We start from the raw sequence: 56,160 nt of genomic DNA, 5'->3' as shown, positions 1-56,160 counted from the left end.
CGACCTGACCAAAACCACTCAGTACAACACCGACACCAACCGTACGACATCGACCCAGGACGGTTATGCCACTGGCCAGATCACCAACCTGACCATCGACGGCACCGGTACGCTGTTCGCCAACTTCAGCAACAGCAAATCCAAGCCGATCGGTCAGATCTCCCTGGCCAGCTTCACCAACGAGCAAGGTCTGCAACCGGCAGGTGGCACCAACTGGAAGCAAACCTACGACTCGGGCTTTGCGGCGTACGACACTCCGCAAACCGGCACCCTGGGTTCGATCAAGTCCAACTCCCTGGAAGACTCCAACGTCAACCTGACCAACGAGCTGGTCGACCTGATCAAGGGGCAGAGTAACTACCAGGCCAACGCCAAGACGATCTCTACTCAAAGCACCATCATGCAGACCATCATTCAGATGGCCTGATGCTGGTTGGCAGGTAGCGCTTCACAAAGAGCCCCTCGAAAGAGGGGTTTTTTGTGGCCAGTGATTTTGTGTCGGGTGCAGGATTCTGTGGTGTCTTCGTGAGCAAGCCCGCTCCCGTACTTGATCGGTGGTGTTCACACATGTTGTGTCTACCGAAGGTCCTCTGTGGGGGCGGGTTTGCTCTCGAAGGCGTCAGTTGCGGCTCCCATTTCCTTGAGATAAAAGAAAACCCCCGACAATCCAGAGGACCGATCGGGGGTTTTCGAGCAGGCGCCTTGCAGCGCCTGCCGGCTCAGCTTATTGGCAAGCTTCGCAATCCGGCTCGTCGATGGCGCAGGCCTTCGGCACTGGAGCAGGACCGGCGGGAGCCGCCAGGACCGAATCTTCACCGTGGTTGCCGCCGCTGGAAACAGCGTTCAGCTTGCCGGTGTTGATGGTCGACTTCTCGGTGCTGGTTGCGGCCAGGGCGCGGAGGTAGTAAGTGGTTTTCAGGCCACGGTACCAAGCCATGCGGTAGGTCACGTCGAGCTTCTTGCCCGATGCGCCGGCGATGTACAGGTTCAGCGACTGAGCCTGGTCGATCCACTTCTGACGGCGGCTGGCTGCGTCAACGATCCACTTGGTGTCCACTTCGAATGCGGTCGCGTAGAGCTCTTTGAGTTCTTGCGGAATGCGTTCGATCTGCTGCACGGAACCGTCGTAGTACTTCAGGTCGTTGATCATGACCGAGTCCCACAGACCGCGAGCCTTGAGGTCACGAACCAGGTACGGGTTGATCACGGTGAATTCGCCCGACAGGTTCGATTTCACGTAGAGGTTCTGGTAGGTCGGTTCGATCGACTGCGATACGCCAGTAATGTTGGCGATGGTCGCGGTCGGTGCGATGGCCATGATGTTGGAGTTACGAATACCTTTCTGTACGCGAGCACGCACCGGTGCCCAGTCCAGGGTTTCGTTCAGGTCAACGTCGATGTACTTCTGGCCACGTTGCTCGATCAGGATCTGTTGCGAATCCAGCGGCAGGATGCCTTTGGACCACAGCGAACCCTGGAACGTCTCGTAAGCGCCACGCTCGTCAGCCAGGTCGCAGGACGCCTGGATAGCGTAGTAGCTGACCGCTTCCATCGACTTGTCGGCGAACTCGACGGCAGCGTCGGAACCGTAAGGGATGTGCTGCAGGTACAAGGCGTCCTGGAAGCCCATGATGCCCAGTCCGACCGGACGGTGCTTGAAGTTGGAGTTCTTGGCTTGCGGCACCGAGTAGTAGTTGATGTCGATAACGTTATCGAGCATGCGGACTGCGGTGTTGACGGTGCGTGCAAGCTTCACGGTGTCCAGCTTGCCGTTGACGATGTGGTTCGGCAGGTTGATCGAGCCCAGGTTGCAAACGGCGATCTCGTCCTTGTTGGTGTTCAAGGTGATCTCGGTGCACAGGTTCGAGCTGTGAACCACGCCCACGTGCTGCTGTGGGCTGCGCAGGTTGCACGGGTCTTTGAAGGTCAGCCATGGGTGGCCGGTTTCAAACAGCATGGACAGCATTTTGCGCCACAGGTCTTTGGCCTGGATGGTCTTGAACAGCTTGACCTTGCCCGGGTACTCGGTCAGGGCTTCGTAGTACTCGTAACGCTCTTCGAAGGCCTTGCCGGTCAGGTCGTGCAGGTCCGGTACTTCGGACGGCGAGAACAGGGTCCACTTGCCGTCATCGAAGACACGCTTCATGAACAGGTCAGGGATCCAGTTGGCGGTGTTCATGTCGTGGGTACGACGACGGTCATCGCCAGTGTTCTTGCGCAGCTCGATGAACTCTTCGATGTCCATGTGCCAGGTTTCCAGGTAGGCACACACAGCGCCTTTGCGCTTGCCACCCTGGTTAACGGCGACGGCGGTGTCGTTCACCACTTTCAGGAACGGAACAACGCCCTGGGATTTGCCGTTGGTGCCCTTGATGTACGAACCCAGCGCGCGAACCGGTGTCCAGTCGTTGCCCAGGCCGCCGGCGAATTTGGACAGCATGGCGTTGTCGTGGATCGCGTGGTAGATGCCCGACAGGTCATCCGGCACGGTGGTCAGGTAGCAGCTCGACAGCTGTGGACGCAGGGTGCCGGCGTTGAACAGGGTCGGGGTCGAGGACATGTAGTCGAAGGACGACAACAGGTTGTAGAACTCGATCGCACGGTCTTCCTTGTTCTTCTCTTCGATTGCAAGACCCATGGACACGCGCATGAAGAAGATCTGCGGCAGTTCGAAACGCACGCCATCCTTGTGGATGAAGTAACGGTCGTACAGGGTTTGCAGGCCCAGGTAAGTGAACTGCTGGTCGCGCTCGTGGTTGATCGCCTTGCCGAGTTTCTCAAGGTCGAAATCAGCCAGTACCGGGTTCAGCAATTCGAACTGGATACCCTTGGCGATGTACGAAGGCAGGGCCTTGGCGTACAGGTCGGCCATTTCGTGGTGAGTCGCGCTTTCAGCGACTTCCAGGAAGCTCAGGCCTTCGGCGCGCAGGGTGTCCATCAGCAGGCGGGCGGTGACGAACGAGTAGTTCGGCTCACGCTCGACCAGTGTGCGGGCGGTCATGACCAGCGCGGTGTTGACGTCTTTGAGGGCGACGCCGTCGTAGAGGTTTTTCAGGGTTTCGCGCTGGATCAGGTCACCATCGACTTCTGCCAGGCCTTCACAGGCCTCGGTCACGATGGTGTTCAGGCGGCCCATGTCCAGCGGCGCCAGGCTGCCGTCGGCGCGAGCGATACGGATCGACGGGTGAGCGTTGACCGCTTCCTCGGCAGGGGCGCGGGTGGCGCGTTCCTTGGAGCGGCCGTCACGGTAGATCACGTAGTCGCGAGCCACTTTCTGCTCGCCGGCACGCATCAGGGCCAGTTCGACCTGGTCCTGGATTTCTTCGATGTGGATGGTGCCGCCCGATGGCATGCGACGCTTGAAGGTTGCGGTGACTTGTTCGGTCAGGCGGGCAACGGTGTCGTGGATTCGCGACGAAGCGGCAGCGGTGCCGCCTTCAACTGCGAGAAACGCTTTGGTGATGGCGACGGTGATCTTGTCATCGGTGTAAGGAACGACAGTGCCGTTACGCTTGATCACACGCAATTGGCCAGGCGCGGTAGCCGACAGATCCGAATTCGAATCAGCAGCCTGCTGCGCGGTGCCCTGCGGGTTCTCGCGAGTTGTGTCGGTTTGCATGGGTGTCTCCACGTTCTCTATGTTTGATTGGGCACCATCACGGTGCCCACCGTTCCGTCCTGAAGCACTACAACCAGCAAGCGCCGGGCATAACGACCTCGGGACAGTTTCAGGAAGGGGCGCTTGCGCCGCTTCCCTGCCGAAGTCTTTGGTTTCAGGCCGTGAGCCTGAAACCGAATTTCTGGTGGGTGACAGTTTTCGACTGCAACACCCGTACCGTTTTCACTTCCTGGTGAAGGAAAACAGCAGCCATCCGCGCACGCGGTTTGGTCTTCTAAAAAAGAGTTTGGTTCAACCGAACAGGAGCAAGAAAAGCGCTTGAATTTCTCGTCTGATTTGTGTTTGGTTCTTGGCTCAAAACCCTACATGTAGGGTTTTTTTGTCGCCGGGCTACAAGATAATGCGTTTTAGGGGGCGATTGCAACGTGCTACCTGTGGATAAAGCTGTGCGTAATTTGTGTATGAAACTCGCAAACATCGTGTAGGCCGCGACCCTGCTGGATCAGACCGCTGGTCACTGTTTTTTGCTCTCGAATTTAGCCGGAAGCGGATTTTTGCGGGCGCGAACCCTATCACAAAATTGGCCGGTTACCGAGCGCATTTACTGGCTTGTGTTCGCGAGGGGGGCCGTTGCTACAATCAGGTTCCTTTACGCTGTCTTATCCGCCCCGATCATGACAAAAAAACGGGTGGACCCTTCCTTAATAGAAATATTGGCAAGCAGAGGTCACCCGTGGAGCAAGAAGCCTGGCAGGTATTGATCGTCGAGGATGACCAGCGTCTGGCCGAATTGACCCGCGAGTACCTGGAGAGCAATGGCCTGCGCGTGACCATCGAGGGCAATGGTGCGTTGGCGGCGGCGCGGATTATTGCCGAGCAGCCGGACCTGGTGATTCTCGACCTGATGCTTCCCGGCGAAGACGGCCTGAGCATTTGCCGTAAGGTACGCGAGCGCTATGACGGGCCGATCCTGATGCTCACCGCCCGCACTGACGACAGCGACCAGATCCTCGGCCTGGACCTGGGCGCTGACGACTACGTGTGCAAACCGGTGCGCCCGCGCTTGCTGCTGGCGCGGATTCAGGCCCTGCTGCGCCGCAGCGAGAGCCCTGAGCCGGTGGCGCCGGAAAAGCTGCGGCGCCTGCAGTTTGGCCCCTTGGTGGTGGACAATGCCCTGCGCGAGGCCTGGCTGCAGGACAACGGCATCGAGCTGACCAGCGCCGAGTTCGACCTGCTGTGGCTGCTGGTGGCCAACGCCGGGCGAATCCTGTCGCGCGAAGAGATCTTCACCGCGCTGCGAGGCATCGGTTATGACGGCCAGGACCGTTCGATTGATGTGCGCATTTCGCGTATCCGACCGAAGATCGGCGATGACCCGATCCACCCGCGGCTGATCAAGACCATTCGCAGCAAAGGCTATTTGTTCGTCCCTGAGGCCTGTGTGGATCAGGCGCTGTGAACTCGATATTTCTGCGCATTTACGGCGGTATGTGCGCGGCGCTGATTCTGGTGGCGGTGCTTGGGGTGCTGGCCTTGCAGGTGCTCAACCAGGTGCGCAGCGAGCAGTACCGCGAGCGCCTGGCCCACGGCACGTTTTCGTTGATGGCCGACAACCTGCAACCGATGAGTGACATCGAGCGTCGCCGGGCATTGGCGGTGTGGGAGCGGTTGCTGGGTATTCCGCTGGCGTTGCAGACCTTCAGCCAGACTGGCCTGGACCTCGGCCAGCGTAACCGCGTACAGCGCGGGCAGGCGCTGGTCGAACAGACCGGCCCGCACGCGGCAAAGGTTTACCGCCTGGTCAGCGACAAGGAACAATTGGTGCTGACTGGCGAGGTGCAGCAAATCAGCGAGCAACTGGCGCGGGCAACCATCTACCTGCTGGCCGATGAACTGGTGCGCTACCCGGTGGCCGAGCAGCCGCAACGGTTGGCGATGCTCAAGGAGGCGAAGGGGTTTGGTTTTGACATGACGCTGGTCACCCTCGAGCAGGCCGACATGGATGAAGACCAGCGCCGACGCGTTTCCGAGGGCGATACGGTGATGGCGTTGGGCAAGGGCGGTGACTCGATTCGAGTGTTAGCCGGTATGGTCGGCACGCCGTGGGTGCTGGAAATCGGTCCGCTGTATCAGATGAATCCTTATCCGCCGGAATGGCTGGTGTCGATTGCCGCGTTGGGTTTGAGCCTGATCGGCTTGATCGTCTATCTGCTGGTGCGCCAACTGGAGCGCCGCTTGCGTGGGCTGGAGGCGGCGGCCACGCGCATCGCCAAGGGCAGCCTGGAAACCCGGGTGCCGGCACGCGGCGCCGATTCCATCGGACGGCTCGCCGCAGCGTTCAACGGCATGGCCGAGCACTTGCAGCAGTTGCTGGCGATTCAGCGAGAACTGGTGCGGGCGGTGTCCCACGAGTTGCGCACGCCGGTGGCGCGCTTGCGTTTTGGCCTGGAGATGATCGGCAGTGCGAGCACGCCTCAGGCGCGTGAGAAATACCTGGCCGGCATGGACCATGACATCCAGGACCTCGACGGGCTGGTGGATGAAATGCTCACGTACGCGCGACTGGAGCAGGGTTCACCGGCGCTGAATTTTCAACGGGTCGACCTGGATGCCTTGCTCGATCAGGTGATCGCTGAGCTGGCGCCGTTGCGCGCCGACGTCACGGTGCAACGTGGCTTGTGCCTGTCGGCGGCCGATTGCGATAACGCGTGGGTCGAGGCCGAGCCGCGTTATCTGCACAGGGCCCTGCAAAATCTGGTGGGCAACGCCATGCGCCACGCGCAGTCGCAGGTGTGTGTCAGTTACCAGGTGGGTCAGCAGCGCTGTCGGGTGGACGTCGAAGACGATGGCCCCGGTGTGCCGGAGCAGGCCTGGGAAAAGATCTTCACGCCGTTCCTGCGTCTTGATGACAGCCGCACCCGCGCCTCGGGCGGGCATGGGTTGGGGTTGTCGATTGTGCGGCGGATCATCCACTGGCACGGCGGCCGGGCGTTGATCGGCAAGAGCAAGACCCTGGGTGGGGCCTGTTTCAGCCTGAGTTGGCCGCGCAATCAAGAGAAGGATTGAGCGTGTTGTTGCCCGCGAAGCGCCTTCGCGGGCACTGAAAATCTTCAGGCCTTGATGCTGACCAGGCTCAACAACTGCCCGTCGTGCACCGCAAATTGCGCGTCCAGTTCACTGCCGTGGCGCCATTCACTGGACAAATCGGTCAGCAGGCGAAGGCGTACATGGCCGCTTTCGCTCCACTCCAGCACTTCGGCGTGCTCGAAGTAAAAACGCTGCTGGACGATGGGGTAGAGCGCCTTGAACAGGCTTTCTTTTACTGAAAAGGTCAGGGTTACCCACAGTGCGATTTGTTCTGGGGCGGCTGTGGCCATGCGCTGGAGTTCGGCGGCGGTGAGGATTTCCCCGGCCAGACGTTCGGCGCGCTCGGTGCTCAACAGGTTCTCCAGGTCCATGCCCAGGCCGCGCCAGTGGTCCTTGCGCGCCACAATGGCTGCGGCATGGCCGGTGCTGTGGGTGATCGAGCCGCAGATATGCGCCGGCCATACGGGCGCACGATCATCGCCAATGGCCGGGATGTAACTCGGTTGGTCCAACTGCTGCAAGGCTGCACGGGCACAGACGCGACCGGCGAGAAATTCTGCCTGACGCTTGGCCACCGAGCGCTGGATGCTCGCTGGCCGTTCGACTGCGCTGCGCTGGAAGTCGTCGATGGCCAGGTGCGACGGGTCGAAACGGGTGCTGAACAGCACTGTGCCGGGCAGTGTTTCAGGCAACGGCCAGTGGGCGTCGAGCGGGGTGCAGCAGGCGGGAAGTGTGGGCAGTGGATTCATGCGAGGCATTTTGCCGGGTTGTCTGGGGGCTGGGTAGTGCAAAGGTTCAGATCGGCGCTGAGGCCTTCGCGAGCAAGCCCGCTCCCACAGGGATTGATGGTGCTATACAAATCCAGTGTGGGAGCGAGCCTGCTCGCGAATAGCCGCGCGCGCGTCTAGTGGCTCACCCAAAAATCTTCTTGAAGAACGCCTGCATGTCCGCCCACGATTTTTCATCGGCGGCCTTGTTGTAGCCGATGTCCGGCCCGCCATGTTCACCGTGGCTCAAGCGGTCGGCGTCGGGGTTGCTGAAACCGTGTTTGGCGCCTTCCAGGCTGACGAATTGATAGTCGGCCCCGGCCTTGTCCATCTCGGCCTTGAATGCCGCGACCTGATCGGGGGTGACCATGCTGTCCTGGGCGCCGTGTTCCACCAGTACCTTGGCCTTGACGCTGCCCGCCGTCGCCGGCGTGTTGGCCACCAGCGCCCCGTGGAAGCTCACCACGCCTGCCAATGGCACACCCTGGCGCGCCGCATCGAGGACGACTTTACCGCCGAAGCAATAACCGATGGCGGCCAGTTTGTTCGGGTCGGTCTGGGGCTGTTTCTTCAGCAGGTCGAGCCCGGCGGTGAAACGTGCACTGGCGGCCGCGCTGTCCTTCAGGGCCGCCTGCATGAACGCCATGGCGTCAGCCGGGTGCTCGGTGTTCTTGCCGTCGCCATACATGTCGATGGCCAGTGCGCTGTAGCCCAGTGCGGCGAGGTCGCGGGCGCGGCGCTTGGCGTAGTCGTTCAGCCCCCACCATTCATGCACCACCACCACGCCGGGGCGGGCGCCCTTGAGGCTGTCGTCGTAGGCGTAGTAGCCGATCAGCTTTGTTCCGTCGGGGCTTTGGTAGGGAATTTCCTGGGTCTTGATCGCGGCCTGAGTCAGGCCGCTCAAGGCCAGTAATGCCAAGGCAAGGAATACACGCATGGTCAGTTCTCCATTAAAAGACGTCCGCTGATCCTAGACGATTTGATTCAGGTCAGGTTCAGAGAGTGTTCAGGGGGAGTTCAGGGGCTGGCCGGTAAGCTCTCCCCATACCCAAAAGCGCACAAAGCATGAGGAAGACCCCTATGACTGTATTCAAAAAACTGATGCTGGCCGTGACCGTTCTCGGTGCCAGCGCTGCGGCCCAGGCGGCCGACAGCAACTTCGCCAGCCTGACGTTCGGCCAGACCAGCGACAAGGTGAAAAAATCCAGTTCGCTCAACAGCAACCTCGATCATCCGAACGCCGACGGTGTGATTGGCAAGGACAATACCTGGGGCCTGCGCCTCGGGCGGCAGAACGATGAGGCGCGCTACTACGCCACGTACGACAATGTGTCCGGCAGCCACAACGGCATCAAGTTGCGCCAGGAAAACCTGCTGGGCAGTTATGACCTGTTCCTGCCCGTGACCAGCAGCACCAAGCTGTTTGGCGGCGGCACGGCCGGTCTGACCAAGCTGACCCAGGACTCGCCGGGCTACAGCCGCGACAGCGACATCGGGTATGCGCTCGGCGTACAGGCCGGCGTGTTGCAGCAAGTTTCGCAGAACACCTCGGTTGAACTGGGTTACCGTTACCTGCGCAGCAATGCCAGCACTGAAATGAGTCAGCGTGGCGTCGGCAAGCAGGGCTCGCTGGACCTGACCAGCAGTGCTCAAACTTACGTGTCGGCCAACTACGCTTTTTAAGCGCGCGTTCAGAGTCGGCCCGCGCCGGATCAGCCTGAGGTGATCCGGCGTCGTCGTGTTAGTCATCAGGGCACTGACAGTGCCCGTGGAGGCGTTGCCTTGCCTGGGAGAGCGTTATGAAACTGCTGGTCGTCGAAGATGAAGCGCTGCTGCGCCATCACCTGCAAACCCGTCTCACCGACAGCGGCCATGTGGTCGAGGCCGTGGCCAATGCCGAGGAGGCGCTGTATCAGGTCGGGCAGTTCAACCATGACCTGGCGGTGATCGATCTCGGTCTGCCGGGCATGGGCGGGCTGGAACTGATCCGCGAGTTGCGCACCCTGGGCAAGAGTTTTCCGATCCTGATCCTGACCGCGCGCGGCAACTGGCAGGACAAGGTCGAAGGCCTGGCTGCCGGTGCCGACGACTACGTGGTCAAACCGTTTCAGTTCGAGGAGCTCGATGCGCGCCTCAATGCGTTGCTGCGCCGCTCCAGCGGTTTTACCCAGTCGACCATCATTGCCGGGCCGTTGCTGCTGGACCTCAACCGCAAGCAGGCGTCTCTTGATGAGCAGCCGTTGGCGCTGACCGCGTACGAGTACCGAATCCTTGAATACTTGATGCGGCATCATCAGCAAGTGGTGGCCAAGGATCGCCTGATGGAACAGCTCTACCCTGATGACGACGAGCGCGATCCGAATGTGATCGAGGTGCTGGTTGGCCGCCTGCGGCGCAAACTCGAAGGGCCGGCCGGTTTCAAACCGATTGAAACCGTGCGTGGCCTGGGCTACCTGTTCAACGAGCGCTGCCGGTGATTCGTTCTCTGCGTGTGCGGTTGATGCTCGCTGCCACCACCCTGGCGGTGCTGTTCATGCTGGCCTTGTTGCCCGCCATGCAGGGCGCGTTCAGCCTGGCGCTGCAAGACTCCATCGAGCAGCGCCTGGCCTCGGACGTGACCACGCTGATCTCCGCGGCGCGGGTTGAAAACAACCGGTTGCAGATGCCGACGCAGTTGCCGGATGAGCGCTTCAACCTCACCGACAGTCGGCTGCTGGGTTACATCTATGACCGTGAAGGGCATCTGGTCTGGCGTTCACGGGCGACCCGGGACGAGGACATCAACTACACGCCACGCTACGACGGACGCGGCAATGAGTTCGCCCGGATCCGTGCGGCCAACGGGCAGGAATTCTTCGTCTATGACGTGGAGGTCAAGCTGCTGGGCGGCAAGAGTGCGGCGTTCAGTATCGTGGCGCTGCAACCGGTGCGTGAGTACCAGCAGACCCTCGAAGGCCTGCGAGAAAATCTGTATCTGGGGTTCGGCGCCGCGTTGCTGGTGTTGCTCTCGCTGCTGTGGATCGGCCTGACCTGGGGCTTGCAGGCACTGCGCCGCTTGAGCCAGGAACTGGACCAGATCGAAAGCGGCACCCGTGAAAGCCTCAGTGAGGAACACCCCCGCGAACTGCTGCGCCTGACCGGCTCGTTGAACCGTTTGCTGCGCAGCGAGCGGGAGCAGCGCAGCCGATACCGCGACTCGCTGGATGACTTGGCCCATAGCCTGAAAACCCCGTTGGCGGTGCTGCAAGGGGTCAGTGAAGACATGGCCCGACGCCCGCAGGATCGGGATCAGGCCTGGGTGCTGCAAAGTCAGATCGAACGCATGAGCCAGCAAATCAGCTACCAGTTGCAGCGTGCCAGTTTGCGTAAAAGCGGTCTGGTGCGCCATCAGGTGCGCTTGCGCCCGGTGCTGCAAAGCCTGTGCGACACGCTGGACAAGGTCTATCGCGATAAAGCGGTGCGTGTTTCGTTCGACTTGCCGGAGCATTGCTACGTGCCGATCGAGCAGGGGGCGCTGCTGGAAATGCTCGGCAACCTGCTGGAAAACAGCTATCGCCTGTGCCTGAGCCAGGTGCGGATCAGTGTGCACGAGGTGATGGGCGACATCGAGTTATGTGTCGAGGATGACGGCCCGGGTGTGCCGCCGGATCAGCGGGCGCGGATCCTCCAGCGCGGCGAGCGCCTGGACCGCCAGCATCCGGGGCAGGGCATTGGTCTGGCGGTGGTCAAGGACATCATCGAAAGCTATGGGGCGCAGTTGACCTTGAACGACTCGGTACTGGGCGGGGCGGCGTTCCGGATTCATTTTCCGGTGGCGTGAGCGAAAGCTCGGCACTGAAGACTCAATCTTCCTGGGCGCGGTAAGCGCCGGGGGTCAACCCGGTCCACTTCTTGAACGCCCGGTGAAACGCCGAGGGTTCGGAAAACCCCAACTGCTCGGCGATCTGTTGCAACGACAGGTCGGCGCGGCCCAGGTGATAAATCGCGATATCGCGGCGCAACTGGTCTTTCAACTCCTGAAAACTCGAACCTTCCTCACGCAAGTGCCGACGTAACGTCTGCGGGCTGATGTGCAGGTGCGCGGCCACTGTTTCCAGGTCTGGCCAGCGCGAACTGTCGCGGCTGAGCAAACGGCGCAACTGGCTGCTGAGGCTGTCGCCGTCGTCCGGGCGTGACAGCAGGTCGGCCGGCGAACGTTCGAGGAAATGCTTGAGGGTGCGTTCGTCCTGCAACAGTGGCATGGCCAGGTAGCGGCTGTGGAACAACAGGCTGCTGTGGGAGGTTGAGAACTGCTGCGTGCAGGGAAACAGCAGATCGTACTCGGCCACATGCGCCGGTTTCGGGTAACTGAAGGTGGCTTCTTCCAGGCGAATTCGCTGGCCGATCAGCCAACTGCCGAGCCGGTGCCAGATCACCAGCAGACATTCGGTGAGGAAGTGTTCAGGGTCCCGCAGGGGGGAGTCGTCCAGGCTCAGGCGAACCATTTCGCCTTCGCGGCTCAGGGTCAGGCGCGGGCCGTGGGGGAATAGGCTATAAAATAATAAGCCGCGATTGAGTGCTTTCGACAGCGTCGGGCAGTGAATCAAGGCATGGCACATCATGGCAAAGGTGCCGGGTTTGCTCGGGCCCTGACCGAACCCCAGGTATTCATCATCCAGCCCCTGCCACAGGCCTTGCAGCAGGCGGGTGAACTGCTCGGGTGCAAGGCGCGCGCGCGGCTCGTCAAGCAGCTCGGCGCTGATGCCCAGTGCCTGCAACAGCGGCGAATAGTCGTAACCCTGCCGACGCGCACCCTCGAGGGCGGCGCGGGCGAAATGGCTGGCGATGGTACGTTCACGCATGGCTCGGGTCCGTCCAGTGAATGGCGGATCTTAGCCACGACCCCACGCATGAACAAGGCGGATATCCGCCAAATTGTAGGACGAGATCCTGGTGGTGGGCGGGAATCCGCCACTTTGTGCGAGTGAGTGAGTCACGGCGACTGGGCTATCGCCCCCGCTGGCAAAGGGCTTTCGGGTGTTTTGGGTGAGCTGGCACGGGGTTTGCGATAAGGGCTGGAGATCTGCCAGCGCGCAGCTCGACAAAACAAATTCCTCCAGTGCAGGAGGGTTCGCAATTCAAGTGTCGTGGGCAACACCCGGATGTTGCCACGCGGGACTCTTGAGGAACTTTGCAATGACGACTCGTCAGCCACTGTACAAATCCCTGTATTTCCAGGTGATCGTAGCCATCGCCATCGGCATTCTGCTCGGTCACTTCTACCCGCAGACCGGCGTGGCGCTCAAGCCGCTGGGCGACGGGTTCATCAAACTGATCAAAATGGTCATCGCCCCGATCATTTTCTGCACCGTCGTCAGCGGTATCGCGGGCATGCAGAACATGAAGTCGGTGGGCAAGACCGGTGGCTACGCGCTGCTGTACTTCGAAATCGTGTCCACCATTGCCCTGCTGATCGGCCTGGTCGTGGTCAACGTCGTGCAACCGGGTGCCGGCATGCACATCGACGTCGCCACACTGGACGCCTCGAAAGTTGCCGCCTACGTGACCGCAGGCGCTGACCAGAGCATCGTCGGCTTTATCCTCAACGTCATCCCGTCGACCATCGTCGGTGCGTTCGCCACGGGCGACATCCTGCAAGTGCTGATGTTCTCGGTGATCTTCGGTTTCGCCCTGCATCGCCTGGGTGCCTACGGCAAACCGGTGCTGGACTTCATCGATCGCTTTGCCCACGTGATGTTCAACATCATCAACATGATCATGAAGCTCGCGCCGATCGGTGCGCTGGGTGCCATGGCCTTCACCATCGGCGCCTACGGTGTCGGTTCGCTGGTGCAACTGGGCCAGTTGATGATCTGCTTCTACATCACCTGCGTACTGTTCGTGGTGGTGGTGCTGGGCGCTATCTGCCGCGCTCACGGTTTCAGCGTGCTGAAACTGATTCGCTACATCCGTGAAGAGCTGCTGATCGTACTGGGTACTTCCTCGTCGGAATCCGCCCTGCCGCGCATGCTGATCAAAATGGAACGCCTGGGCGCGAAGAAATCGGTAGTGGGCCTGGTGATCCCGACCGGTTATTCGTTCAACCTCGACGGTACTTCGATCTACCTGACCATGGCCGCTGTGTTCATCGCCCAGGCGACTGACACCCACATGGACATCACCCACCAGATCACCTTGCTGCTGGTGCTGTTGCTGTCCTCCAAAGGTGCTGCGGGCGTGACCGGCAGCGGTTTCATCGTGTTGGCCGCCACCCTGTCCGCCGTTGGCCACCTGCCGGTTGCCGGCCTGGCGCTGATCCTGGGTATCGACCGCTTCATGTCCGAAGCCCGTGCCTTGACCAACCTGGTCGGTAACGCCGTGGCGACACTGGTCGTGGCCAAGTGGGTCAAGGAGCTGGACGAAGACAAGCTTAAGGTCGAACTGGCTTCCGGTGGTCGTGGTATCTCCGACACCCGTGAAGAAGACGATCTGGGCGTGGCTGAAGGCCCAACCCCGACGTCGGTGAAGTAATTCACCGAGTCATGAAAAACCCGCTTCGGCGGGTTTTTTGTTTCTACAGGTCTGGCTCCGCTTGCCTTTCTGAGCGCAACGGTCAGTCCCGCTGACGGTTACGGTGATTGCTCAGCGCTGTCGGGCTGCCTAGGCTTGAGATGTCGCTTACGGAGAACGCTCATGCCCGGTCCACTGGCATCACTCAAGGTTCTGGATTTCTCGACGCTGCTCCCGGGGCCATTCGCTTCGTTGTTGCTGGCGGACATGGGCGCCGAGGTGTTGCGCATCGAATCGCCGACGCGCCTGGACCTGCTGCGGGTGTTGCCGCCCCATGATCAGGGCGTGTCCGCCAGCCATGCCTACCTCAATCGCAACAAGCGCAGCCTGGCGCTGGACCTCAAGCAGCCGGCGGCGCTGGAGGTGGTCAAGCAGTTGCTGCGCGACCACGACATCCTGCTGGAGCAATTCCGGCCGGGAGTGATGGAGCGTCTGGGGCTGGGCTACGAGGCGTTGAAGGCGATCAACCCACGGTTGATTTACGTGTCCATCACCGGTTACGGCCAGACCGGCCCGTACAAGGACCGCGCCGGGCATGACATCAACTACCTCGCGCTGGCGGGCGTGGCCAGTTACACCGGGCGTCAGGACAGTGGGCCGTTGCCCTTGGGGATTCAGGCCGCGGACATCGCCGGCGGCTCGCTACACGGGGTGATCGGTTTGCTGGCAGCGGTGATCGCCCGCCAGCACAGCGGTGTGGGGCAGCACCTGGACGTGAGCATGACCGACTGCGCGTTCAGCCTGAATGCCATGGCCGGTGCGGGCTATCTGGCCTGCGGTGTTGAGCCTGGCCGCGAAGACCAGATGCTCAATGGTGGCAGCTTCTACGACTACTACCGCACGCGCGATGGTCGCTGGTTGTCGGTGGGCAGCCTGGAGCCGGATTTCATGCAGCAACTGTGCGCCGTACTGGGTAAGCCCGAGTTGGCCGCGCACGGGTTGTCGCCCAGGCCCGAGCAGCAAAAGGCCTTGAAACTGGCGTTGCAGATCGAATTCGAGAAGCACGATTTTGCCGAGCTGTGTGAACGGTTTGCCGGGGTTGATGCCTGTGTCGAGCCGGTGCTAAGCCTGGCGGAGGCTGTTGAACACCCGCAGCTCAGGGCTCGGGAAGTGACGACTGAGGTGCCCCGTGGTGATGGCTCGACCCAGGTGCAGATGGCCTGTGCGCTGAAGTTTTCGGAGGGGCTGCCCGAGCCAAGACATATCGGCGCGGCGCTGGGGGCGCATACCGATCAGGTGCTGGGCGAGTTGGGGTACAGCGAGCAGCGGATCGAGGCGTTACGCAGTGCCAAGGTCATTCTCTAGGCTCTGTACGAGAACTGCCTGATCGCCACTCGGCGACTTCTCGTACAGACCCTGGTGTCTGATCGGCCGCTATCGCGAGCAAGCCAGCTCCCGACGCAGATCCAATGTGGGAGCGGGCTTGCTCGCGAAGAGGCCGGCCCAGACACCGGAAATCTCACTACTCGACTCTCATTTCCCCACTGAACACCAGGGTGTTGCGGCAACGCCGGCACAAGTACCGTCGCCCCTGGCGTACGAGGTTATGGCGCTGGGCGGAAAACGGGAAATCGCTGTCGACGCACGGGCATTTGTAAATGTAGCGGGTGGCGCTGCGACGCTTGATTGCGTAGGTGTGACAGCGGTGGGGCGGCAGTTCATAGACGCCGCGCATGATTAACTGCCATTCCTCGCCGTGGGGCTGAATCCGGTCACCAAACAGCTGATGGGCGATCAGGTGTGCCACTTCGTGGGCGACGGTCTGCTTGAGGAAGTCTTCGCTGTTTTCCCGGTACAACTGCGGATTGAAGCGCAGCAGGTTTTCGTGCAAATGCGCCACGCCGGCTTTCTGGCCACGCAACTTGAGGCTGACCACCGGGCGTTTGAAAGAACGTTTGAAAAAGGATTCGGCTTGTTGGAAGCACTGTTCGACGCGGGTATTGAGTGGCTCGGGCATGCTTGACGGGTCTCCAGAGTCACCGAGTATGCCGCAAACACCGCGCATTCCGAATCGTTCAGGCGCCGAATGGTCGCGGGGCAATTAAAAGGCCGCCTCGCGGCGGCCTGTATTGGCAGATCCTGGTGTGGTGTGTTGGCGGCATCCTTTGCTCGCTCGACTGCCCGCGTTAGCAGCGTTTGGCTAGTTGGTGTAGACCGGGCCGACGCCCAGGCCCCAGACAATCACGGTGAACGCCATGATGGCGACCAACACCACCAGCCCCACGGCCAGCACCGAGCTTGAGAACAGAAAACCCTCGTCCGATGGAATGTTCATGAAGGTCGGCAACCCTACATAGAGCAGGTACACCGTGTAGCAGACAGCGGCCGTGCCGACGATCATTCCCAGCCACAAGTGTGGATAGAGTGCCGCCAGCCCGCCGATGAACAGCGGTGTCGCGGTGTAGGTGGCAAACGCGACGCAACGCGCCAGGCTCGGGCTCGCGTCATAGGTGCGCGCCATCCAGTGAATGAACGCGCCCATCACCGCGACGCCACCGAGCATCGCCAGGTAAGACATGATGGTCATCCACAGGGCGCTTTCCTGGGTCAGCATGACCGGCGCCCGGCTGCCGATGACCCAGCCGACCTGCGTGGTGCCGATGAACGCCGACACGGCGGGGATCGCCGCGAGAATCAGCGTGTGCGTGAGGTACATGTGGCTGATGCTTTCCTCTTGGTCGCCACGGATTTCTTTCCATTCTTGATCAGGGTGGGTGAAAAGCCCCACGACGTGATGGATCATAGTCAGTCACTCCTTCGTGATTGCTATCGCCCCCCAGCGGAGCGCTTACGGGCCTGCGGCCCTGTAAGAAAGGTCTGAAATGTATGCGACCTTATGTCGCAGTATAGGGAGGAGTTGTTGGTGCGGGAGCAGGGGCTTTAGAGCAAATTGCGCTGTAAAGCCGGGGGTTAATCGCTGCTGCTTCTGGTGTGCGGCAAATCCGGGGGGATCTTCGCCCGCGCCGTTTTTTTGCGTAAAATGCCGTCCTTTCGTCACTCCTCGCGGATTTGAGCACCATGGGCACGCTTTCGGTCAACCAGAACAAACTGCAGAAACGTCTTCGCCGGCAGGCCGGTGAGGCCGTCGCCGATTTCAACATGATCGAGGAGGGCGACAAGGTCATGGTCTGCCTGTCTGGTGGCAAGGACAGCTACACCCTGCTCGATGTGCTGATGCACTTGCAGAAAGTGGCGCCGATCAAGTTCGAGATCGTGGCCGTGAACATGGACCAGAAGCAGCCGGGCTTCCCCGAGGATGTGTTGCCGGCCTATCTGAAAACACTGGGCGTGGAATACCACATCGTCGAAAAAGACACCTATTCGGTGGTCAAGGAGTTGATTCCGGAGGGCAAAACTACCTGCTCGCTGTGTTCGCGCCTGCGCCGTGGCACGCTCTACACCTTCGCCGATGAAATCGGTGCGACGAAAATGGCCCTCGGTCACCACCGCGACGACATTGTCGAGACGTTCTTCCTCAACATGTTCTACAACGGCTCGCTGAAGGCCATGCCACCCAAGCTGCGTGCCGATGACGGGCGCAACGTGGTGATCCGGCCACTGGCTTACTGCAACGAGAAAGACATCCAGGCCTACTCGGACTTCAAGCAGTTCCCGATCATCCCGTGCAACCTCTGTGGCTCCCAGGAAAACCTGCAACGCCAGGTGGTCAAGGAAATGCTTCAGGAGTGGGAGCGCAAGACGCCGGGCCGCACCGAAAGCATCTTCCGTGGCTTGCAGAACGTGATTCCGTCCCAACTGGCGGACCGCAACCTGTTCGACTTCACCAACCTGCGCATCGACGAAACCGCCGCCTCGCGCTTCGTCAACGTGGTCAATCTCTGATTCATTCCGCCCCCCCTGGTGCCGTGGCGCCAAGGGGGGCTGCTGATTCAGTTCATGGCTGGCGCTGGGGGAAAACCAGAATCACGATCTCGCCTTTCTGGTAACGCTTGCCATCGACCGGCAGCAGCTCGACTTCCTGTTCCTCGACCACGTTCTTGACCCGCATCACCACACCCACCGGGCCGTGTTTACGGGCTTCGGTCATCCACTGCTGCACGTTGTCCATGCCCACCTGGCGCTGGCTGGCGTCAGCGTAGTCCAGGCCATATTTCAACTCGCCCGACGTGTTGTACAGCACGACGTCGGTTCGTCGCAGACGCCAGGTCAGGGCGGAGGCAGCGCTCAGGTCGTTGCTCAACAGTGCCGTGGTGGGCTGCAACTCTGCCAGGTGTTCGTTGACGAACTGGTCGGGCATCTGGCTGTAGACAATGCTGTTGGGCATGCCGGGCGGCAGCAGCGCGACCAGCAGCCAGATGCCCAGGGCCGGGGCGGCCCAGAATGTCAGTGGCCGGAAGGCTTGCAGCACGTTGGCGATGATCCAGCCCATCAGCACAATGAAGGTCAGCGACAGGCTGAGCATTTCTTCATGGCCGTAGACCGGCCGGGCTATTTGCAGGTAGATCAGCGCGATCAGGGCGCCGACTCCCACGACCAGATTGAGCACGCCGTTGATGCGCAGCACCCGGCCCTTGGCCTGGGTAATGTGCTCGATCAGGACATGGCCCATCAGCAGCGCCAGTGGCAGCAGGCACGGCATGATGTAGGTCGGCAGTTTGCCCCGGCTCAGGCTGAAAAACGCCAGCGGCAAGAGCATCCAGAGCAACAGGAAACCGATGGCGGGATTGAGTTTTTCCTTCCAGCCCTGGATCAGTGCCGACGGCAGCAGCGCAGCCCATGGCAGGCTCGACGCTACCAGCAGCGGCAGGTAGAACCACCACGGCCGGGTGTGCTGGGCATCTTCTGCGGCGAACCGGCGAATGTGTTCGTGCCAGAAGAAAAACCGCCAGAAGTCCGGCTCCTGTGCGTGGACCTTCAGCACCCAGGGCAAGCAGACGAGGGCCGCCACCAGAACGGCCAGCGGGCCGTAGCGCAGCAATTCACCCAGGCGTCGCTGCCAGAGCATGTAGGGGAGGGCGATCAATACGGGTAGCAACCAGGCCAGAAAGCCCTTGGTCATGAAGCCGATACCACAGGCAAAGCCCAGCATCGCCCAGGCTCCGACTCGGGCACGGGTGGTGGTGCTGGAAAGCGCAAACCACAGGGCAACCAGGCTCAGGTTGACCCAAAGAGTGAACTGCGGGTCGAGGTTGGCGTACCCGGCTTGTCCGGCGATCAGGCCAAAGCTCATGTAGAGCCACGCGGCGGCAAAACGCTTGCGCGGATCGGTCCACAGACGCCCGGCGATCAGGTAGGTCAGCAGCACACTCAGCCCGGTCGTCAGGGCTGAGGCGATACGCACACCGAACAGGTTTTCACCGAAAACCGCCTGGCCCACGGCAATCAGCCAATAGCCGGCAGAGGGTTTTTCGAAGTAACGGATGCCCATGAAATGCGGCGACACCCAATCACCGCTCAGGAGCATTTCCTGGCTGATTTGCGCATAACGGGTTTCGTCGGGGATCCACAGGCCGTGAGTGCCCAGCGGCAGGAGATAGAACAGGCCAAAGGCCAACAGCAGCAGCGGCAATGCCCAGCGTCTGATCATCGTTGCTGTCCCTGCGGCTGACCCTCGTGATCGTTCAGTGCAGGGCCTGGCAAGGGCGCCATGGGCGAGGGGAGCAGTGTCTGGTGCATGACATTCCTTGGAGTCAGGGGCTGATCATAGAAGTGGTTGTACGCTCGGGCACTCAAACAAAGGCTTGTTTCAGGCACGGGCAAAACAGGTTGGACAACCAGAGAGATTCAAGCGCTTAAACTAAAAAAGTCCAGTTTGGGTGCTCAGATAAGTGTGAATCTCATTGTCTGTTTAAATGAGTGGGGTTAAGAGCTAGTCCAGATTCAATTAAAGTCAAACGGCAATGTCGCAGAGTGAGGTGCTCGATGCGAAAGAGGCCTTTAATTGCTGGGCTTTAAAATCGTAACAACTAATTTAAAGTCTTCTTCAGGGCCTGCGGCCAATCTTCGGCATTCAGTAAGCCGAGTATTTTCAACTGGCCGTTACTCCCTACCGTCACGAAGAGTGAACTGGTGTATTCGCTGAATTGCGCATGCTCGAACCCCAATGCACTTTCGACGTCGCTGATGCAGCCGCTGTGGGTAATCAGCACAAGGTTGCGTTGTTGGGCCTTGTGCTTCAGGGCGGCGTCACCCAGCGTTTTGTCACATTTGGCCGCCCAGTCCTGCACGCTGCCTGCATGGGCAAACATCGCGGTGGAGGTTTGTTGCGTGCGGGTGGTCGGGCTGCTGACGACATCGGCGTTTTCCATGCCGATGCTCTGGAACGCCTTGCCCAGTTGAGTGGCCACGTCATTGCCGTGGCGGGTGATGCCATCCGCCGGTCCCAGGCATGGATTGCTGGAGCGGTCGCAACGTTCGGCATGCCTGACCAGCACGATGAGGTCGCCGGCTTTCCAGTGCTGGTAAACGCCCGCGAGGTGGCCGCTTTCCCCCAGGTTCAACGGGCTTCTGGGCCACACGGCAAAGCCTGTGACCAGCGCCGCGATCAGTACAGCAGCGCTTCCCAGCAGGATTTTCTTGAGTCGGCGGGTTTTACCGCTTTTTGGCGATGCACCCGGCAGGACAGCGTTGGCCACATTGATTACCTGTGTGCGTTTTTCAAGCGAATCGCTCAATACAGGTTGCGGTGTTGCAACGTTGAGCAGGAACGCAAATCTAGGGCAATCGTGGTGGGGGATTGGTGAAACCAATGTGAAAAATTCGAGTGAGCATGAACGGTCCTTGTCAGCCAGATAACAGTGAGGGAGTAGTCGTCCCTGCGCTTGGCGCCCTTTGCGGTACAGCGCAAGAGTGACTTGTTCTTGGAGGCTGGAAACTAACGATAGTCGATAATCAGGAAGTATCGAGAGGGAGGCTGGGGCGTTGCGGAAATTGTGTATCGGGGTGTTTGCGTATGGCCGGCAGACTGACGCTGTAAACAGCCAGGAAGTGTGAAGCCTGCCGCGGCAAGTTCATCCCGCAGCAGGGTTTTGCTAGCGGTTTAATGGTTGACGGTAAACGCCAGCATGGCCGACAACTGGCACAAAGGCCGGCCACTTTCCTGGTGCCACTGATTGAAGACGGCTTGCACGATTGCCCGGTCCCGCTGGCTGCCGGGAACCTTGTCGATGATCTTCTGCGCACTCAGTGCCGCCACCACATCCTGGGTCGGAATGAACGTGTCTTTGCCGACCATTCGCAAAAAGCGCGGGGCTGAGAGGCCGCCAAGCTGGCTGCCGTGTTTGGCCAGGTATTGCCAGAGGCCAACGATATCGGTCACCGGCCAGTTCGCGATGAAGTTGCCGAAACTGCCGTGCTCATGGGCAATGTCGAGGACCAATTGCGCGTTGCGCGGCACGCTTTTGAGTTTGCCCAGATGGCGGATAATGCGTGTGTCCTGCATCAGCCGTTCCAGGTGTTCGGCGCCCATCAGTACGACCTTCTGCGGGTCGAAGCCAAAAAAGACCTGCTCGAATGCCGGCCATTTTGCGTCCACCAGGCTGTGTTTCAGCCCGGCGCGAAACACCCGCAAGGCCAGCATCGACAGATAGCGGTCGGCGCCGAGTGCGCGCAGCTGCTGCTCGGACGCGGGGACAGGCAAGTGTGCCTCCAGGGCTGCGGCTGAACCGAAGCGGTTAAGACAGTATTCGTTCAGCCATTTGTAATCGTGCATGCCCGCTCCGGGTTCGGTGACGACAGTCATTTGAGTTTTGCCACATTGAGGGGGCGGCCCTCAGCGGCAGGGCGTTCGCTCAGGCGACGCTCGCCTCGCCTTCTCCGGCGAGTTTGCGATTGAGCTGAAAGCGCCAGCGAACATACAGCAGGGCCGAGCAGAACACGGCCAGGCTCGCGAGCATTTCCAGCAGCCCGAACAGTTGGCGGTTCGGGTCGAACGCGGCGATGGCGCCCTTGATGAAATACAGGTTCACCACGAAACACATCCACGAATGCCCGCGCGCACTGCCGCTGAGCATGCCGGGTGCCAACAGCAGCAAGGGCACCAGCTCGATCAGCAGGATTACCCAGGGGCGGGCGCCGTGCAGGTCGGCGATTACCAGGTAGTAGGCGCACAGCAGGCCGATCAGGCCGAAAAAACACAGCAGGCTGAGCCCCCGGCTGATGCGCACACGGGGTTCCAGCCACTCGAGGGAAGGCAAAATCTTCGGCTTCTTAGCCACGGTTGCTCTCCAGTTGCAGGGCAGTTTTCGCCAGGCGCAGGCCCAAGGCACGGCACAGCGCGATTTCGTGTTCATTCAGGCCGCTTTTGCCATCGGCACCGGCATGGTGGCTGGCGCCGTAAGGCGTGCCGCCGCCTCGGGTTTCCAGCAGGGCCGATTCGCTGTAAGGCAGACCGGTGATCAACATGCCGTGGTGCAACAACGGCAGCATCATCGACAGCAGGGTGGTTTCCTGGCCACCGTGCAGGCTCGCCGTGGAGGTGAACACGCCTGCCGGTTTGCCGACCAGGGCACCGGTCAGCCACAGGTTGCTGGTGCCATCGAGGAAGTACTTGAGCGGCGCAGCCATGTTGCCGAAGCGGGTCGGGCTGCCAAGGGCCAGGCCCGAGCAGTTTTTCAGGTCGTCGAGGCTTGCGTACAACGCGCCTTCCTCGGGAATGCTCGGCGCGACGGCTTCACAGTCGGCGGAAATCGCCGGCACGGTGCGCAGGCGTGCTTCCATCCCGCCCTGTTCGATACCGCGAGCAATTTGCCGGGCCATTTCATTGGTCGAGCCGCTGCGGCTGTAATACAGCACCAGGATGTACGGCGTGGTCACGGCAGAATCTCCAGCACGTTCTCCGGCGGACGGCCGATCACGGCTTTGTCGCCCACTTCAAGAATCGGCCGCTCCATGAGTTTGGGGTGCGCGGCGATGGCGGCGATCAATTGCGCCTCGCCGAGGGTGCTGTCGGCCAGGTTCAGCGTCTTGTATTCATCCTCGCCTGTGCGCAGCAGTTGGCGTGCGCCGATCCCCAGCTTGCCCAGCAGGCTTTGCAACTGCGCGGGATTCAGCGGGGTTTCCAGGTAGCGGACCACGGTGGGCGTCAGGCCACGGGCTTCCAGCAGTTCCAGCGCACCGCGCGATTTCGAGCAGCGCGGGTTGTGATAAAGCGTCAGATCGGTCATGTGCGGGTCGCATCTTGCGTAAGGTGGCGGCTATTCTACCTGCGCCGCGAGCAGTCCTGAACCTTGGGAGGCGATGGGTCGCAGCAAAATCACTTTTTTAACAGGGATCAGCTCATGACAAGGCGATTGGCAGCAGCATTGGTACTCCTCTTTCCCCTGCTGCTCAGCGGCTGCGGTGTCGATTTCGGCGTAGATCAGCGAGGGCAGAAAGTCGCGTCCGAGCGCCTGGACAATCAATGGCTGGTGCTCAACTACTGGGCGGAATGGTGTGGTCCGTGCCGTACCGAAATTCCTGAATTGAACGCCCTGGCCGAGCAGCTCAAGGCCCAGAAGATTGGTGTGTTTGGGGTCAATTTCGACAATGTTCAGGGCGAAGACCTGAAGGCTGCCAGTGAAAAGCTCGGGATAACCTTCACGGTGCTGGCCCAGGACCCGGCCGACCATTTTGAATTGCCGCGCAGCGAAGCCTTGCCGGTGACGTACATCATCGACAATAAGGGCAAGGTGCGTGAACAGTTGCTGGGGGAGCAGACGGCGGCAGGGGTGATGGCGAAGCTGCAAGCGTTGCAGGCAAAGAACTGATTTGTATCGAAGGGCTTAAGTGGAGTGGGCTGTTGTGGCAAGGGAGCAAGCTCCCTCGCCACAGGTGTCACTTGGCTGTGCGGGGTGATCAACCCTCTTCCAGCCACCAGCGCAGCGGCTTGCCTTCGGCTGGCCAGAAGCGCAGTTGCTCGATCGGTGAAATGTCCCAGCGCTGCACGGTTTCCAGGGCTTGCAGGAAGCGTGTTTCCTGCTCCATCAGGGCCGGGGCGCACATTTTTCGGGTGCGGCCGACCTTGCCGAAGCTCAGTTGCTGACCTTCAAGGGTGTACGGCGCGAACCAATGGTTGCAGCCGCCCGTGCCATACGCGCGCCCGTCCTCACCGAGGGTGATGGTCAGGTGGCTGTTGTCGATCAGCGGACGTTCGCCGATCCACTCCAGCACATAGCTGCGCTCTTGCTCCAGCTTTACCGGGTCACCCGCACAGCCCGACAGGCCCGCGCCGATCATGACGGCCAACGCGAGGCGTTTCATTACGCAGGCTCCTGACATTTGGGGCACAGGTGTTTCTCGCCCTGGCTGGTCCAGCCCAACTCGGCGATACGTGCACTCGCCGCAGGCTTTTGTGCCTTGACGCCCAGTTTGGCGTCGACCGCGAACTCAAAGTTCAGCTCGGCGGCGCAGCTGTCGCAATTGACCTTCCACTGGTGAATCGCCAGTTCGGCAAACACCGGCCCGCTCGCCATGGCCACCCATTGGCCCATGGGCTTGAGCAGGTGGCGAACGTTTTCAACGGTCAGGCGCATGGACAAGTCCTTGCTGCCCTTGAGCGTGACCAGCAGCACGTCGCTGGCACGGATCGAGCCCCCGTTGCCGGTGACTTGAAAACGGCCCGGCGCCAGAGAGCGGCACTCGATCAGGGTGTGCTGCGGGTTCATCAGGGTGTAGCGGAAATCGTGTTCGACCATGGGTCCTCCAAATATGGCCGGTATGCTAGCACGCGAAAGAATTCGGGATGGCGCGCGGTTGCGACCTTCGATCAGGTTCAGGCGCCCATGCGCGTCTGCAAACGGGCCTGGGCCCGCTGTCGAGGTGGGCCGCGAGGTCTGTGGGATCAGTCGACCCGGTTCTGCGGATTGCCCGCCGCCCAGGCTGCAATGTTCTGCAAGGTCGTTGTCGCAATCGCCGCCAGCGCTTCGCGCGTCAGAAATGCCTGGTGAGCGGTGATGATCACATTGGGGAACGTCAGCAGGCGCGCCAGCACATCGTCCTGCAAGGGCAAGTCGGAACGGTCCTCGAAAAACAGCTGGGCTTCCTCTTCATACACATCCAGCCCCAAATAGCCCAACTGACCGTTTTTCAGTGCGTCGATCAACGCAGGCGTGTCCACCAGGCCGCCGCGACCGGTGTTGATCAGCATCGCGCCCGGTTGCAGATGGGCCAGCGACTCGGGGTTGATCAGGTGCTTGCTGTCTGGCGTGAGCGGGCAATGCAGGCTGATGATTTGCGATTCGGCCAGTAGCTGCGGCAGGGGCAGATAACGTGCGCCGAGGGCTTCGACCTGCGGGTTGGGGTAAGGGTCATAGGCCAGCAACCGGCAGCCGAAACCATTCATGATTTTGGCAAACGTGGCACCGATCTGGCCGGTGCCGACCACGCCGACAGTCTTGCCCACCAGATCGAAACCGGTCAGCCCGTGCAGGCTGAAATCGCCTTCGCGGGTGCGGTTGTAGGCGCGATGCAGGCGGCGGTTCAACGCCAGAATCAGCGCCACCGCGTGTTCGGCCACGGCGTGGGGCGAGTAGGCCGGAACCCGCACGATGGAAAGCCCCAGGCGTTTGGCGGCGGCCAGGTCGACATGGTTGTAACCGGCCGAACGCAGGGCAATCAGCCGCGTGCCGCCCGCCGCCAACTGTTCGAGTACCGGGGCGCTGAGGTCGTCATTGATGAAGGCACAGACCACTTCGTGGTGCTCGGCCAGTGCCACGGTGTCCAGGCTCAGTCGCGCGGCTTGAAACTGTAGCTGCACACCGGGCGGCAGTGCGGCCTCAAGGAAGCTTTCGCGGTCGTAGGTCTGGCTGCTGAAGAGAATCGTGCGCATGACAGGCTCCCTGTTTGTGAGCGCCAAGCTTAACCCTGACAGGCCTGGGCGCTATTGCTGTGGATCAGGCGCTGATGCGCGCTTCGCTGGCCAGGCGGTTGATTGCCCGTTCAAGTTCGTCGAGGGCGCTGATGGCTTTGGGGTCCTGTTGCTTGAGCAGGGTTTCGCTGCGTTGGCACGCCGCGCGCAGTTGCGGTACGCCGCAATAACGGGTGGCGCCATGCAGGCGATGGACGCGTTCGATCAACGCATTGTGGTCATTGGCCTCGCGGGCCACTCGAATGGCTTCGCGGTCGGCTTCCAGCGAGGCGAGCAGCATGGCCAGCATATCGGCCGCCAGGTCTGCCTTGCCGGCTGCCAGGCGCAGGCCTTCGTCGGGGTCGAGTACCAGCAGGTCAATGCCGGTGCCCGACGCATCGCTGCCGCGTTCCGGCCCTTGATTGCGCAGGGCCAGGCCGGTCCATTTCAAGACCACCTGCGCCAGTTGCCGTTCGCTGATGGGCTTGGTCAGGTAGTCGTCCATGCCGCTTTGCAGCAACGCGCGTTTTTCGTTGGCCATGGCGTGAGCGGTGAGGGCCACCACCGGCAACGGCGTGCAATGACGCTCGCTTTCCCACTGGCGGATCGCTTCGGTGCTCTGGCGACCGTCCATGCCGGGCATTTGCACGTCCATCAGCACCAGGTCGAAGGTTTCGTTTTGCACGGCCTTGACCGCTGCATAACCGCTTTCGACCGCCAGCACCTTGGCGCCCATGTCTTCGAGCAGGGTTTGCACCAGCAGCAGGTTGGCCGGGTTGTCGTCCACGCAAAGCACTTTGGGCGGGCGACTGGCCACCGGCTCGCCGGGTTCGCTGCGCAACTGGCGCGGGTTGACCATGTCCGACAGCGCCCGGCGCAGTTTGCGCGTACAGGCAGGCTTGGCCTGCAACTGGCTGTGAGGGTTGGGCACCGAGAGGTGGAACAGCGTCTGCTCGGTGGTCGGGCACAACACCAGGACCTTGCAGCCCAGGTGTTCGATGTCCCAGATATGTTGATTGAGGCGCTCGGGCGGCATGTCATTGCTGGTGATGCCGAGCACCGCGAGGTCGATGGCCTGGTCGGTCTGATGGGCGCCGGTGATGCCGTTGGTCAGGCTTTCCAGGGTGTTGAACGGTGTGACCAGCAGGCCGCAGTCTTCCAGTTGATGCTGCAAAGCCTGGCGCGCCAGCTCGTGGTTTTCCAGTACGGCAACGCGGCGCCCGAGCAGCGGCGGGGCGGGCAGGTCTTCGGCGTCGTCGCGGGTTTTGGGTAGGCTCAGGCTGATCCAGAACACCGAACCTTCGCCCGGCGTACTGTCGACCCCGATCTCGCCCCCCATCTGTTCTATCAGGCGTTTGGAGATGACCAGCCCCAGGCCGGTGCCGCCCGGTTGGCGGGACAGCGAATTGTCGGCCTGGCTGAAGGCCTGGAACAGGGCGCGCACGTCCTGGTTGGACAAGCCGATGCCGGTGTCCTGAATACTGATGCGCAGTTGCACGCTGTCTTCATGCTCTTCTTCCAGCATGGCGCGGGCGACGATGGTGCCTTCGCGGGTGAACTTGATCGCGTTGCTGACCAGGTTGGTGAGGATCTGTTTGAGGCGCAGCGGGTCGCCGACCAGCGACAACGGCGTGTCGCGGTAAACCAGGCTGACCAGCTCAAGCTCTTTGGCGTGCGCGGCCGGGGCGAGGATGGTCAGGGTGTCTTGCAGCAGGTCGCGCAGGTTGAACGGAATGTTGTCGAGCACCAGTTTGCCGGCTTCGATTTTCGAGAAGTCGAGAATCTCGTTGATGATGCCCAACAGGCTGTCGGCGGACTTTTCGATAGTGCCCAGGTAATCAAGCTGGCGTGGGGTCAGCTCGCTTTTTTGCAGCAAATGCGTGAAACCGAGAATGCCGTTGAGCGGTGTGCGGATTTCATGGCTCATGTTGGCGAGGAACTCGGACTTGATGCGGCTCGCCTCCAGGGCTTCCTTGCGCGCCAGGTCCAGTTCGATGTTCTGGATTTCGATGGTTTCCAGGTTCTGGCGAACGTCTTCCGTGGCCTGGTCGATGCTGTGCTGCAATTCTTCCTGGGCGTTTTGCAGGGTGCTGGCCATGCGGTTGATGCCCGAAGCCACCTCGTCGAGTTCCTGGCTGCCCAGCGGTGGCAGTCGGGTTTCGAGGTGGCCATCCTTGAGTTGCGCCACCGCCAGTTTGATTTTGCTCACCGGGTCATTGATGGTGCGGCCCATGCGCAGGGCCAGCAACGCCGTGGCAATCAAACCGGCGGCGATCAACATCACACTGGCAAACAGGGTGCGATAACCGCGCAGCAGCATGCCATTGTGGGTCAGTTCAAGCTCGACCCAACCCAGCAGCCGGTCGGCTTCATCAGGGATCAGGTCACCGGCCAGGTTGCGATGCTTGCCAAATACCGGCAGCAAGTAGCGGGTCGCGTCGAAACCGGTGTGTTGCAGCATGTGCGAGCTGTTGCCGATCGGCGTCGGGTTGAGCATGCTCGGGCCGGCATGGGCCAGCAGCGAGCGGTCCGGCGCCAGGAACGACACGGCGCGAACATCCGGTTGCTCCAGGGACTGGGTGGCGATGCGCTCGAGCACGTCGCTGTCCTGGTGGCCCATGGCGGGTGCCACCAGGGGCGCCAGGTGTTCGGCGATCATTTCGCCGCGTTGCAGGAGTTGGGTTTGCAGGTCGGACTGCTGCATCCAGGTGAAATAGCCGCCCAGCACCATCGCCATCAGGCTGGTGGGCAACAGGGTCAGCAACAGTACGCGGCCTTTGATTCCCAGTTTCTTTAGCACGCAAATCTCCTGCTTCCACGCAATTTTTTAATGTTCGACGCCTGCATCCGGCACGCGCCACCTGCGCAGTGTATCGATTTGCTTGCAGGCAATCTTCGTAAAATTTAGCGCTGTGTCGTACCGCCAAAAGGGTGGCATGCGCCGGATTCTACGGTGCGGGTTGCTCGTGGGGGAGCAATCTTGAATAATCGGCGATTGAGAATGACTTGCAGAAGCTAATGACTCCCGTACCCGTTGGCCATCCCCGCATCCTGGTGATTGAAGACGACCCCGTGCTTGGCGCTTATGTTCGCGATCACCTGGCGCGCTGTGATTTTCACGTCACCTGGTGCCAGAACGGTCAGGAGGGCCTGGCGATTGCCCGCGAGCAAGCGTTCGAGGTGGTGCTGATGGACATCCTGTTGCCGGGGATGGACGGGTTGTCGATCCTCACCCATCTGCGCGAACACCATTCCACGCCGGTGCTGCTGATGTCGGCGCTGGGTGCCGAGGCCGATCGCATCAGCGGTTTTCGCCTGGGCGCCGATGACTACTTGCCCAAACCTTTCAGCATGGCCGAGTTGCGGGTGCGCATTGAAGCGATCCTGCGCCGTGTGGCACTGGATCGGCGGCATGTGCCTGCGCCGGTCGCCCACGACCAGCACAGCCTGCGCCTGGACGATGAACTGTGCGATGCGTTTTACGGTGAGTGCTGGGCGGGGCTGACCCGCAGTGAGTACCGTTTGCTCGAAACCCTGGCCCGCAATGGCGATGAAGTGCTGAGCAAGGCGTTTCTGTACCAGCACGTGCTGCAACGCGGCTACGCCCCCCATGACCGCAGCCTGGACATGCACATCAGCCAGATCCGCCGCAAGCTCAAGGCCATTGGTTACAGCGAGCGCGAAGTACGTACGGTGTGGGGCAAGGGGTATGTGCTGAGTGCCGTCGATGAAATGGCCTGACCTGCCCGGCAGGCACTCGCTGTTCTGGAAACTGGCTTTTCTGCTGGTGGGGTTCTGCCTGTTGATGATCTGGCTGAGCTGGTCCTGGGGGCGTTACATGGAACAGCAAAACCTGTTCCTGTCCGATGAAGCCCGGAGCACTCTCGGCGGTTATGCCGCCGAAGCCGAACGCGCCTGGGTGCGCGGCCAAGGCGCGGGAGTCGACGCCTGGTTGCAGGACATGTCGGGCCGCGAAAGCACTGACCTGGGGGTGATCGGGCAGGACCTGCAATCGCTTGGCACCCTGCCGTTGAGCGAGAGCCAGGTTCAGCACATGACGTTCCTGCGTGGCCTCGATTGGCCGGTCAGTCGCCATGCGAAACGTTTGCCGTGGTTGAGGATCCCGTTTCCCGAAGACCCCTCGGCGGGCAGCCTGGTGATCGAGTTGCCGCAACGGTTCATGCCCGGTCATTACCGGTTGTTCTGGCGTGTGATCACCAACGGAGTGATTCCGGGACTTTTCACCTTGTTGCTGTGTGTGGGCTTGTACCGATTGCTGGTGGTGCCGCTGAACAGCTTGCGTGAGCAGGCCAATGCCTGGCGTGCCGATCAACTGACCACGCGGTTGCCGACCCTGACCACCAACCGTGCCGATGAGCTGGGTGAATTGGGGCGTGCTTTCGATCAGATGTCCGAGCGCCTGCAAAGCACCGTGGCCTTGCAGCAGCAATTGTTGCGCGACCTGTCCCACGAACTGCGCACCCCGTTGAGTCGCCTGCGGGTGGCCAGTGAAAGCGAGCAGGACTTGTTGCAGTTGCGTGAACGCATCGGTCGGGAAGTCGATGTCATGCAGCGGCTGGTGGAGGACACCCTGCAACTGGCGTGGCTGGACACCGAGCGTGCGCCCCTGCCCGAGGAGGCGATCCAGATTCAGGCGCTGTGGGAAATGCTCACGGAAAACGCCTGTTATGAAAGTGGCTGGTCCGCCGGGCAATTGCAGTGTGCGGTGGAGGCGTCGTGCTGGGTGCGCGGCAATCTCAACACTCTGGCCCAGGCCCTGGAAAACATTCTGCGCAATGCTATTCGCCATTCTCCGGACGGTGGCGTGGTGCGTCTGGACGGTCTGCGCGACGGCAACTATTGGCACCTGTGGCTGGACGATCAGGGGGCGGGGGTCGCCGAGCATGACCTGGAGCGCATCTTCGCGCCATTCACCCGACTCGACGGATCGCGGCCGGGCGACGGCGGTTTCGGGCTGGGCTTGAGCATTGCGCGCAACGCGGTGCAGCGTCAGGGCGGGCGTTTGTGGGCGGAAAAAACGTCACAGGGGTTGCGACTCAACATGCGATTGTTGGCGGATAGTTGAGGGTGTCCAGGGCGATGATGTCCTCGCAATGAGCACAAATTCCGGCCTTATTCCCATAAAGCATAAACACCACACTTTGCGTGATATGGCCTGTCGAGGTTTGCCGGTATGATGGGCGCCCCCGCAGTCTGGATTGCGAATACGCCATGACCTTGCAGTACCCCACCATCGCCGATTGCGTCGGCAACACTCCGCTGGTTCGTTTGCAGCGCCTGCCTGGCGCCACCAGCAATACCCTGCTGCTCAAGCTCGAGGGTAATAACCCGGCGGGTTCGGTCAAGGACCGTCCGGCGCTGTCGATGATCACCCGCGCCGAGTTGCGTGGGCAGATCCATGTCGGCGACACCCTGATCGAGGCGACCTCCGGCAACACCGGGATCGCCCTGGCCATGGCGGCGGCGATCAAGGGTTACAAGATGATCCTGATCATGCCCGACAACTCCAGCGCCGAGCGCAAGGCCGCGATGACCGCCTATGGCGCCGAGCTGATTCTGGTCAGCCAGGAAGAGGGCATGGAAGGTGCTCGCGACCTCGCCCAGAGAATGGAGGCAGAAGGCCGCGGCAAGGTGCTGGACCAATTCGCCAACGGGGATAACCCCGAGGCGCACTACACCACCACCGGCCCGGAAATCTGGCGCCAGACCCAGGGCACCATCACGCACTTCATCAGTTCGATGGGCACCACGGGCACCATCATGGGTGTTTCGCGCTACCTCAAGGAGCAGAGCTCCACGGTGCAGATCGTTGGCTTGCAACCGATGGAAGGCTCGGCGATTCCGGGCATCCGTCGCTGGCCGCAAGAGTACCTGCCGAAGATCTATCAGGCCGACCGGGTTGACCGGATCGTCGACATGGCCCAAAGCGAAGCCGAAGACGTGACCCGTCGACTGGCCCGCGAAGAAGGAATCTTCTGCGGCGTGTCCTCGGGCGGTGCGGTGGCTGCGATGTTGCGTCTGTCCCGGGAAGTTGAAAACGCGGTGATGGTCGCGATCATTTGTGACCGTGGCGACCGTTACTTGTCGACCGGCATTTTCGACGCGTCCAACTGATGGCCAAGCATGAGAGAGGCCTGCGCTTCCAACCGACTGGCGGCATCAAGGCCCCGCAAGTCCCGACCGGCAAAAAACAGCGCTTGACCATCGAGCGCCTGGCAAACGACGGTCGCGGTATCGCGTTTTTCGAAGGGCGCACCTGGTTCGTCATCGGTGCCTTGGCCGGTGAAGACATCGAAGCGCGCGTGCTGGGTGCTCACGGCAAAGTCGTTGAAGCGCGCACCGAGCGCGTGTTTGTCGCCAGCGATTTGCGCCGTCCCGCGCCCTGCGCCCATGCCGGGCGTTGCGGCGGTTGCAGCGTGCAACATCTGCCCCACAACGAACAGCTTGCCCTGAAACAGCGCATGCTCGCCGAGCAGTTGTCGCGGGTGGCCGGTGTCGAGCCCGAGCAATGGGCCGCGCCGTTGAGCGGTCCTGAATTTGCCTATCGACGTCGCGCCCGGGTGGCGGTGCGCTGGGACATCAAGGCGAAAAAACTTGAAGTGGGCTTCCGCGCGGCGGGTAGCCAGGACATCGTCGGCATCAACGATTGCCCGGTGCTGGTACAGCCCTTGCAACCGATCATGAGCCGCTTGCCGGACATGCTTCGACGCTTGAGCAAACCTCAGGCGCTGGGGCATGTGGAATTGTTTGCCGGTTCTTCCCTGGCGTTGCTATTGCGGCACATGGCGCCGTTGTCGGACGCCGACCTGACCATCCTCAAGGAATTCTGCGCGTTCCATGAAGCCCAGTTGTGGCTGCATGGCGAAGGTGAACCGCAACCGGTGGCGGCGGATCAATCGTTGGGATATCGCCTTGAACAATGGGACTTGAACCTGGCGTATCGGCCGGGGGATTTCATTCAGGTCAACGCCGGTGTCAACGAGGCGATGGTTGCACAGGCCCTGGAATGGTTGGCGCCGACCGCCGATGAGCGCGTTCTGGATCTGTTCTGCGGCTTGGGCAACTTTGCCTTGCCGCTGGCGCAGAAGGTTCGTGAAGTGGTGGCCGTGGAGGGCGTGCAAGCCATGGTCGAACGTGCCGCCGCGAATGCACTTAGCAACAATCTGCATAATGCCAAATTTTTTCAGGCCGATTTGTCCCAACCTTTGGCTGATGCCGAATGGGCCCGTGAAGGCTTTTCTGCGGTACTCTTGGACCCACCCCGTGACGGTGCTTTCGAGGCGGTGCGCACGCTCGCATCCCTGGGTGCCAAGCGGCTGGTTTATGTGTCGTGCAACCCGGCAACACTGGCGCGCGACACGGTCGAATTGATCAAGCAGGGCTATCGGTTAAAACGTGCCGGGATCCTCGATATGTTTCCTCAGACGGCGCATGTCGAAGCCATGGCGTTATTTGAAGCGAGCTAGGATGGCTCGTCTGGTCCGATTGGCCCGCCCGTGCAGTACCCGCGCCAGCCCTGTGCGGGTGCATCGGCAATACAGGTCAGCGAATTTGACGCATTGAATCGGCGTCGTAGGGAAGGTAAAGCAAGATGGTACAGGTGAGAGCACACCAGCCGATCAACACCGACGGCAGTATCAATCTCGAGGCTTGGCTCGATCATGCGGTCAGTGTCGACACGGCACTCGATCGCGAAGCCTTGAAGGAAGCCTGCGAGTTCGCTCGTGCGGCCGAACAGCAAGCCAATGCGGCGAAGAACCTGTGGTCCGAAGGGACCTCGAGTTTTCGCACCGGCCTGGAAATCGCCGAGATCCTTGCCGATCTCAAACTCGATCAGGATTCGCTGGTTGCCGCGGTGCTATACCGGGGTGTACGCGAAGGCCAGATCCAGTTACCGGCGGTCAGCCAGCGCTTCGGCACGGTGGTCGCCAAACTGATTGACGGCGTGCTGCGCATGGCCGCGATCAGTGCGAGCCTGAGCCCGCGTCAGTCCATGGTGCTGGGCACTCAGGGCCAGGTGGAAAACCTGCGCAAGATGCTGGTCGCGATGGTCGATGACGTTCGCGTCGCGCTGATCAAACTGGCCGAACGCACCTGTGCGATTCGTGCGGTGAAAACCGCCGATGACGAAAAACGCAACCGCGTCGCCCGGGAAGTCTTCGACATCTACGCGCCGCTGGCTCACCGCCTGGGCATCGGCCATATCAAATGGGAGCTGGAGGACTTGTCCTTCCGTTACCTGGAGCCGGATCAGTACAAGCAAATCGCCAAGTTGCTGCACGAGCGACGCCTGGACCGCGAGCGGTTCATCAGCGACGTGATGAACCAGCTACAGAATGAATTGCAGGCCACCGGCGTCGATGCCGACATCAGCGGCCGGGCCAAACATATTTATTCGATCTGGCGCAAAATGCAGCGCAAGGGTCTGGAGTTCAGCCAGATCTATGACGTGCGTGCGGTGCGCGTGCTGGTGCCGGAAATGCGCGATTGCTACACCGCGCTGGGCATTGTCCACACCCTGTGGCGGCACATCCCCAAAGAATTCGACGACTACATCGCCAACCCGAAAGAGAACGGCTACCGCTCGTTGCACACGGCGGTGATCGGCCCGGAAGGCAAGGTACTGGAAGTCCAGATCCGCACCCACGCCATGCACGAAGAGGCCGAACTTGGTGTCTGCGCGCACTGGCGCTACAAGGGCACCGACGTCAAGGCCAGTTCCAACCACTATGAAGAGAAGATCTCCTGGCTGCGTCAGGTGCTCGAGTGGCACGAAGAGCTGGGAGACATCGGTGGCCTGGCCGAACAGTTGCGGGTTGATATCGAGCCGGATCGGGTCTACATCTTTACCCCCGACGGTCACGCCATCGACTTGCCCAAGGGCGCAACGCCGCTGGACTTCGCTTACCGCGTGCACACCGAAATCGGTCATAACTGCCGAGGCGCGAAGATCAACGGGCGCATCGTTCCGCTCAACTACAGCCTGCAAACCGGTGAACAGGTCGAGATCATCACCAGCAAGCACGGCACTCCGAGCCGCGACTGGCTGAACCCGAACCTGGGTTACATCACCACGTCACGGGCGCGGGCGAAGATCGTTCACTGGTTCAAATTGCAGGCCCGTGACCAGAACGTCGCGGCCGGTAAAACCCTGCTCGAACGCGAACTCAATCGCCTCGGCCTGCCGCAGGTGGACTTCGACAAGCTGGCCGACAAGGCCAACATGAAAACCGCCGAGGACATGTTCGCAGCCCTGGGGGCCGGCGACTTGCGCCTGGCGCAACTGGTCAACCTGGCGCAACAACTGGTCGAGCCGGAGCGCGGTAACGAGCAACTGGAGCTGATCCCGCGCAAAGCCACGGGCTACAAGCCGGGCAAGCGTGGCGACATCCAGATCCAGGGCGTCGGCAACCTGATGACCCAGATGGCCGGCTGCTGCCAGCCGTTGCCGGGGGACGCAATCGTTGGCTACATCACGCAGGGGCGTGGTGTGAGCATTCACCGTCAGGACTGCGCCTCGGTGCTGCAACTGGCCGGGCGCGAGCCGGAGCGGATCATTCAGGTCAGTTGGGGGCCGGTGCCGGTGCTCACCTACCCGGTGGACATCGTCATCCGGGCCTACGATCGTTCCGGTTTGCTGCGTGACGTGTCGCAGGTGTTGCTCAACGAGCGCATCAACGTGCTGGCGGTCAACACCCGCTCGAACAAGGAGGACAACACGGCGCTGATGTCCCTGACCATCGAGATTCCGGGGCTGGACGCGTTGGGTCGATTGCTGGGGCGTATTTCCCAGTTGCCGAACATCATCGAAACCCGGCGTAACCGAACCCCGTGACGGTGATCAATGTGGGAGCGGGCTTGCTCGCGAAGAACGATAACGCGGTATGTCAGATAGACCGCGTCGTCCGCTTCGCGAGCAAGCCCGCTCCCACAGGTTCTCCTAGAGATTGATAGATGTATTCACTTCAAGACTTGCTGCACCTGATGAACCGCCTGCGGGACCCGCAGTTCGGCTGCCCGTGGGACATCAAGCAAACCTACGCGACCATCGTTCCGCATACCCTGGAAGAGGCGTATGAAGTCGCGGATGCCATCGAGCGTGGCGACTTTGATCACTTGCAGGGCGAGCTGGGCGATCTGCTGTTCCAGGTGGTGTATTACAGCCAACTGGCGCGGGAGGAGGGGCGTTTCGAATTCAATGGGGTGGTCGACAGCATCACCCGCAAGCTGATTCGTCGTCATCCCCATGTGTTCCCGACCGGTGATCTGTATGCGCCGCTGGATGTCCCGCGCCTCAATGAGGAGCAGGTCAAGCAGCGCTGGGAAGAGATCAAGGCCGAGGAGCGTGCAGAGAAATCGCAAGCGCCCGAGCAGCTTTCGTTGCTTGACGATGTGCCGACGGCGCTGCCCGCGTTGTCTCGTTCTGCCAAACTGCAAAAGCGCGCCGGGCAGGTCGGTTTCGACTGGCCGGATGCATTGCCGGTACTCGACAAGGTCCGTGAAGAGCTCGATGAAGTGCTTGAAGCCATGGCCGACAACGATGCGGCGGCGATTGCCGATGAAGTCGGCGACCTGCTGTTTTCCGTGGTCAACCTGGCGCGTCACCTCAAGGTTGATCCGGAAACCGCGTTGCGTGGCGCCAATGGCAAGTTTGAAAGACGTTTCCGATTTATCGAACAGGCATTGCGCGACACCCACCGTCCCATAGAAGATTGCACCCTCGAAGAGTTGGACGCCTTGTGGGGCGAAGCCAAACGTCAGGAAAAGAATTTGCCCAGCTGCGGCTGAGCTGTTGCCTAAGTGAGTAAGCACCATGAGCCTTTCCCTTCGCGACCAGTTGCTCAAAGCAGGGCTGGTCAACCAAAAGCAGGCCAAACAGGTCGGCAAAGAAAAACAGAAGCAGCAACGTCTGGTCCACAAAGGCCAGATCGAACTCGATGACTCCCAGCAGCGTGCGGCCCAGGAGGCCATGGCCGAGAAGGTCAAGCGCGACCAGGAGCTCAATCGTCAGCAGCAGGAGAAGGCCGAGCAAAAGGCCCGTGCCGCGCAGATCAAGCAATTGATCGAAGTCTCGCGTCTGCCGAAGCTGACCACCGAGGATTACTACAACTTCGTTGACGACAAGAAGGTCAAGCGCCTGTCGGTCAACACGCTGATGCGCAACAAGCTCAGCAGCGGCTCGCTGGCCATCGTGCATCATGCCGGCGGTTATGAAGTGATTCCGCGCGAGGCGGCGCTGAAGATTCAGGAGCGCGATCCCCAGCGCATCGTGCAACTGAATGTTCAGACCGAAGAGGTCGATGTCGAAGATGATCCGTACGCGGCCTATCAGATCCCTGATGATCTGATGTGGTAAGCGTTTAGCGTTCGCTGCAACGACAAACCCCGCGCTCATTGGCGGGGTTTGTCGTTTTTCAAGTCTGTCATTGCCGGGGTCAGGCGTCGCGTTGCTGTTCCAGGGTCTCGAGTTCGGCCTTGTAGCTGTGGGCATCGCTTTCGGAATGGAACATGCCTACCAGCAGGTCTTGTTGGTACACATCCCAAATCCGTACGCCGGCGGCGACGCCTTCGTGGGACATGTGTGAATCATCGCGTTCAGTCACTTTTACAGTCATCGGCCAGCTCCACTTTCGGGTGATCTGCAGCAAGGCGTGTGCAGGCCTTTGTTATATATTTTGTTAGCAGGCTAAGTAAATGACTGTGCTCGGTAACGAACCTTTACGGATTTTGCAAAAGAGCCGCAGCCCGCGAAGTGCGCGACATTCGGTCGCGGGGCGTTTGGTTTCATGACGAATATTTCATGTTCGCCCAGGTGTTTTTGGTGGGGGCGATCCAGGTTCGGGAGGCAGGGAGTGATCTCGCAGGCGAAAAAAAGCCCCGCGTTCGCGAGGCTTTTCGTTTCGGTCCGGCTTAGCTGCCTTTGACCGTCTTGCCGTTGACCGTACCGTCCAGGAGCATGATGTTGTACTCCTTGCCGTCGGTTTCAACCTGTTGCAGACGTACCAGCAGGTAATCCCAGTCCTTGGCGAACCAGAGTACGGTGGTGCGCTTGCTTTGTGTCGGGTCACGCACGCGCTCGACCTTGATGGCGTCGATCTGGCCAGCCTTGGTGTCGACTTTTTCAGAGCCCAGCACGCGGAAGTCATAGGTATCGACTTCGCCATCATCGACAACCTGATAGCTCATGCTTTTTTTGCCGGCCGCCACATCATGTTGCAAGGCCAGTTGATAAGTGGACTTGTCGACCATGCCGCGGTTCAGCGGGATTTTTACCGCATCGCCACGGTCGGTGCCGGTGACCATTTTGGTGGTCCAGTCGAAGTCCAGGTCGGCTTTCTTGGCTTTACCCAGGCCGCCGCGCTCGAAGTGATAGGACTGTGGCAGCAGGGTGTCCTTGTCCAGTGTCAGGGTGCTTTCTTCGGTCAGGCTGGCGATCATCATCGAGGCCTTGAAGCTCAGCTTCCAGACGCCGTTGGCGTTCTTGGTCAGGCTGCGCTCAGCCGTGCCGCTCATGGGAAGTTGCTTCCAGTCTGCGGTGTAGCTGGCGGAGAACGGTTGAAGGTCTGCGGCCTGCGCAAAAGGCAGGGCGAGCAGAGCACAAGCGAAGAGCAGGGCGCGACGCATAAAATCTCCTAGGTACGAATCAAGTGGCCGCTGGCCGCGAGTAACTGACCATCCAGTAAAGCACCTTGTTCGCCAAGCGACAGTCGACCTTCGGCAAACCAGCGTACGGCCAACGGATAAATCAGGTGTTCCTGGACATGGACTCGCTGCGCCAGACTCTGCGGCGTGTCGTGCAACTCTACCGGTATTACTGCCTGTACGACCAGTGGTCCGCCATCGAGTTCCTCGGTGACGAAGTGCACGCTGCAGCCATGCTCGGTGTCGCCGGCCTCCAGCGCTCGCTGATGCGTGTGTAACCCTTTGTATTTGGGTAGCAGCGAAGGATGGATATTGAGCAGGCGGCCCTGGTAGTGACGCACGAAATCAGCGCTGAGAATGCGCATGAACCCGGCGAGTACCACGAGTTTGGGCTGGAAGGCGTCGATCAGTTCGATCAGGGCGGCATCGAAGGCCTCGCGACCTTCAAATGCTTTGTGATCGAGGGTGCGGGTGTCGATGCCTGCATCCTTGGCGCGTTGCAGGCCGTAGGCGTCAGCGCGGTTGGAAATCACCGCGCGGATGCGAACCGGGCTGTCGCCGGCTCGCACGCTGTCGATCAAGGCCTGCAAGTTACTGCCGGTGCCGGACAACAGCACCACAACATCACAGGTGGCGGGCATCCGCTCTTGCATCAGTGTGCCTTGAGGTTATTGAGTACAACCGAAGCCGCGCCTTCGGCAGCGGTGGCGATCTGGCCGATCACCCAAGGCTGCTCGCCGGCTTCGCGCAGTACGTTCAGCGCGGTTTCAACGTGCTCCTGGCCAACGCAGATCACCATGCCGACGCCGCAGTTCAGCACGCGGTGCATTTCGGTTTCGTCGACGTTGCCTTTCTCTTGCAGCCAGTCGAAGACTGCCGGGCGGGTCCAGCTCGCCACGTCAACTACGGCCTGAGCGCCTTTTGGCAGTACGCGCGGGATGTTGTCGAGCAGGCCGCCACCGGTGATGTGGGCCATGGCCTTGACGGCGCCGGTGTCCTTGATCAGCTTGAGCAGCGGCTTCACGTAGATACGGGTCGGGGCCATCAGCAGGTCGGTCAGCGGTTTGCCGTCGAGCTGGATGTTTTCGATGTCGGCACCGGACACTTCGATGATCTTGCGGATCAGCGAGTAGCCGTTGGAGTGCGGGCCGGAAGACGGCAGGGCGAGCAGGGCATCGCCAGCAGCGACTTTCGAGCCGTCGATGATTTCGGATTTTTCGACCACGCCGACGCAGAAGCCTGCCAGGTCATAGTCTTCGCCTTCGTACATGCCAGGCATTTCAGCGGTTTCGCCGCCTACCAGCGAGCAGCCGGACAGCTCGCAGCCAGCACCGATGCCGGTCACGACCTGGGTCGCGGTTTCGACGTTCAGTTTGCCGGTGGCATAGTAGTCGAGGAAGAACAGCGGTTCAGCGCCGCAAACCACCAAGTCGTTGACGCACATGGCAACCAGGTCGATGCCGATGCTGTCGTGCTTGTTCAGGTTCAGTGCCAGGCGCAATTTGGTGCCCACGCCGTCGGTGCCGGAAACCAGCACGGGCTGCTTGTAGCCGGCCGGGATTTCGCAGAGGGCGCCGAAACCGCCCAGGCCGCCCATGACTTCCGGGCGCGCAGTGCGCTTGGCGACGCTCTTGATGCGTTCGACCAATGCTTCACCGGCGTCGATGTCTACACCGGCGTCCTTGTAGCTCAGGGAGGGTTGCTTGCTCATGATCCAGGCCTTTAGGGGGGATTCAGGGGTAACGACCGAGTCTGGTGAGGGCGCTGAAAAAAATCGCTGCGGGTGTCCCGCGTGAGAATTTCAGAGTGCCCAGCCGTTGCCGGTCTGCGAAGGCGCGCGATTTTATCAGGCTTGAGGGGCAGCGGCCATCCTCGGGCCGACGGGCAGGGACATATCGCGATAAAAAAACCGATATTGGCCGTGTTGGGTCGCATCGCTCATGGCTGTATAAGGTATAGCCGTTAAGCGGCTATCGTTATGACAGTACGAAATCTTCCATCGGTCGTGTGAATGTTTTGCCAGGGTTTGTGGTCACAGCCTTGCTCTCGTGTGTTCATGCGCACTGCTCCAACCGTTTTTCTCGTCGGGAATCTTCCATGGGTTTGCGTAAATTTCTTTTTGTCGGTTGTTTGTCGCTGGTCAGCCTGGCGAGTCATGCCGAAACGCTCAATGGCCTTTATCAAGTGCGCGAGCCGGTCAGTGGCCAGACGCCACAGGAGCGCGATCAGGCTACGCAGAAAGCGCTGGAAACCCTGGTGTTGCGCCTGACCGGTGATGCCAAGGCTGCCCAGAGCCCGGCGCTGGCCGCGATTCGCAAGGATCCGCAACAGATCATCAGCCAGTACGGTTATGACGCCGGGCCACCGGAAAGCTTGCAGGTCGACTTCGATCCGGTCAGTACCGATCGCGCATTGCGCCAGGCCGGGTTGGCGTTGTGGGGTGCCAATCGGCCGTCGATTCTTGGGTGGTGGCTGAGCGATTCGACTGAAGGCTCAAGCCTGGTCGGCGACGGTCAGGCCAGCGCTGCGCCGCTGCGCCGTGCGGCTCAGCATCGCGGTTTGCCGCTGCGCTTGCCGCTGGGTGACCTGGATGAGCAGATTGTCGCGACTGCGCCCAATCTGGAAGGGGCAGACCCTGCGCCGTTGCGACATGCATCGGAGCGTTATGGTGCCGACGCCTTGCTGGCGGTACATGCCCGTGAAGAGGGCGGCCAATGGCAGGCCAAGTGGCGCTTGTGGCTGGGCGACCAACGTGAGCAGGGCAGCGTGCAGGGCGCCGACACGGCGGCTGTCGCCGATGCGGTGTTGCTGGCGGTCAGTGAGCGACTCGCGCCACGTTTTGTTGCCAAGCCGGGCGTGTCCACCGAGCAGTTGCTGGAAGTGCAGGGCATGAACCTGGAGCGTTACGCGGCATTGGGGCACCTGCTTGAGCCGTTTGGTGCGCACCTGCAAAGTGTGGATGGCGACCGGATTCTCTATCGGGTCAACGGTAGCGCCGAACAGTTGCGGGCCCAACTGCAGTTGGCAAAGTTGCAGCCGATACCGGCGGGTGAGGCGCTGGCACCCGTTGCGGCGGTGCAACCAGCGGTTGCAGGTTCGGCGCCCGTTGTAGCGCCGGTGCCGGCTGCGCAATTGCGCTTCCGTTGGTAAACGTTTCTCTCTTTATATAGAAGCAATGGAGTGGTTCATGGCCGATACGCGGCGTTGGGTCTGGCTTGGTGGGGTGTTCCTGCTGTGCGCGTTTGTGTACCTGTTGCATCCTATTCTCACGCCCTTTCTGGTGGCGCTGTTGTTGGCCTATCTGTTCGACCCGCTGGTGGATCGGCTGGAAAGGCTCGGCCTGTCGCGCACGTGGGGTGTGGTGGCGGTGTTTGCCTTGTTCACCCTGATCGTCATGACGCTGCTGTTGGTGTTGGTGCCGATGCTCGCCAAGCAGTTGTTCCGCCTGTATGAGTTGGCGCCGCAAATGCTCGACTGGTTGCAGCACACCGCGATGCCTTGGGTGCAGGCGAAAATGGGATTGGCGGACGGCTTCTGGAAGTTCGACAAGGTCAAGGCCGCGATCAGTGAGCACATGGGCCAGACCACCGATATCGTCGGTGTGGTGCTGAGCCAGGCGACCGCTTCGGGTCTGGCGTTGATCGGCTGGCTGGCCAACCTGGTGTTGATTCCGGTGGTGAGTTTTTACTTGCTGCGCGACTGGGACCTGATGATGGCGAAGATCCGCAGCCTGCTGCCGCGTGATCGCGAGGCGCGGGTGGTGTCGCTGGCGGGCGAATGCCATGAGGTGCTCGGGGCTTTCGTGCGTGGGCAGTTGCTGGTGATGCTGGCACTGGGCGTGATTTACGCCGCCGGGTTGATGCTGGTCGGGTTGGAGCTGGGCCTGTTGATCGGCTTGATTGCCGGCCTTGCGGCGATTGTGCCGTACATGGGCTTTGTGATTGGTATCGGTGCGGCGCTGATTGCCGGGCTGTTCCAGTTTGGCGGTGATCTGTACCCGATGATCGGGATTGTCGCGGTGTTCATGGTGGGGCAGGCGCTTGAGGGTATGGTCCTCACGCCGCTGCTGGTGGGTGACCGAATCGGCTTGCACCCGGTGGCGGTGATCTTCGCGATTCTGGCGGGGGGCGAGCTGTTTGGTTTCACCGGGATCCTGCTGGCGTTGCCGGTGGCGGCCGTCATCATGGTCCTGGTGCGTCATGTGCATGACTTGTATAAAGATTCTGATATGTACAGTGGCGCCGAAGACCCTGATTTATGACGACGTCCGGTTGACCCCTCCTGGCTGCCCGACGCAATGTCGGGCGTGCCCTGCGGACGGTTCGGCTGTCACATACGCCGTCAAAAATTCCTCCGTGAATCCAATAAGTTAACGCAAACCTTTGATTTTGCTTGTGGTCTGTTGCATTGTGCGGCCAGCTTCACGGGTATAAACTTTGCAAACTTTACACAGAGGCCACTAACGGTTCGTTTGGAACTGTTCAGTCAGCATGAAACCGATTCAGCTGCCCCTAGGTGTGCGTCTGCGTGACGACGCTACCTTTATCAACTACTACCCAGGCGCCAATGCCGCTGCACTCGGCTATGTCGAGCGTCTATGCGAAGCCGACGCCGGCTGGACCGAAAGCCTGATTTACCTCTGGGGCAAGGATGGCGTAGGGCGTACGCACTTGTTGCAGGCGGCCTGTTTGCGTTTCGAGCAGTTGGGTGAGCCGGCGGTTTACCTGCCGCTGGCCGAGTTGCTGGATCGCGGTATTGAAATCCTCGACAACCTTGAACAGTACGAACTCGTCTGCCTCGATGACTTGCAGGCAGTGGCCGGGCGAGCGGATTGGGAAGAGGCGTTGTTCCACCTGTTCAACCGGTTGCGTGACAGCGGCCGGCGTCTGTTGATTGCCGCATCGACCTCGCCACGAGAGCTGCCGGTGAAGCTGGCGGACCTCAAATCACGCCTGACCCTGGCGCTGATTTTCCAGATGCGTCCCTTGTCCGACGAAGACAAATTGCGAGCCCTGCAATTGCGTGCTTCGCGTCGTGGACTGCACCTGACCGACGAAGTCGGGCATTTTATTTTGACCCGTGGCACGCGCAGCATGAGTGCGTTGTTCGAGCTGCTTGAGCGTCTCGATCAGGCCTCGCTTCAGGCTCAGCGCAAGCTGACCATTCCGTTTCTCAAAGAAACCCTGGGCTGGTAAACCGTGGCCTGTAGCGTGTTTCGGCATATTAAAGGCGCCAGAAAACACGCATCGGGAATAGGTTTTCACGGCGCGTGCGTAATCAATTTGGGCTTAAGCGCTTAGATGTAAACGAGAAACCGATAAGTCACATTAAGATCGATTGAATTTGCAAATGAAGTTGATAGCGGGCATAGTCTCGGCTTCTTTACAACTTCAGCCACGGTCGTGCCCATGCTAAATCGCTTCGCACCCCTCGTGCCTCTCGCACTTGTCACCCTGTTGTTCGGTTGCGCTGCGCACTCTCCAGTGTCCCAGCAAGAGCAGCAACAACAGGTTAAAAATTCTGCTACAGCTCAGTCTTCCGTTATTTACCAGGAAGAACTGGCCACCGAAAAAGAGCTCTCCGGCTTCGTCGATGGCAAGTCCTACCAGCTTCCGGTTCTGGCCGACAGCATCCTCGAACGTGGCATGTCCCTGATCGGTACCCGTTACCGTTTCGGCGGTACCTCTGAAGCCGGTTTCGATTGCAGCGGCTTCATCGGTTATCTGTTTCGCGAAGAGGCGGGCATGAACCTGCCGCGTTCCACTCGTGAAATGATCAACGTGGATGCCCCGCTGGTTTCTCGTAAAAACCTGAAGCCGGGCGACTTGCTGTTCTTCGCTACCAATGGTCGTCGCGGTCGTGTCAGTCACGCCGGGATCTACCTGGGTGATGACCAGTTCATCCACTCCAGCAGCCGCCGCAGTGGTGGTGTCCGGGTCGATAGCCTGGGCGACAGCTACTGGAGCAAGACCTTCATCGAGGCCAAGCGTGCACTCGCCATGGCACCGACAACGGTTACCGCGCGCAAGTAATCAGGCAATTTATAAGGCTATCTTAAAGTCTTACTTGAAGTTTGACGCGCAGCCGCTAGAATCCAGACATATTGTTGAATAACTAACCGCGTAAGCCTTGCTTACGCGGTTTTGTTTTCAGCCTCACGGCAGAGAAAGCCGCATCCAGATCAGGATTGTTCTGCATATGTCGACGTCGGCCCGCCTCATACTCATTTGCTTCGTGGCGCTGCTAAGCGCCTGCGCCAGCCGCACACCGCCCCCTGCAAAAGTGGTCCGGGCACCGGTATTCGCTCCCTCTCAAACCTTTTCGCCTGCTGCTGAAGACGTGCTGTTTCGCGCCTTGGGCCTGGTGGGTACGCCCTATCGCTGGGGCGGCAACACACCGGATTCGGGTTTTGATTGCAGCGGCCTGATCGGCTACGTCTACCGCGATGCGGCCGGCATCTCCCTGCCGCGCTCGACCCGTGAAATGATCGGCATGCAAGCCCCCAGCGTTGGTAAAGAAGCCCTGCAAACCGGCGACCTGATCTTCTTCGCCACCAATGGCGGCTCTCAGGTCAGCCATGCCGGGATCTACGTCGGTGAAGGTCGCTTTGTGCATGCGCCGGCCACGGGTGGCACAGTGAAGCTGGACAGCCTGTCCAAGGCCTATTGGCAAAAAGCCTATCTGAGCGCCAAACGGGTGCTGACCCCCGAACATCTGGCGCACAACCCCTAGCTCGCAGAGGTTGTCATGACCACTCGCACGCTTAATCTCGATGATTCGCTCTACCACTACCTGCTCGACGTTTCCCTGCGTGAAACGCCGTTGCAGCGGCGTTTGCGTGACGAAACCCAAACACTGCCCAACGCTCGCTGGCAAATTGCACCGGAGCAGGGGCAGTTCCTCGCGTTGCTGGTCAAGCTGACCAACGCCAAGCGCCTATTGGAAGTCGGCACGTTCACCGGCTACAGCGCCTTGTGCATGGCGGCTGCGTTACCCGATGACGGCTCGTTGATCTGCTGCGATATTCCAGGTGACTACAACGCGACGGCGCTGCGCTACTGGCAGGAAGCCGGTTTGTCTGGGTGTATCGAGCTGCGCCTGGCGCCGGCACTGGAAACCCTCGCTCAACTGGGGCAACCGGGGCAGTTTGATCTGATCTTCATCGATGCCGACAAAGCCAATTACCCAGGTTATCTGGAGCATGCGCTGCGCTTGTTGCGGGTGGGTGGTCTGGCGGTGTTCGATAACACGCTGTGGAGCGGGCGAGTGCTGGAGGTCGACTCCGACAGCGAGGACACCCGAGCCATCCAGGCGCTCAATCGTGCCTTGAAGGATGACCCGCGTGTGGATCTGTCACTGTTGCCGATCGGAGATGGGTTAACCCTTTGCCGCAAAAGGTAGGCGCTAACCCCGATTAATGTGGGAGCGGGCTTGCTCGCGAAAGCGTTATAACATTCAACATCAATGTTGACTGTCAGTCCGTCTTCGCGAGCAAGCCCGCTCCCACATTGGTTATGTGTTGGCGTTGGAGGACTTATTTGGTGGCCGAAACCCGCCACACCTTATTCCCCACATCATCCGCCACCAGCAAGCCTCCTTGTTGATCGATCACCACGCCCACCGGCCGGCCCATGGCTTCTTCGTCTTTATTGAGGAAGCCTGTGAGTACGTCCACCGGTTGCCCGGTCGGTTTGCCGGCATTGAACGGTACAAAGATCACTTTATAGCCGCTGTGCGGGTTGCGGTTCCATGAGCCGTGTTGGCCGATGAACGCGCCTTGGGTGAACGGCGCCGGCAGTTTGCTGCCCTCGGCGAAGGTCAGCCCCAGCGATGCGGTGTGCGGGCCGACGGCGTAATCCGGGGCGATGGCTTTGGCCACCTGGTCCGGGTTGGGCGGCGTGACGCGCACATCGACGTGCTGGCCGTAATAGCTGAAAGGCCAGCCATAGAAGCCGCCGTCCTTCACCGAGGTGATGTAGTCCGGCACCAGGTCGCTGCCGATTTCGTCGCGCTCGTTGACGGCGGTCCAGAGCTTGCCGGTCTGCGGTTCCCAGGCCAGGCCGTTGGGGTTGCGCAGGCCTGAGGCGAAGATGCGGTGGTTGCCGGTGGCACGGTCGACTTCCCAGATGGCGGCGCGACCTTCTTCCTGATCCAGGCCGTTTTCACCGACGTTGCTGTTGGAGCCAACGGTGACGTAGAGCTTGCTACCGTCCGGGCTGGCGATGACGTTTTTGGTCCAGTGATGGTTCAGCGCGCCGCCCGGCAAGTCGACGACTTTGGCCGGTTGCGAGGTGATGGCGGTTTCGCCGCTTTCATAATGGAAGCGCAACAAGCGGTCGGTGTCGGCAACGTACAGGTCATTGCCGACCAGGGTCATGCCGAATGGCGAGTTGAGGTTTTCCAGGAATACCGTGCGGGTTTCGGCGACGCCGTCGTGGTCGCTGTCACGCAGCAGGGTGATGCGGTTCGCGCTGGGTACGCTGGCACCGGCGCGCCCCATGACTTTGCCGGCGATCCAGCCGCGAATACCGGCGCCGTCGTCGGACTTGGGCGGCGAGTTGGTTTCAGCCACCAGTACATCGCCGTTGGGCAGCACGTAGAGCCAGCGCGGATGATCCAGGCCTTCGGCGAAGGCCGCGACGTGTGTGCCTGGAGCTGCGATCGGTTTGGCGCCTTCGGTCCAGCCGACCGCCGGGGCAATGTTCACCGTCGGGATCAGGGTTTTGTTCGGTTCCGGCAGTGTGGGCGATGGCCCGGTGCCGTCCGAGACTTGCAGGTTGGACGTCTCACCGCAGGCAGCAATCCCTGCGGCGATGGCGATGACGAGGACATGTTGAGGCTTGAGCATGCGGATCTCCCTATGAATGCAGTGCCTACATCATAGATGACCCTGGCGGCAGGAAGGTTCAGCCGGTCAGCCGCGTGCTTCCTTGAGGAGGATGGCGATCCCGGGGTGGTAGTTGCCGGCATCGCTGTGCAACTTGCGGTAGGCATACGGAAAGTACCAGGCCACGGCGCAGGTCAGTTCCTTTTGCAGGTCGTCGACCATGTCCTGGAGTTCTTCCGGGGTGGCGCTGTGTTGGGCTTTTTGCGGTGCGACGAACAGGCAGCCGAGTTTCAAGTCGCTGGCGTAGCCGATTTTCTTCGCGTCGCTGACGGCGTCTTGCAGGGCCTGTGTCAGGTTGAGGTTCGTGACCCGTGGCCAACGCTGGGTGGCTTGCAGAAAGGCGCGTTCCTCTTTGCTGGCGATGTACAGATCGGCGCGGCCATTGCGTTCGCCTTCCTCGATCTGTTTTTTTGTCGGGGCCTGCTCCAGGGTGACCAGTTCGGCCATCCACGCCGCAGCCGACAGCAAGCCGAGGTTGGCGCGTTCGTCGAACCAGTAAGGGGTTTCGTTATCGCCGCGCACCGCGTTGTAGCGATCGATACAGTCAAACCAGCGTTCCAGCACCGGGCGCAGGAATTCCAGTTTCGGATTGCTGATGATCATGCCTTGCATGTTGCTCACCTTGTTCTTGTGGTTTGGAGTTGTGGCGATTTGATATCACTGCTCTGAGTGTGGCACAAGATTGGCGTCAGTAAATTGATTCAGGCCAATTTTCCTCAGGTGTTGGCGTCTGGCTTTAATTGACGCTCCACCCCCAACCCTCTAACCTTCGCGACTTGTTTCAGGTGCTCTGTGACCCATGGGTCGACCGAGTGAAACAGGGAAGCCGGTGAGTGTGTTGCACGATCCCGGCGCTGCCCCCGCAACGGTAAATGAGTCAAGGCTGCGCCTTGTGCCACTGTGTCGAGTGTTGATACGGGAAGGCGCGCAGTCGGCAACTGCCGCTCATGAGCCCGGAGACCGGCCTGATCCATCCAGCGGCATCACGGTGGGCGATGCCAGGCTTCTTGCCGTCTATTGCTATGCCCGCCCGCCGTTACCCCGCCTCAACGGAGAGCTCCCCCATGACTGATTCCCCTGATCGTGACGAACGCCATCTGGCGCGCATGCTGCGCAAAAAAGCCGTAATCGATGAGCGTATTGCCAATTCGCCGAACGAGTGTGGCCTGATGCTGGTGCTGACCGGCAACGGTAAAGGCAAAAGCAGTTCTGCTTTCGGCATGCTGGCGCGGGCCATGGGCCACGGCATGCAGTGCGGCGTGGTGCAATTTATCAAGGGCCGTAGCAGTACCGGTGAAGAACTGTTCTTCCGGCGCTTCCCCGAGCAAGTGCGTTTTCACGTCATGGGCGAAGGCTTCACCTGGGAAACCCAGGATCGCCAGCGTGACATCGCCGCCGCCGAAGCGGCCTGGGCGGTGTCACGCGAGTTGCTGCGCGATCCGGCCATCGGCCTGGTGGTGCTCGATGAGCTGAACATCGCCCTCAAGCACGGTTATCTGGACCTGGACCAGGTGCTCAGCGACTTGCAGGCTCGCCCCCCCATGCAGCACGTGGTCGTCACCGGGCGCGGCGCCAAGCCCGAGATGATCGAGCAGGCCGATACGGTTACCGAAATGGGCATGATCAAGCATGCGTTCCAGGCCGGTATCAAGGCTCAAAAAGGCGTTGAATTGTGAGTGAGCCGCGTTTTTGTCCGGCGGTACTGATCGCCGCACCGGCTTCCGGTCAGGGCAAGACTACCGTAACCGCCGCGTTGGCCCGATTGCACCGCAATCAGGGGCGCAAGGTGCGTGTATTCAAATGCGGCCCGGACTTTCTCGACCCGATGATTCTGGAGCGCGCCAGCGGTGCGCCGGTGTATCAGTTGGACATGTGGATGGTTGGCGAGCAGGAAAGTCGTCGGCTGTTGTGGGAAGCAGCGGGCGAGGCCGACCTGATCCTCATCGAAGGTGTCATGGGCCTGTTCGACGGCACACCGTCCAGCGCGGACCTGGCGCGTCACTTCGGGGTGCCGGTGCTCGGGGTGATCGACGGCACCGCCATGGCCCAGACGTTTGGCGCACTGGCCCTGGGGCTGGCGCGTTATCAGCCGGACCTGCCGTTTGCCGGGGTGCTGGCTAATCGCGTCGGCACCTTGCGTCATGCGCAATTGCTGGAAGGCAGCCTCACTGAAGGGCTGCGCTGGTATGGTGCCTTGTCCCGGGAAACCGGGATCGAGCTGCCGAGCCGCCATCTCGGGTTGGTCCAGGCGAGTGAACTGAACGACCTGGACGCACGTCTCGACGCGGCGGCCGAGGCGCTGGCCAGCAGTTGCGAAGTGGCGTTGCCCCCCGCCGTTGAATTCGCCGCCCCCGAGGTGGTCGTTGCCGAACCGTTGCTGGCAGGCGTGCGCATTGCCGTGGCCCGCGACGAAGCGTTCGCCTTCACTTACGGCGCGAGCCTGGACCTGCTGCGGGCGATGGGCGCCGAGTTGCTGTTCTTCTCGCCGATTCATGACCGTAAGTTGCCGGATGCCGACAGCCTGTATCTGCCGGGCGGCTACCCGGAATTGCACCATGTGGCGCTGGCGCAAAACACCACGATGCTGGCGGCGATTCGCGCGCACCACGCGGCGGGTAAACCGTTGTTGGCCGAGTGCGGCGGCATGTTGTACCTGCTCGACTCGTTGACCGATGTCGAGGGGACGCGTGCCGAGTTGGTCGGTTTGCTGGCCGGTGACGCGGTGATGCAAAAACGGCTTGCCGCCCTGGCGCTGCAAGCGGTCGAACTGCCGGAAGGCTTGCTGCGCGGGCACACCTATCACCATTCGCTGACCAGTACCGAGCTTGAGCCGATTGCCCGTGGCCTGAGCCCCAACGGTGGGCGCGGGGCGGAAGCGGTTTACCGTGACGGGCGGATGACTGCCTCCTATGTACACTTTTATTTCCCGTCCAATCCCAAAGCGATCGCCGCACTGTTCCTGCCGGAGTCCGAGGCCGCCATCGCGAGCAGGCCCGCTCCCACAATGGATCACCTAACCCCTGTGGGAGCGGGCTTGCTCGCGAAGAGGCCATGACCGACAACGCATTTTCCGAAGCCGAACGCGTAGCGGTCTACCGCGCCATCGGTGAACGTCGCGACATGCGTCATTTCAGCGGCGGCACGGTAGAACCCGAGCTGCTACGGCGTCTGCTTGAAGCGGCGCATCAGGCGCCGAGTGTCGGCCTGATGCAGCCATGGCGTTTCATCCGCATCAGCGACCGGCCCTTGCGTGGCAAGATCCAGCAACTGGTGGAAGAGGAGCGGGTGCGCACGGCCGAAGCGCTGGGCGAGCGCTCCGATGAATTCATGAAGCTGAAAGTCGAAGGCATCAACGATTGTGCCGAAGTGCTGGTGGCTGCGTTGATGGACGATCGTGAGCGGCACATTTTCGGGCGCCGAACCTTGCCGGAAATGGACATGGCGTCGTTGTCCTGTGCAATCCAGAACCTCTGGCTGGCGTCCCGCGCCGAAGGGCTGGGCATGGGCTGGGTGTCGTTGTTCGAGCCGCAGGCGCTGGCCGACCTGCTCGGTTTGCCGCCAGGCGCCAAGCCGCTGGCGGTGTTGTGCCTGGGGCCGGTCGAGGCGTTTTATCCGGCGCCGATGCTGGTGCTTGAAGGGTGGGCGCAACCGCGTCCGCTGAATGAATTGTTGTATGAGAATTTTTGGGGAGTGAGTCAATGAGTGTGGCGTTATTGAGTGTCGCCGGGGTGGCGCTGGATGCGCTGCTGGGCGAACCCAAACGCTGGCATCCGCTGGTGGCGTTCGGCCGTTTTGCCGACCGCATCGAGCAACGTTTCAATTCCGGCGGTCGCGGCTGGCGCAGCCACGGCGTGACGGCCTGGGTGTTGGCGGTGTTACCGCTGACTCTGCTGGCGACCGCGTTTGCCTGGTTGCCGTACATCGGCTGGATCGTCGAGATCCTGGCGCTGTATTGCGCCCTCGGCCTGCGCAGCCTCGGCGAACACGTCGAGCCGGTTGCCCAGGCGCTACGCAGCGATGATCTGGTGGAGGCGCGCAAGCGTGTCGGTTACCTGGTCAGCCGTCAGACCAGCGAACTGGACGCGACCGAAGTCGCCCGCGCCGCCACCGAATCGGTGCTGGAGAACGGCAGTGATGCGGTGTTCGCCGCGCTGTTCTGGTTTATCGTCGCCGGCGTGCCGGGGGTGGTGCTGTATCGCCTGAGCAATACGCTGGATGCCATGTGGGGTTATCGCAATGAACGCTTCGAGCGTTTCGGCTGGGCGGCGGCGAAGATCGATGACGTGCTCAACTATGTTCCTGCGCGACTGGTGGCCTTGACCTACGCGTTGCTGGGCAAAACCCGTCTGGCATTCAAATGCTGGCGTACTCAGGGGCCGATGTGGGACAGCCCGAATGCCGGCCCGGTGATGGCGGCGGGTGCCGGTGCGCTGGGTGTGGAACTGGGCGGCGCGGCGATTTATCACGGCGAGCTGCATCAGCGTCCGACCCTTGGCGAAGGCGTGCCGGCGGACGCCGACTCCATCGACCGTGGCTGGCAACTGGTCCAGCGCGGGGTATGGTTATGGCTGCTGATTCTCTGCCTGGGGGTTGAGTTCTATGCTTGAGCACGGTGGCCGTTTGCGCAAGGCGGCGCTCACCTATGGCATCGCTGAAGCCGACTGGCTTGACCTGTCCAGCGGTCTCGCGCCCTGGCCGTGGGCGATCCCGCAGATCCCTCTGCGGGCCTGGGCCCGCTTGCCGGAAACCGACGACGGCCTGGAGCAAGCCGCTTGCGAGTACTACGGCGCGACCCAAGTGTTGCCGGTGGCCGGCTCACAAGCCGCGATTCAGTTGCTGCCGCGATTGCGTCGCGCCGGCAAGGTGGGCGTGCTGTCGCCGTGTTACGCCGAGCACGCCGAAGCCTGGCGCCGCAGTGGCTACATCGTTCGGGAAGTGACTGAGCAGGAAGTCGACTTCTTCCTCGACAGCCTCGACGTGCTGGTTGTCGTCAACCCAAACAACCCCACGGGCCTGAGCCTGACCCCGGAGCGTTTGCTCGACTGGCATGCGCGGCTGGCCCAGCGCGGCGGCTGGCTGGTAGTCGACGAAGCGTTTATGGACAACACCCCACACCTGAGCCTGTCTGCCCATGCCAATCAGGTCGGGCTGATCGTCTTGCGCTCCTTTGGTAAGTTCTTTGGTCTGGCCGGGGTGCGATTGGGGTTTGTATTGGCCGAGCGCAAGTTACTCAAGTTGCTGGCCGAGCAAGTCGGGCCGTGGGCGGTCAGTGGCCCGACGCGGGTTCTGGGGCAAGTGTGTTTGCGCGATACCGAAGGGCACACACAGCAACGCCAGCGCAGCGAGGCGGCGAGCCAGCGTCTGGCGTTGCTCCTTGAGCGTCACGGCTTCAAGCCGCAGGGCGGGTGCGCGCTGTTCCAGTGGTTGATCACCGAACGCGCCGGGCAGCTTCACGAATTCATGGCCACACGCGGCATTTTGCTGCGCCTGTTTCCCCACAACAGCAGCCTGCGATTCGGCTTGCCGGCCGATGAAGCCGACTGGCTGCGCCTCGACGAGGCGTTCGCGGCCTACCGCAAGGACGTTCCATGAGTACGCTGATGGTGCAGGGCACCACTTCTGACGCTGGCAAAAGTACGCTGGTGACGGCGCTGTGCCGCTGGCTGACCCGTCAGGGTGTCAGCGTGGTGCCGTTCAAGCCGCAGAACATGGCGCTCAACAGTGCGGTGACCGCCGACGGTGGCGAGATCGGTCGGGCGCAGGCCGTGCAGGCGCAAGCGGCGAACCTTGAGCCGCACACCGACATGAACCCGGTGCTGCTCAAACCCAACAGTGACACGGGCGCGCAAGTGATCATCCATGGCCGCGCCGTGACCACGATGAACGCAGTCGCCTATCACGACTACAAAGTCATTGCCATGCAAGCGGTGCTGGCGTCCCACCAACGTTTGAACGCGGTGTATCCGGTGGTCATGGTCGAAGGCGCGGGTTCGCCGGCCGAGATAAACCTGCGAGCCGGCGATATCGCCAATATGGGCTTTGCCGAAGCGGTGGATTGCCCGGTGATATTGATCGCCGACATCAATCGCGGCGGCGTCTTCGCCCATTTGGTCGGCACCCTGGAGTTGTTGTCGGCCAGCGAGCAGGCGCGGGTCAAGGGGTTCATCATCAACCGTTTTCGCGGTGACATTGCCTTGCTGCAACCTGGCCTCGACTGGCTTGAAGCACGCACCGGCAAACCGGTGATTGGCGTGTTGCCTTATGTGATGGATTTGCACCTGGAAGCCGAGGATGGCATTGACCAGCGCCAGACCGACAAAGTCGAGCAGGTGCTGAATGTCGTGGTGCCGGTGCTGCCGCGCATCAGCAACCACACCGACTTTGATCCGCTGCGCCTGCACCCGCAGGTCAATCTGCAATTTGTCGGGCCCGGCCAGCCGATCCCGCCTGCTGACCTGATGATCCTCCCCGGTTCCAAAAGTGTGCGCAGCGACCTTGCGTATCTGCGGGCCAATGGTTGGGACAGCGCCATCGCCCGCCACCTGCGTTACGGCGGCAAACTGCTGGGCATCTGTGGTGGCCTGCAAATGCTCGGCGAGCAGTTGCACGACCCGCTGGGGCTGGAAGGTGTGCCGGGTTCCAGTGCCGGTCTGGGGTTGCTGGCGTTTGAAACGGTGCTTGAAGAAGAGAAGCAGTTGCGCAACGTGCGCGGGCATTTGGTGTTGGAAAATGCTGAGGTCAGCGGTTATGAAATCCATGCGGGCGTGACCACCGGGGCGGCGCTGGAACACGCGGCGGTGCTGTTGGATGACGGTCGCAGCGATGGCGCACACAGCGCGGACGGGCAGGTGTTCGGCACGTATCTGCATGGCCTGTTCGAGTCGGCGCCTGCGTGCAGTGCGCTGTTGCGCTGGGCCGGTGTGCAGAACGTGCAGGAGGTCGATTACCACGCCCTGCGCGAGCGCGATATCGAGCGGTTGGCGGACCTGGTGGAGATGCATCTGGACACCGGGTTGTTGCGTGAACTCTGTGGGTTTTGAGGTGGTTTTGATGACGCATTCGCGGGCAAGCCCGCTCCCACAGGGTTACGAGGCGTATTCAAATTTTTTGTTCATTCGAGATCAACTGTGGGAGCGGGCTTGCCCGCGAAGAGGCCAGTTGCCTCACCGAATATTTTTCAGGATACCTTCATGCTGCAACTGATCCTCGGCGGTGCCCGTTCCGGCAAGAGTCGCCTGGCTGAAAAACTCGCGTCCGACAGTGGCCTGGCGGTGACATACATTGCTACCAGCCAGCCGCTGGACGGTGAAATGAATGCGCGGGTGGCCCATCACCGCGAGCGCCGTCCGGCGACGTGGGCGCTCATTGAAGAACCTTTGGAACTGGCCCGCGTGCTGCGCGAAACCGCCCGCGCTGAACATTGCCTGTTGGTGGACTGCCTGACGTTGTGGCTGACCAACCTGCTGATGCTCGACAACCCCGAGCGTCTGGCGCAGGAGCGAGAAGCCCTGCTGGACTGCCTGGCCTCGCTGCCGGGGGACATCATTTTTGTCAGCAACGAGACCGGAATGGGTGTCGTGCCGCTGGGCGAATTGACTCGCCGCTATGTCGATGAAGCCGGTTGGTTGCATCAAGCCCTGGCCGAACGCTGTCAACGTGTTGTGTTGACTGTCGCCGGCCTGCCCCTGACTTTGAAAGGAACTGCGTTATGACTGACTCCTGGTGGCTGAACCCGTGCAAGCCGATCAACGCCCAGACCCACGCGCAAGCGGCGGCCCGTCAGCAACAGCTGACCAAACCGGCAGGCTCGCTGGGGCAGCTCGAAGCGGTGGCGGTGCAATTGGCGGGATTGCAGGGGCGGGTCAAGCCGAGCCTGAATCAGCTATGGATTGCGATCTTTGCCGGTGATCACGGGGTGGTCGCGGAAGGTGTGTCGGCGTTTCCCCAGGAAGTGACTGGGCAGATGCTGCACAACTTCGTCAGCGGCGGCGCGGCCATCAGTGTGTTGGCGCGACAGCTGGAGGCGCGCCTGGAAGTGGTCGACCTCGGCACGGTATCACCGTCGTTGAACCTGCCGGGTGTGCGTCATCTGGATCTGGGTCCCGGCACGGCAAACTTTGTCTATGCCCCGGCGATGACTCGGCGCCAGGGCGAGCAAGCCTTGCAGGCCGGTCGCGACAGCGTGCACCGGGCCATTGCCGAAGGCACCGAGCTGTTTATCGGTGGCGAGATGGGCATAGGCAACACTACGGCCGCCAGCGCCGTGGCCTGCGCGTTGCTCGATTGCCCGGTGGTCAACATGACCGGGCCGGGCACCGGATTGAGTGCGGCGGGCGTCAGCCATAAAGCTCACGTCATCGAGCGAGCGTTGGCGCTGCATGCAGCTCAACGTGGCGATGCGTTGCAGACACTGTTCAACCTGGGCGGTTTTGAAATTGCGGCGCTGGTGGGGGCTTACCTGGCGTGTGCCCAGGAAGGTGTGGCGGTGCTGGTAGATGGTTTCATCTGCAGCGTGGCGGCACTGGTGGCGGTGCGCCTGAACCCGGCCTGCCGCGAATGGCTGCTGTTCGGCCATCGTGGTGCCGAGCCTGGCCATCGGCATGTGCTGGAAGCGTTGAGCGCCGAGCCGTTGCTCGAACTCGGGTTGCGTCTGGGCGAGGGCAGTGGTGCGGCGCTGGCAGTGCCGTTGTTGCGACTGGCGTGTGATCTGCACGGACAAATGGCGACCTTCGCCGAAGCGGCTGTGGCGGATCGCCCGGCATGATCTTGCGCCTTGACCTGTTGCGCCATGGTGAAACCGAAC

The 56,160-nt window shown here is 61.2% G+C and carries 54 protein-coding genes and 1 riboswitch (2 of these 55 cut by a window edge); of the genes, 32 read left to right on the top strand and 22 right to left on the bottom strand.

Annotated elements, in window-relative coordinates:
* A protein-coding gene (gene flgE / locus AC1Z1G_RS19485) for a flagellar hook protein FlgE (protein ID WP_483621900.1) crosses the window boundary here: on the top strand, positions 1-427 show its 3' portion. Its footprint begins 947 nt before the window's first position; only the last 427 of its 1,374 coding nucleotides appear in the window; its start codon lies off the left edge, out of view; it ends in the stop codon at positions 425-427.
* A gap of 297 nt (positions 428-724) precedes the next feature.
* Here the strand turns inward: flgE and AC1Z1G_RS19480 are convergent, their stop codons facing one another.
* Entirely contained in the window at positions 725-3,619 is a 2,895-nt protein-coding gene (locus AC1Z1G_RS19480; RefSeq protein ID WP_483621898.1) for a ribonucleoside-diphosphate reductase subunit alpha, read from the bottom strand.
* 733 nt (positions 3,620-4,352) lie between these two features.
* Here AC1Z1G_RS19480 and AC1Z1G_RS19475 point away from each other — a divergent pair.
* A complete protein-coding gene (locus tag AC1Z1G_RS19475; RefSeq protein WP_483621897.1) occupies positions 4,353-5,078 on the top strand; it encodes a response regulator in 726 nt (241 codons plus the stop codon).
* The gene (locus AC1Z1G_RS19470) at positions 5,075-6,685 is read left to right on the top strand and encodes an ATP-binding protein (RefSeq protein ID WP_483621896.1); all 1,611 of its coding nucleotides are present in this window, start codon (positions 5,075-5,077) and stop codon (positions 6,683-6,685) included. Before AC1Z1G_RS19475 ends, AC1Z1G_RS19470 begins: the two co-directional genes overlap by 4 nt.
* Positions 6,686-6,729: 44 nt before the next feature.
* Here the strand turns inward: AC1Z1G_RS19470 and AC1Z1G_RS19465 are convergent, their stop codons facing one another.
* A complete protein-coding gene (locus AC1Z1G_RS19465; protein WP_483621894.1) occupies positions 6,730-7,455 on the bottom strand; it encodes a 4'-phosphopantetheinyl transferase family protein in 726 nt (241 codons plus the stop codon).
* Between the two features lie 163 nt (positions 7,456-7,618).
* Positions 7,619-8,410, bottom strand: a complete 792-nt coding sequence (locus AC1Z1G_RS19460; protein WP_483621892.1) for a dienelactone hydrolase family protein — start codon at positions 8,408-8,410, stop codon at positions 7,619-7,621.
* 143 nt (positions 8,411-8,553) lie between these two features.
* Here AC1Z1G_RS19460 and AC1Z1G_RS19455 point away from each other — a divergent pair, with 143 nt between their 5' ends.
* From AC1Z1G_RS19455 to AC1Z1G_RS19445, 3 genes are all read left to right on the top strand, one after another.
* A complete protein-coding gene (locus AC1Z1G_RS19455) occupies positions 8,554-9,156 on the top strand; it encodes a hypothetical protein (protein WP_483621890.1) in 603 nt (200 codons plus the stop codon).
* A gap of 116 nt (positions 9,157-9,272) precedes the next feature.
* Positions 9,273-9,950, top strand: a complete 678-nt coding sequence (locus tag AC1Z1G_RS19450; protein ID WP_483621888.1) for a response regulator — start codon at positions 9,273-9,275, stop codon at positions 9,948-9,950.
* Complete coding sequence (locus AC1Z1G_RS19445) at positions 9,947-11,293, top strand: ATP-binding protein (RefSeq protein ID WP_483621886.1); 1,347 nt, start codon at positions 9,947-9,949, stop codon at positions 11,291-11,293. Before AC1Z1G_RS19450 ends, AC1Z1G_RS19445 begins: the two co-directional genes overlap by 4 nt.
* Before the next feature lie 22 nt (positions 11,294-11,315).
* Here AC1Z1G_RS19445 and AC1Z1G_RS19440 read toward each other — a convergent pair whose 3' ends face one another.
* Positions 11,316-12,314, bottom strand: a complete 999-nt coding sequence (locus tag AC1Z1G_RS19440; protein ID WP_483621885.1) for an AraC family transcriptional regulator — start codon at positions 12,312-12,314, stop codon at positions 11,316-11,318.
* A 334-nt stretch (positions 12,315-12,648) separates the two neighbouring features.
* Here AC1Z1G_RS19440 and AC1Z1G_RS19435 point away from each other — a divergent pair, with 334 nt between their 5' ends.
* Positions 12,649-13,983, top strand: a complete 1,335-nt coding sequence (locus AC1Z1G_RS19435) for a dicarboxylate/amino acid:cation symporter (RefSeq protein ID WP_483621883.1) — start codon at positions 12,649-12,651, stop codon at positions 13,981-13,983.
* 162 nt (positions 13,984-14,145) lie between these two features.
* Positions 14,146-15,327, top strand: a complete 1,182-nt coding sequence (locus AC1Z1G_RS19430; RefSeq protein ID WP_483621881.1) for a CaiB/BaiF CoA transferase family protein — start codon at positions 14,146-14,148, stop codon at positions 15,325-15,327.
* A gap of 157 nt (positions 15,328-15,484) precedes the next feature.
* Here the strand turns inward: AC1Z1G_RS19430 and AC1Z1G_RS19425 are convergent, their stop codons facing one another.
* Both AC1Z1G_RS19425 and AC1Z1G_RS19420 read right to left on the bottom strand, forming a co-directional pair.
* Positions 15,485-15,979: a SprT family zinc-dependent metalloprotease gene (locus AC1Z1G_RS19425; protein ID WP_483621880.1), complete on the bottom strand. Its 495-nt coding sequence runs from the start codon at positions 15,977-15,979 to the stop codon at positions 15,485-15,487.
* A 183-nt stretch (positions 15,980-16,162) separates the two neighbouring features.
* Positions 16,163-16,765 (bottom strand): Yip1 family protein, encoded by a 603-nt coding sequence (locus tag AC1Z1G_RS19420; RefSeq protein ID WP_483621878.1) that lies wholly within the window; start codon positions 16,763-16,765, stop codon positions 16,163-16,165.
* A 275-nt stretch (positions 16,766-17,040) separates the two neighbouring features.
* Between AC1Z1G_RS19420 and ttcA the strand changes: the two genes are divergently transcribed.
* Positions 17,041-17,865, top strand: coding sequence for a tRNA 2-thiocytidine(32) synthetase TtcA (gene ttcA, locus AC1Z1G_RS19415; RefSeq protein WP_483621876.1), 825 nt, complete (start codon positions 17,041-17,043; stop codon positions 17,863-17,865).
* Positions 17,866-17,917: 52 nt separating this feature from the next.
* Here ttcA and arnT read toward each other — a convergent pair whose 3' ends face one another.
* From arnT to arsC, 6 genes are all read right to left on the bottom strand, one after another.
* On the bottom strand, positions 17,918-19,570 hold the full coding sequence (arnT, locus tag AC1Z1G_RS19410; RefSeq protein ID WP_483621874.1) for a lipid IV(A) 4-amino-4-deoxy-L-arabinosyltransferase: 1,653 nt from the start codon (positions 19,568-19,570) through the stop codon (positions 17,918-17,920).
* Between the two features lie 379 nt (positions 19,571-19,949).
* Entirely contained in the window at positions 19,950-20,618 is a 669-nt protein-coding gene (pmrG, locus tag AC1Z1G_RS19405) for a lipopolysaccharide core heptose(II)-phosphate phosphatase PmrG (RefSeq protein WP_483621872.1), read from the bottom strand.
* Positions 20,619-21,022: 404 nt separating this feature from the next.
* On the bottom strand, positions 21,023-21,694 hold the full coding sequence (locus AC1Z1G_RS19400) for a DNA-3-methyladenine glycosylase I (RefSeq protein WP_483621870.1): 672 nt from the start codon (positions 21,692-21,694) through the stop codon (positions 21,023-21,025).
* 79 nt (positions 21,695-21,773) lie between these two features.
* A complete protein-coding gene (locus AC1Z1G_RS19395) occupies positions 21,774-22,199 on the bottom strand; it encodes a DUF2069 domain-containing protein (protein WP_483621868.1) in 426 nt (141 codons plus the stop codon).
* Positions 22,192-22,797 (bottom strand): NAD(P)H:quinone oxidoreductase, encoded by a 606-nt coding sequence (gene wrbA, locus AC1Z1G_RS19390; RefSeq protein ID WP_483621866.1) that lies wholly within the window; start codon positions 22,795-22,797, stop codon positions 22,192-22,194. Before wrbA ends, AC1Z1G_RS19395 begins: the two co-directional genes overlap by 8 nt.
* Positions 22,794-23,147 carry an arsenate reductase (glutaredoxin) gene (gene arsC / locus AC1Z1G_RS19385; protein WP_483621864.1) on the bottom strand — a complete coding sequence of 118 codons (354 nt, stop codon included), beginning with the start codon at positions 23,145-23,147 and terminating at the stop codon, positions 22,794-22,796. The genes wrbA and arsC overlap by 4 nt, the downstream gene beginning before the upstream one ends.
* Before the next feature lie 114 nt (positions 23,148-23,261).
* Here arsC and AC1Z1G_RS19380 point away from each other — a divergent pair, with 114 nt between their 5' ends.
* Positions 23,262-23,729, top strand: a complete 468-nt coding sequence (locus AC1Z1G_RS19380) for a TlpA disulfide reductase family protein (protein WP_483621862.1) — start codon at positions 23,262-23,264, stop codon at positions 23,727-23,729.
* A gap of 88 nt (positions 23,730-23,817) precedes the next feature.
* Here AC1Z1G_RS19380 and AC1Z1G_RS19375 read toward each other — a convergent pair whose 3' ends face one another.
* From AC1Z1G_RS19375 to AC1Z1G_RS19360, 4 genes are all read right to left on the bottom strand, one after another.
* Positions 23,818-24,222 carry an META domain-containing protein gene (locus AC1Z1G_RS19375; protein ID WP_483621860.1) on the bottom strand — a complete coding sequence of 135 codons (405 nt, stop codon included), beginning with the start codon at positions 24,220-24,222 and terminating at the stop codon, positions 23,818-23,820.
* Positions 24,222-24,656, bottom strand: a complete 435-nt coding sequence (locus tag AC1Z1G_RS19370) for a hypothetical protein (protein ID WP_483621858.1) — start codon at positions 24,654-24,656, stop codon at positions 24,222-24,224. Before AC1Z1G_RS19370 ends, AC1Z1G_RS19375 begins: the two co-directional genes overlap by 1 nt.
* Positions 24,657-24,802: 146 nt before the next feature.
* Complete coding sequence (locus AC1Z1G_RS19365) at positions 24,803-25,789, bottom strand: 2-hydroxyacid dehydrogenase (protein ID WP_483621857.1); 987 nt, start codon at positions 25,787-25,789, stop codon at positions 24,803-24,805.
* Positions 25,790-25,853: 64 nt separating this feature from the next.
* Entirely contained in the window at positions 25,854-28,607 is a 2,754-nt protein-coding gene (locus AC1Z1G_RS19360) for a response regulator (protein ID WP_483621855.1), read from the bottom strand.
* 218 nt (positions 28,608-28,825) lie between these two features.
* Here AC1Z1G_RS19360 and AC1Z1G_RS19355 point away from each other — a divergent pair, with 218 nt between their 5' ends.
* The 7 genes from AC1Z1G_RS19355 to AC1Z1G_RS19325 all read left to right on the top strand — a co-directional run bounded on the left by AC1Z1G_RS19355 (position 28,826) and on the right by AC1Z1G_RS19325 (position 37,184).
* On the top strand, positions 28,826-29,548 hold the full coding sequence (locus AC1Z1G_RS19355; RefSeq protein WP_483621853.1) for a response regulator transcription factor: 723 nt from the start codon (positions 28,826-28,828) through the stop codon (positions 29,546-29,548).
* Complete coding sequence (locus tag AC1Z1G_RS19350) at positions 29,535-30,893, top strand: histidine kinase sensor domain-containing protein (protein ID WP_483621851.1); 1,359 nt, start codon at positions 29,535-29,537, stop codon at positions 30,891-30,893. Before AC1Z1G_RS19355 ends, AC1Z1G_RS19350 begins: the two co-directional genes overlap by 14 nt.
* A gap of 146 nt (positions 30,894-31,039) precedes the next feature.
* A complete protein-coding gene (gene cysM / locus AC1Z1G_RS19345) occupies positions 31,040-31,942 on the top strand; it encodes a cysteine synthase CysM (protein ID WP_483621850.1) in 903 nt (300 codons plus the stop codon).
* Positions 31,942-33,294 carry a 23S rRNA (uracil(1939)-C(5))-methyltransferase RlmD gene (rlmD, locus tag AC1Z1G_RS19340; RefSeq protein WP_483621849.1) on the top strand — a complete coding sequence of 451 codons (1,353 nt, stop codon included), beginning with the start codon at positions 31,942-31,944 and terminating at the stop codon, positions 33,292-33,294. Before cysM ends, rlmD begins: the two co-directional genes overlap by 1 nt.
* 125 nt (positions 33,295-33,419) lie before the next feature.
* On the top strand, positions 33,420-35,663 hold the full coding sequence (gene relA, locus AC1Z1G_RS19335; protein ID WP_347901492.1) for a GTP diphosphokinase: 2,244 nt from the start codon (positions 33,420-33,422) through the stop codon (positions 35,661-35,663).
* 119 nt (positions 35,664-35,782) lie between these two features.
* Positions 35,783-36,616 (top strand): nucleoside triphosphate pyrophosphohydrolase, encoded by an 834-nt coding sequence (gene mazG, locus AC1Z1G_RS19330; protein ID WP_483621847.1) that lies wholly within the window; start codon positions 35,783-35,785, stop codon positions 36,614-36,616.
* Between the two features lie 25 nt (positions 36,617-36,641).
* Complete coding sequence (locus tag AC1Z1G_RS19325) at positions 36,642-37,184, top strand: DUF2058 domain-containing protein (RefSeq protein ID WP_483621845.1); 543 nt, start codon at positions 36,642-36,644, stop codon at positions 37,182-37,184.
* Between the two features lie 79 nt (positions 37,185-37,263).
* Here AC1Z1G_RS19325 and AC1Z1G_RS19320 read toward each other — a convergent pair whose 3' ends face one another.
* The 4 genes from AC1Z1G_RS19320 to purM all read right to left on the bottom strand — a co-directional run bounded on the left by AC1Z1G_RS19320 (position 37,264) and on the right by purM (position 40,181).
* A complete protein-coding gene (locus AC1Z1G_RS19320; protein ID WP_483621843.1) occupies positions 37,264-37,443 on the bottom strand; it encodes a hypothetical protein in 180 nt (59 codons plus the stop codon).
* A gap of 295 nt (positions 37,444-37,738) precedes the next feature.
* On the bottom strand, positions 37,739-38,452 hold the full coding sequence (locus AC1Z1G_RS19315; RefSeq protein WP_347901488.1) for a DUF3108 domain-containing protein: 714 nt from the start codon (positions 38,450-38,452) through the stop codon (positions 37,739-37,741).
* An 8-nt stretch (positions 38,453-38,460) separates the two neighbouring features.
* Positions 38,461-39,111 carry a phosphoribosylglycinamide formyltransferase gene (purN, locus tag AC1Z1G_RS19310; protein WP_483627919.1) on the bottom strand — a complete coding sequence of 217 codons (651 nt, stop codon included), beginning with the start codon at positions 39,109-39,111 and terminating at the stop codon, positions 38,461-38,463.
* Positions 39,112-39,122: 11 nt separating this feature from the next.
* Positions 39,123-40,181 (bottom strand): phosphoribosylformylglycinamidine cyclo-ligase, encoded by a 1,059-nt coding sequence (gene purM, locus AC1Z1G_RS19305; protein ID WP_483621841.1) that lies wholly within the window; start codon positions 40,179-40,181, stop codon positions 39,123-39,125.
* 386 nt (positions 40,182-40,567) lie between these two features.
* Here purM and AC1Z1G_RS19300 point away from each other — a divergent pair, with 386 nt between their 5' ends.
* The 6 genes from AC1Z1G_RS19300 (at position 40,568) to AC1Z1G_RS19275 (ending at position 45,871) form a co-directional block, all read left to right on the top strand.
* On the top strand, positions 40,568-41,620 hold the full coding sequence (locus AC1Z1G_RS19300) for a DUF2066 domain-containing protein (RefSeq protein WP_483621839.1): 1,053 nt from the start codon (positions 40,568-40,570) through the stop codon (positions 41,618-41,620).
* A gap of 37 nt (positions 41,621-41,657) precedes the next feature.
* A complete protein-coding gene (locus AC1Z1G_RS19295; protein ID WP_483621837.1) occupies positions 41,658-42,731 on the top strand; it encodes an AI-2E family transporter in 1,074 nt (357 codons plus the stop codon).
* A gap of 229 nt (positions 42,732-42,960) precedes the next feature.
* A complete protein-coding gene (gene hda / locus AC1Z1G_RS19290) occupies positions 42,961-43,665 on the top strand; it encodes a DnaA regulatory inactivator Hda (RefSeq protein ID WP_008033543.1) in 705 nt (234 codons plus the stop codon).
* A 213-nt stretch (positions 43,666-43,878) separates the two neighbouring features.
* A complete protein-coding gene (locus AC1Z1G_RS19285) occupies positions 43,879-44,502 on the top strand; it encodes a C40 family peptidase (protein WP_483621835.1) in 624 nt (207 codons plus the stop codon).
* A gap of 166 nt (positions 44,503-44,668) precedes the next feature.
* Positions 44,669-45,202 (top strand): C40 family peptidase, encoded by a 534-nt coding sequence (locus AC1Z1G_RS19280; protein ID WP_483621833.1) that lies wholly within the window; start codon positions 44,669-44,671, stop codon positions 45,200-45,202.
* A gap of 15 nt (positions 45,203-45,217) precedes the next feature.
* Positions 45,218-45,871 (top strand): O-methyltransferase, encoded by a 654-nt coding sequence (locus AC1Z1G_RS19275; protein WP_483621831.1) that lies wholly within the window; start codon positions 45,218-45,220, stop codon positions 45,869-45,871.
* A gap of 133 nt (positions 45,872-46,004) precedes the next feature.
* On the opposite strand, the gene AC1Z1G_RS19270 is transcribed toward AC1Z1G_RS19275, so the two are convergent.
* The gene (locus AC1Z1G_RS19270; RefSeq protein WP_483621829.1) at positions 46,005-47,318 is read right to left on the bottom strand and encodes a PQQ-dependent sugar dehydrogenase; all 1,314 of its coding nucleotides are present in this window, start codon (positions 47,316-47,318) and stop codon (positions 46,005-46,007) included.
* A gap of 66 nt (positions 47,319-47,384) precedes the next feature.
* Positions 47,385-47,969 carry a hypothetical protein gene (locus AC1Z1G_RS19265; RefSeq protein ID WP_483621828.1) on the bottom strand — a complete coding sequence of 195 codons (585 nt, stop codon included), beginning with the start codon at positions 47,967-47,969 and terminating at the stop codon, positions 47,385-47,387.
* Between the two features lie 154 nt (positions 47,970-48,123).
* Positions 48,124-48,340, top strand: a riboswitch (cobalamin riboswitch).
* A gap of 81 nt (positions 48,341-48,421) precedes the next feature.
* Here AC1Z1G_RS19265 and cobO point away from each other — a divergent pair.
* The 9 genes from cobO to cobC all read left to right on the top strand — a co-directional run.
* Positions 48,422-49,033: a cob(I)yrinic acid a,c-diamide adenosyltransferase gene (gene cobO / locus AC1Z1G_RS19260; RefSeq protein WP_483621826.1), complete on the top strand. Its 612-nt coding sequence runs from the start codon at positions 48,422-48,424 to the stop codon at positions 49,031-49,033.
* Positions 49,030-50,412: a cobyrinic acid a,c-diamide synthase CobB gene (locus AC1Z1G_RS19255; protein WP_483621825.1), complete on the top strand. Its 1,383-nt coding sequence runs from the start codon at positions 49,030-49,032 to the stop codon at positions 50,410-50,412. Before cobO ends, AC1Z1G_RS19255 begins: the two co-directional genes overlap by 4 nt.
* Positions 50,409-51,059 (top strand): 5,6-dimethylbenzimidazole synthase, encoded by a 651-nt coding sequence (bluB, locus tag AC1Z1G_RS19250; RefSeq protein WP_483621824.1) that lies wholly within the window; start codon positions 50,409-50,411, stop codon positions 51,057-51,059. The genes AC1Z1G_RS19255 and bluB overlap by 4 nt, the downstream gene beginning before the upstream one ends.
* Positions 51,056-51,964, top strand: coding sequence for an adenosylcobinamide-phosphate synthase CbiB (gene cbiB / locus AC1Z1G_RS19245; RefSeq protein ID WP_483621822.1), 909 nt, complete (start codon positions 51,056-51,058; stop codon positions 51,962-51,964). Before bluB ends, cbiB begins: the two co-directional genes overlap by 4 nt.
* Positions 51,957-52,949: a threonine-phosphate decarboxylase CobD gene (cobD, locus tag AC1Z1G_RS19240; protein ID WP_483621820.1), complete on the top strand. Its 993-nt coding sequence runs from the start codon at positions 51,957-51,959 to the stop codon at positions 52,947-52,949. Before cbiB ends, cobD begins: the two co-directional genes overlap by 8 nt.
* The gene (locus AC1Z1G_RS19235; protein WP_483621818.1) at positions 52,946-54,397 is read left to right on the top strand and encodes a cobyric acid synthase; all 1,452 of its coding nucleotides are present in this window, start codon (positions 52,946-52,948) and stop codon (positions 54,395-54,397) included. Before cobD ends, AC1Z1G_RS19235 begins: the two co-directional genes overlap by 4 nt.
* A 150-nt stretch (positions 54,398-54,547) precedes the next feature.
* A complete protein-coding gene (gene cobU, locus AC1Z1G_RS19230) occupies positions 54,548-55,069 on the top strand; it encodes a bifunctional adenosylcobinamide kinase/adenosylcobinamide-phosphate guanylyltransferase (RefSeq protein ID WP_483621816.1) in 522 nt (173 codons plus the stop codon).
* The gene (cobT, locus tag AC1Z1G_RS19225; RefSeq protein ID WP_483621814.1) at positions 55,066-56,121 is read left to right on the top strand and encodes a nicotinate-nucleotide--dimethylbenzimidazole phosphoribosyltransferase; all 1,056 of its coding nucleotides are present in this window, start codon (positions 55,066-55,068) and stop codon (positions 56,119-56,121) included. The genes cobU and cobT overlap by 4 nt, the downstream gene beginning before the upstream one ends.
* Positions 56,118-56,160: the 5' portion of an alpha-ribazole phosphatase family protein gene (cobC, locus tag AC1Z1G_RS19220; protein ID WP_483621812.1), read on the top strand. Its footprint extends 533 nt past the window's final position; only the first 43 of its 576 coding nucleotides appear in the window; its start codon is at positions 56,118-56,120; its stop codon lies beyond the right edge, outside the window. Before cobT ends, cobC begins: the two co-directional genes overlap by 4 nt.

The sequence above is a fragment of the Pseudomonas sp. JL27(2026) genome (assembly GCF_056933555.1).
This window is presented reverse-complemented; position numbering and strand designations above follow the sequence as displayed.

Bases quoted from the DNA above. Each gene is read 5' to 3' on its own strand.
- AC1Z1G_RS19450 (WP_483621888.1), top strand. From the start codon at position 9,273: ATGAAACTGCTGGTCGTCGAAGATGAAGCGCTGCTGCGCCATCACCTG.
- mazG (WP_483621847.1), top strand. From the start codon at position 35,783: ATGTATTCACTTCAAGACTTGCTGCACCTGATGAACCGCCTGCGGGAC.
- AC1Z1G_RS19355 (WP_483621853.1), top strand. From the start codon at position 28,826: ATGACTCCCGTACCCGTTGGCCATCCCCGCATCCTGGTGATTGAAGAC.
- AC1Z1G_RS19275 (WP_483621831.1), top strand. From the start codon at position 45,218: ATGACCACTCGCACGCTTAATCTCGATGATTCGCTCTACCACTACCTG.
- purM (WP_483621841.1), bottom strand. From the start codon at position 40,181: ATGAGCAAGCAACCCTCCCTGAGCTACAAGGACGCCGGTGTAGACATC.
- AC1Z1G_RS19375 (WP_483621860.1), bottom strand. From the start codon at position 24,222: ATGAAACGCCTCGCGTTGGCCGTCATGATCGGCGCGGGCCTGTCGGGC.
- AC1Z1G_RS19460 (WP_483621892.1), bottom strand. From the start codon at position 8,410: ATGCGTGTATTCCTTGCCTTGGCATTACTGGCCTTGAGCGGCCTGACT.
- AC1Z1G_RS19400 (WP_483621870.1), bottom strand. From the start codon at position 21,694: ATGCACGATTACAAATGGCTGAACGAATACTGTCTTAACCGCTTCGGT.
- AC1Z1G_RS19370 (WP_483621858.1), bottom strand. From the start codon at position 24,656: ATGGTCGAACACGATTTCCGCTACACCCTGATGAACCCGCAGCACACC.
- cobU (WP_483621816.1), top strand. From the start codon at position 54,548: ATGCTGCAACTGATCCTCGGCGGTGCCCGTTCCGGCAAGAGTCGCCTG.
- AC1Z1G_RS19420 (WP_483621878.1), bottom strand. From the start codon at position 16,765: ATGATCCATCACGTCGTGGGGCTTTTCACCCACCCTGATCAAGAATGG.
- cobT (WP_483621814.1), top strand. From the start codon at position 55,066: ATGACTGACTCCTGGTGGCTGAACCCGTGCAAGCCGATCAACGCCCAG.
- AC1Z1G_RS19380 (WP_483621862.1), top strand. From the start codon at position 23,262: ATGACAAGGCGATTGGCAGCAGCATTGGTACTCCTCTTTCCCCTGCTG.
- cobD (WP_483621820.1), top strand. From the start codon at position 51,957: ATGCTTGAGCACGGTGGCCGTTTGCGCAAGGCGGCGCTCACCTATGGC.
- AC1Z1G_RS19265 (WP_483621828.1), bottom strand. From the start codon at position 47,969: ATGCAAGGCATGATCATCAGCAATCCGAAACTGGAATTCCTGCGCCCG.
- AC1Z1G_RS19270 (WP_483621829.1), bottom strand. From the start codon at position 47,318: ATGCTCAAGCCTCAACATGTCCTCGTCATCGCCATCGCCGCAGGGATT.
- hda (WP_008033543.1), top strand. From the start codon at position 42,961: ATGAAACCGATTCAGCTGCCCCTAGGTGTGCGTCTGCGTGACGACGCT.
- rlmD (WP_483621849.1), top strand. From the start codon at position 31,942: ATGGCCAAGCATGAGAGAGGCCTGCGCTTCCAACCGACTGGCGGCATC.
- AC1Z1G_RS19315 (WP_347901488.1), bottom strand. From the start codon at position 38,452: ATGCGTCGCGCCCTGCTCTTCGCTTGTGCTCTGCTCGCCCTGCCTTTT.
- AC1Z1G_RS19295 (WP_483621837.1), top strand. From the start codon at position 41,658: ATGGCCGATACGCGGCGTTGGGTCTGGCTTGGTGGGGTGTTCCTGCTG.
- AC1Z1G_RS19280 (WP_483621833.1), top strand. From the start codon at position 44,669: ATGTCGACGTCGGCCCGCCTCATACTCATTTGCTTCGTGGCGCTGCTA.
- AC1Z1G_RS19320 (WP_483621843.1), bottom strand. From the start codon at position 37,443: ATGACTGTAAAAGTGACTGAACGCGATGATTCACACATGTCCCACGAA.
- arnT (WP_483621874.1), bottom strand. From the start codon at position 19,570: ATGATCAGACGCTGGGCATTGCCGCTGCTGCTGTTGGCCTTTGGCCTG.
- AC1Z1G_RS19440 (WP_483621885.1), bottom strand. From the start codon at position 12,314: ATGCGTGAACGTACCATCGCCAGCCATTTCGCCCGCGCCGCCCTCGAG.
- AC1Z1G_RS19425 (WP_483621880.1), bottom strand. From the start codon at position 15,979: ATGCCCGAGCCACTCAATACCCGCGTCGAACAGTGCTTCCAACAAGCC.
- bluB (WP_483621824.1), top strand. From the start codon at position 50,409: ATGACCGACAACGCATTTTCCGAAGCCGAACGCGTAGCGGTCTACCGC.
- cysM (WP_483621850.1), top strand. From the start codon at position 31,040: ATGACCTTGCAGTACCCCACCATCGCCGATTGCGTCGGCAACACTCCG.
- AC1Z1G_RS19455 (WP_483621890.1), top strand. From the start codon at position 8,554: ATGACTGTATTCAAAAAACTGATGCTGGCCGTGACCGTTCTCGGTGCC.
- AC1Z1G_RS19435 (WP_483621883.1), top strand. From the start codon at position 12,649: ATGACGACTCGTCAGCCACTGTACAAATCCCTGTATTTCCAGGTGATC.
- AC1Z1G_RS19350 (WP_483621851.1), top strand. From the start codon at position 29,535: ATGAAATGGCCTGACCTGCCCGGCAGGCACTCGCTGTTCTGGAAACTG.
- AC1Z1G_RS19325 (WP_483621845.1), top strand. From the start codon at position 36,642: ATGAGCCTTTCCCTTCGCGACCAGTTGCTCAAAGCAGGGCTGGTCAAC.
- AC1Z1G_RS19235 (WP_483621818.1), top strand. From the start codon at position 52,946: ATGAGTACGCTGATGGTGCAGGGCACCACTTCTGACGCTGGCAAAAGT.
- AC1Z1G_RS19480 (WP_483621898.1), bottom strand. From the start codon at position 3,619: ATGCAAACCGACACAACTCGCGAGAACCCGCAGGGCACCGCGCAGCAG.
- ttcA (WP_483621876.1), top strand. From the start codon at position 17,041: ATGGGCACGCTTTCGGTCAACCAGAACAAACTGCAGAAACGTCTTCGC.
- AC1Z1G_RS19430 (WP_483621881.1), top strand. From the start codon at position 14,146: ATGCCCGGTCCACTGGCATCACTCAAGGTTCTGGATTTCTCGACGCTG.
- cbiB (WP_483621822.1), top strand. From the start codon at position 51,056: ATGAGTGTGGCGTTATTGAGTGTCGCCGGGGTGGCGCTGGATGCGCTG.
- purN (WP_483627919.1), bottom strand. From the start codon at position 39,111: ATGCCCGCCACCTGTGATGTTGTGGTGCTGTTGTCCGGCACCGGCAGT.
- relA (WP_347901492.1), top strand. From the start codon at position 33,420: ATGGTACAGGTGAGAGCACACCAGCCGATCAACACCGACGGCAGTATC.
- AC1Z1G_RS19285 (WP_483621835.1), top strand. From the start codon at position 43,879: ATGCTAAATCGCTTCGCACCCCTCGTGCCTCTCGCACTTGTCACCCTG.
- AC1Z1G_RS19365 (WP_483621857.1), bottom strand. From the start codon at position 25,789: ATGCGCACGATTCTCTTCAGCAGCCAGACCTACGACCGCGAAAGCTTC.
- AC1Z1G_RS19465 (WP_483621894.1), bottom strand. From the start codon at position 7,455: ATGAATCCACTGCCCACACTTCCCGCCTGCTGCACCCCGCTCGACGCC.
- cobO (WP_483621826.1), top strand. From the start codon at position 48,422: ATGACTGATTCCCCTGATCGTGACGAACGCCATCTGGCGCGCATGCTG.
- arsC (WP_483621864.1), bottom strand. From the start codon at position 23,147: ATGACCGATCTGACGCTTTATCACAACCCGCGCTGCTCGAAATCGCGC.
- AC1Z1G_RS19300 (WP_483621839.1), top strand. From the start codon at position 40,568: ATGGGTTTGCGTAAATTTCTTTTTGTCGGTTGTTTGTCGCTGGTCAGC.